This is a genomic window from Chitinophaga sp. 22620, assembly GCF_052044405.1.
Lineage (GTDB): Bacteria > Bacteroidota > Bacteroidia > Chitinophagales > Chitinophagaceae > Chitinophaga.
Genome location: NZ_JBQEMV010000003.1, coordinates 179,026 through 234,744, shown reverse-complemented (window position 1 = coordinate 234,744; position 55,719 = coordinate 179,026). Strand labels below are relative to the sequence as shown.

Below are 55,719 nucleotides of genomic sequence, written 5' to 3'. Positions count from 1 at the left end.
AGGTTCATCGAGCACCAGTTGGCCTGCACGCCAGTTAATGGTAACTTCCTGTCGATCTTTAAAGATATCCCCTGAAATGTCCTTTGGAAACAAACGGACAGTTTGTTTTTTTCGTATCATGATTTTTAAATTTTCGCATCAACAAATAGGCATAAGAGATGCTGAGAGTTTCACACTGTTACTTTGGGCCAATCAATAGGGACGTTTGTAATCGCGTACAGTAAGTTTAGTGTAGTGATGTTGCCCACCGCAAGAACCACGTCGACCAGGTGCCCCTGATCATATCCTGCCTCATAGAAGTCTTCGAGGACATCTCCGATAATCTTTCCTTTTGTGATCGCAATGTTATGTGCCAATGCAGTGACAGCTTTCAATTTCTTGTCAAACCGAATGTCATTGGCGCGTATATCCAATATCTGTTCATTACTAAAACCTAGCCGGGTTGCTATCGCGCTATGGAAGCTGAGACAATATGGACATTGATTCACTTGACTCACAATTAAGTTTACCGCTTCGCGTTCGCGGTCGGTCAATGAGTTCTTTTGAGTGAGATAATTGAAATATGCTTCAAGACCATTTTCGCTGCTGGCAAAAGCCGTGAAAATATTAGGCACTCTGCCAAAAAGGCCCTTCAGTTCTTCAAGGATTCTTTTATTCTTTTCCGAAACGTTTTGTTCGTCCGGAACTAAAAAATTGTTCATAAAAAATATTGATTAAATAGAATATCGACCCGATCATTTCAATTAAATTGCCGCTCGAATATCCCCATAGATCTCAGGGTATTTGTTAAACATCATGGCCACGAAACCACATTCCGGTATTATTTTCAGGTTATTTTCGCGTGCATAATCGGTTACTGCACTTACTAATTTCCTCCCATATCCCTTTTTACGGTGCGCAAGGCCAATGCCAGTGTATCCTGCTTTTAATATACCAGGAGTAATGTGGACCATCATTCTTCCGACTTCCTCGTCATCTACATTTAGCGAAAAAAAAGATATTCCTTTCTCACCTTCGTGAATTTCAATCTTTTCCATTTTAGATATTATTAAATAAACTGAGCAAACGAGTGGAGCATGCTCATCCGGAACAGAAGACACATACCCCACCGTTTCTTAACCTACACCTGAGTTTTTACGGACGAACGCGGATGATCGTCTTTCCTTTGGCCGGTTTGGCCGGATTGAAGGCCGCAACAGCGTCGTCGATGGTAGAGATGTTGCCGATGTTCGTCCGCAACCGGCCGTTCCGCACCCGCTGGACCAGCTCAACCAGTTGGGCACGATCGGGCACAACGACGAAGTCTATTGTCAGGCCGCCGGCGGGCCGCGCCTCTGTCGGTCCGGCAATGGTCACCAGCGTTCCCCCGGCGCGGATCACGCCCGCAGAACGCTTCACTATTTCTCCGCCCAGGACATCGAAAACAAGATCGACTCCGCCGACGTCTTCCAGGGCATCGTTCTCAAGATCGACGAACTCCTGCGCGCCGAAGTCCAGCGCCGTCTGACGACTGGCAGCGCGTCCGGTGCCGATGACGTACGCACCGGCCTCACGTGCAAGCTGGGTCGCCATCGAACCGACTACGCCGGCCGCGCCGTGTACGAGGACGGTCTGCCCCGCACGAAGGCGGCCGTGCTCGAACAGTCCCTGCCACGCGGTCAACCCCGGCATCACAAGGGCCGCGCCCACCGTGAAATCAACGTCGCCCGGCAGTGGCGCAAGGTTGCGTGCCTCAACAGCGACATACTCCGCAAGCGTACCATCGCGGGTCCAGTCCGTGAGGCCGAACACCCGCTGCCCCACAGACAGTCCGGTGGTTCCATAGCTGAGAGCGGTAACCACTCCGGCCACCTCGTGGCCGGGGATTGAAGGCGTCCTGTCACGGCCGAGGCGGTCTATCCAGGTTGAGGGCCAGGCCAGCTCATCCCCGGTGAACCCTGACGCATACACCTGCACAACGACATCGCCGTAGTTCGCACCCGTCAGGCTACCAAGCCCCTGCGGCTCGGGCCGCTCTGCCAGCTTCATCCCGGCTGTTCCCGCAGCCTGGTCTGTTACAATGATCGCCTTCATAATGCACCTCCTTTTTTGTTTATCGGCAAACCTTCATTTAATGAAGCAGCGCTGCCGTACTTTACTGTTTTCATTTTTTTTGTTTTTAGCGTTAACACTGATCATTGCTGGCTTTCAGCATGATTTTAATATTAAAAGTTGTACATGTGTCCCTGTCAATGTCAGCATAAAATTATGTGCTAATTTGGTTACCTTGAGGGTCCAATTTCAAAATATCCAGGGGTCCAGTTATGATTAAAAAATTCCTTGAGATTTCATTTAAAAGAGACGGGCAGCATAGTCCTTTATACCTGCAATTAGAATCAGAAATTATCCAGTTGATTTGTCGCGGCATCTTGAAACCAGGGCAGGCACTTCCATCTTCCCGGGAGCTGGCTCAGGCCCTGCAGCTCAATCGAAAAACAGTGGTGGCGACCTATGAGGAATTGGTAGCGCAGGGCTGGGTGGAAACAAGGGACAGGAGCGGCGTGTATGTTTCCAGGCAGCTGCCGGATACGTCTGCCCGTGTAGTTAACCAAAATAGCAAAGAATTGACGCGAAGCCGGCAGCCTGGCTTTCCCCTGATCATAAAACGGCCTCCTGCCAGAGCAACCAGGATAGATCCCAATATGGAGATCGATATCCCGGGAACTCCGGTACCGTTGTATAAGATCGATGACGGATTCCCTGATCCCAGAATTGCCCCTATTGAGCAGCTGGTGCGGGAGTACAGAAGATTTGCAAAGAGCCGTTTTACAAACCGGTTGCTCATGTATGGCCCCGAACAAGGTTCCTACCGTCTCAGGGTGGAACTTGCTACATTTTTAAACAAGACCAGGGGTATGCAGATCACCGAAAAAGAAATACTGATCACAAAGGGGACGGCGATGGGCATCTATCTGACCACGCAGCTGCTCGTCCGTCCCGGGGACACTGTATTTGTACCGGAACCAGGCTATATGGACGCGAATCAAACCTTTAAGCTGGCAGGCGCGAACCTGGTATTTATCCCGGTAGATAAAGAGGGTATGGATGTAGACAGGATTGAGCAGTTGTGTAAAAAGAAAACACCCAAGATGATCTATATTATCCCGCATCACCACCGGCCTACTACGGTTACCCTGAGTGCGGAGCGGCGTATGCGGCTGATGAGCCTGGCCCGCAAGTACCGTTTTGCATTGTTGGAAGACGACTATGATTTTGACTATCACTTTACCAGTAATCCTCTTTTGCCTTTGGCAAGTCTGGATACAGGCGGGCATATCATTTATGTGGGCTCCTTTTGCAAAAGCATTGCACCGGGTATCCGGATCGGGTTTATGGTGGCCCCGGAAGTGATGATAAACGAAGCCGCCGCCCTTCGTAAATTAATCGACCGGCAAGGTGAACAATTGCTGGAAGAAGCGATCGCCGAACTTTTGAGCACCGGTGAAATTTCGCGGCACATCAAAAAATCATATAAAGTTTATCAAGGGCGGCTGGACAATGCCTGCCGGTTGCTTCGGGAACAGCTGGGAGAATATTTAACGTTTGATCGGCCGAACGGTGGACTGGCCATTTGGGCCTCCTACAGAAAGGGTATAAGCGCCAGGGCAGTAGCACTAAATGCAGCAAAGTTGGGATTAGAGATCAGTGATGGCAGCCGTTATTTTTTTAAACCTAATGTCTCTTTGCCGCATGACTTCATTCGCATAGGTTACTGTTCTCTGAATGAAACCGAAATGGCACGGGCGATAGATATATGGAAACAGGCCCTCGCAAATTCAATATAAGGCGCCCTAAAAAATGTGTTTGGAACGCTTTGAAATTTGAGGAAACCAGAAGCTGATAGGGCTTCCACTTCTTCAGGATGCTCCCTCGCCGGCCTGCTGTTTTAAATGACGCCCATCATCCTTTCGAGCCACCGCCATCATTCATTTCGCCGGAAATCTGTCGGAAATTCGGGTTGCTAAACTTTCCGGCATGATATCCTCTTCGCTCAATATCAGGAATTCCGCTAAATATTTGCAGGTCGCAGTGGTGGGAGCTGCTGCTCTCTATTTCGGGAAAACCCTGTTCATTCCGCTGTTCATGGGCCTGTTGATTGCCATGATCATGTACCCGGTAGCCAGAAGCCTCGAAAAAAAGGGCGCGGCAAGAACGATCGCAGTTACGCTCTGCATCACTATTGTTGCCGTTATTTTCGCGGCACTGATCGGCCTGCTGTTCTGGCAGATGCGCACATTTATACAGGACTGGCCAATGGTTGCCCACAAACTGGAGGAAGCCTTCCGGCAAGCGCAGCAATGGCTGGCTGAAAATTTCATGGTGACCCTGGAAATGCAGGATGGCTGGCTCAGGAACCAGGCTGGCACCCTTGCCGGATCACTGGGGCCGGTGTTGAAGGGCACAGTGAATGTTACAGCCAATACGCTGTTCATGCTGTTTATGATCCCTGTATTTGCAGCTTTATTCCTTTATCACAGGCAGGTATTTGTTAAGTTCCTCCGGCAGTTTTTCGGCCCGCAATATGAGGGCCGGCTGGAAAAGATCCTGCAAATGGTGATCGGCACCTATTTCAGGTATATCAAAGGTATGATCATGGTGTATATCATCGTGGGCATATTGAACAGCCTTGGATTGATGGCATTGGGCATTCCGCATGCCATCCTGTTCGGCATGCTGACTGCCGTCATGACCATTATCCCGTATTTCGGCATTATCATCAGCGCCCTGCTGCCCATCTCCGCTGCCTGGATCGCCCATGATTCCATCTGGTACCCGCTGGGCGTTATTGGCGTCTTTTCTTTTGTGCAATACCTGGAAGCCAATGTCATTTTCCCCAAGGTGGTGGCAGCCCAGCTGAATGTAAGCACCTGGGCAACGTTGGTGGCCATTCTCGCCGGCGGTATCATATGGGGTGTCGCAGGCATGGTGCTGTTTATTCCTTTTGTGGCGATCCTTAAGATAGTAGCGGATCATATCGAGGAATGGAAAGGGCTGCGCCTGCTGTTGTCACGTACCCCGGTGAAATAAAAACAAATAAACCTTCAAGTTATGGAAAATTATATCATGGATTTTTCGGCTACCAGGCTCACGGATGTTCCGCTGGTTGGCGGAAAAAATGCCTCGCTGGGAGAAATGACCGTAACGCTGGCCCGTGCCGGCATTCATGTTCCTGCCGGATTTGCCGTTACCACACAGGCGTTCAGGGACTTCCTGGATGCTAACCGCTTGTGGGACTGTTTCTCCACATTGGATCAACTCGACAGGAAAGATTATTCGAATCTTCATGAGATCGGATCCGCCATCCGTTCCAGGATGCTGCAGGGCAAACTGCCGGAAGCTGTGGCCGGGCAGATCGCAGAAGCTTACGATAAATTGTCCGGCGGCACGCTATTGCCAGTGGCGGTTCGCAGCAGCGCTACGGCTGAGGATATGGCGGAAGCAAGCTTTGCAGGCCAGCATGATTCTTTCCTGCACATTGCCGGCGTTAAAGAATTACAGGAAGCCGTGCTGAAATGCTTTGCCTCCCTTTTTACGGACAGGGCCATTAAATACCGGGAAGAAAGAAAGATAGACCACTCCAAAGTGGCCATTTCAGTGGGCGTTCAAAAAATGGTGGCGGCGGATACGGGTTGCTCCGGCGTCTGTTTCACCCTGGAGCCGGAAAGCGGCTGTACGAATATTGTGCTGATCACCGGCGTATGGGGGCTGGGGGAAAATATAGTGCAGGGCACTGTGGAACCGGATGAATATTATGTTTTCAAACCCGCGCTCTGGCAGGGGAAACAGGCTGTTATACAGCAAAAGACCGGCCGGAAGGAAAGCATACTGCGGTACGCAAAGGATCAAGAGGGCCTGGAACGCATTGAAACACCCGAAGACATGCGGGAAAAGCTCGTGTTAAGTAGTGCGGAAATAATCCTGCTGGCGAATTGGGCGCTGGCCATCGAGGAACACTACCATTGCGCGATGGATATTGAATGGGCAAAAGACGGCAATACCGGCGAGCTGTACATTCTTCAGGCCCGTCCTGAAACGGTGCATTCCCGGGCGGATAAAAGCAGGGATAAGGATTATCGCCTGCTGGAACGAACGGAGGTTATCGCAAAGGGCGAAGCAGTAGGCAGCGGGATCGCAGCCGGCACCGCCCGCATACTCCATTCCCCACTGGATGCGGGAGCCCTCCAGCCCGGGGATATCATCGTTACCGCCAATACAACACCCGACTGGGACCCGTTGTTGCAGAAAGCTGGCGGAATAATTACGGATTCAGGCGGAAGAACCAGCCATGCCGCCATTGTAGCCCGCGAAACGGGTATCCCCGCAATCGTTGGCACCGGCAATGCCACGACAATCATTAAAGATGGCAGCCAGGTTACTATTTCATGCAGCGAAGGCAAAACAGGTTACGTTTACAATGGCAAGCTATCTTTTAAGGTTACCAGCAAAGCTGAGGAGGTATTAACCATGCCACAGGGAACCGAAGTAATGCTCATCCTCAGCGATCCCGACCAGGCATTCCGGCTGGCAGCCCGCCCAAGCGACGGCGTAGGACTCCTGAGAATGGAATTCATTATCACCCATACCGTAAAAGTTCATCCTATGGCGCTTATTCGTTATGAAGAACTGGACGATAAAGCAGCAAAGGAACAGATCAATGCACTGACGCAGGGCTACGGCGATAAAAAACAATATTTCATTGATAAGCTTTCTTCCGGCATCGCCATGGTGGCAGCCGCATTTTACCCGCGGGATGTTATTGTAAGGATGAGCGACTTTAAGACCAATGAATACGCCCGGCTAATAGGCGGGGAAACCTTTGAGCCTGAAGAGGAAAACCCGATGCTCGGCTTCCGCGGCGCTTCCCGGTATTACCATCCCTTGTACCGCGAAGGTTTCGGGTTGGAATGCAGCGCAGTCAGGAAGGTAAGGAACGACATGGGGCTGACGAATGTAAAAGTGATGATCCCATTCTGCCGGACGGTGAAGGAAGGGCAGAAAGTACTGGACGTAATGCGGTCTTTTGGATTGAGCCAGCTGGAAAACGGCCTGGAGGTATATGTAATGGCCGAAATTCCGTCCAACGTCATCAACGCCGCCGCCTTCGCCGAAATATTCGACGGGTTTTCAATCGGCTCCAATGATCTCACACAACTGGTATTGGGGATAGACCGCGATTCTTCCATTCTTGCGGGTGAGTACTCCGAGGAAGACCCCGCCTGCAAAACAATGGTTTCGCAGATGATCCGCGCAGCGGGTAAGGCGGGTGTACCCGTGGGGTTCTGCGGCCAGGCGCCCAGCGACATCCCGGAATATGCCTCTTTCCTGGTATCACAGGGCATCAACAGTATTTCATTTAATCCCGATGCCCTCACCAAAGGCATAATAAATATCGGGGAGGCTGAGGAACGCCTGCGGGAAACATCAAAAAAAGGGGCTCAGCTGGACTGAGCCCCTTTTCTTTGCAGGATATCTTAAGATCATTGATGGGTAATAAAGATCGGGCAATTAACGACCTCCATCATATAGTCCGCGTGGCTGCGCCTGAGCAAGCGGGATACCGTACTGCGGCCATAAGCGCCCATCACCAGCAGGGGATTCTTCTTCTTCATCAGGTAAATGTCCAGTTCCTCCTCCACATCCCCTTTCAGCGCCACTACATCTGTAAATGCATAATGCCGGCCTAACCAGGCGTTCAATATACCGGTTTCCCCTGGCAATTCCCTGTTATGGTGGTTGACTTTCACAACCGTCGCCTTCATATCCGTAAACTCGGGAAAGATATACGTAAACAGCTTCATGGCTGTTATTGCAGCGGGGCTGCCGTCGTAACAGAACACGATTTCCCCCGGACTGGTAAAGTACTTTGGAGAGATCAGCACAGGGCATTGGGAATTATGCAGCAGCGCCTGTACAACGGCTGAGGGAATATCGCCCGTTCCCGTTACAGCCGCGGCCGGGTCAATAATGAGCAGGTCGGCGAAACGGCTTTCTTCAGTGAGCTTGTGCAGCTCATCAGTGGAAAAACGTTTTACTGTTGCTACGGTAACCTTGTTCTCGCAATACAGCTGGAAATTGTCTATGTTTTGTTCTGTTTTTTTCAGCCCGTCCATGTAGCCGGGTACTGTTCTGGCCGTAATTGTTTCGACGTAAGGTGTGCCGCCGATCTGCCTTAGCTTGGGGCTCCCAGCATATGCAGGCTCTTCCAGGAAAATGCCGGAAAGTTTTGCCCTGCTTTGAGCGGCCAGGTAGCAGGCAAGTTCCGCAGTGCTTTCAGACCAATCCCGCCCAAAAACCACCAATAGTATCTTTTCCATAGTTTTTTCTGAAAGGTAACCCCGGAGAGGATTTTAATACAATGACGGCAGGCAGCTGCAGGCCGGCGCAGCCATGATACCTGTCATTATAAACATTTATCCGGGTCATTTATTTTGAGCGGCAATACACGGAATTTTAGAATGTAAATTTTATTCCATCATCTTAAATCAGTAGTACGATGCAATCACTTTCATTAACGAAGGGAGGCAGCTTGCTTCCTGCTTTCTGGGATGAGTTTTTCCCCGGCTGGCTGGACATTAACGATAAAAGGAACATGCCATTCCTTACTGTTCCCGCAGCCAATATCAGTGAGGAAAAAGATCATTTCAGCATTTCACTGGCAGCTCCCGGCTTAAAAAAAGAAGACTTCAAAATTGACGTAACGGACAAGCTGCTGTCCATCACTGCCGAATCAGAATCATCGAAAGAAGAGAAGGGGAAAAAGTTCACCAAGCAGGAATATAATTACAGCAGTTTTTCCCGGTCCTTCAACCTGCCGGAAAGCGTGATAGCGGACAAGATCAATGCCGTGTATGTGGATGGCGTACTCCGCCTCACGCTTCCCAAGAAGGAGGAATCGCAGAAAACGGCTGTCAACCACAATGTGGCGGTACAATAACAGGAGGCCCCTCAAAACAAAGCCCGGCACTTGAAAATGCCGGGCTTTGTAATGTATGATAAAGGGATAGAAAGCGTTTTTACCCTTTGTTCCCCTGCAACAGCACGCCTCCCAGCGCCGCGGCTTCTTCCAGCACGAGGTTCCTCTTAGAAACAGGAATGCCGGCAGCGCTGAGCGCAACGGGCCGGTTCACGAGGTCGCTGCACAATACGGTGCCCAGGTGCAGCAGGCGGGACTTTTCATGATGGTTCAACGAGGTAAGGCAGGTAATGGGATATAAACCCGCTTCGTCGATCAGGTCTTTTAACCCGGTGCCGCGCGGATAGTCCCAGGCCATCAAACGTAGCCCGGCGCATTCCCCGTACTGGAGGGCATCGGAAGAGAACCGGGTATTGGTGATGAGCCATCCGGTCGAAGCATCTGCCGCCCCGGTCAGGGTTTTCTTATGTAAAATATCTTTAAACCTGGCGTGTATATATAAGGCGGTCTTTACATCGCAATACATACCCGCCTGGTGATATTTGCATTCGATATAATGCGTTTCGGGCAGCTTCGTAGCCAGCACGTCCACTTCATGTTTTACGCAAAAGCCGCTCACGGTCATATTGGTCTGAACAGCATAGCCTTTATGGCGGAACAGTTCCCCGATGAACTGCTCGAACGGGAACCCGGAAGGCCCCAGTTCGAGGATGGCCCGTTTCAGATGGTACCGGGCAGCCACCGGCCGTGCGCGTTCGCGCAGCAGCTCGAAAGCGATATCATAGATCTCGCGGGTCGGGATATCCGGGTATATTTTATCCTTCAGCGCCGTTAATATTTCTTCGGCTACCCCGGGAAACGCCCCTGCTTTGATGAGGGACCGGCGGAGTTTGTCTTCGGAAAACACAGCTTTATTCCCGGCCGCCTTAATCACAGTTTGTTCAACAGTCTCTTTTTTCATCTTATTCATTCAATTCTGCCAAATTAGGCAGGCGCTGCCTGCCGGCCGATGACTGCCATTGCGGGCAATGTTGACGTTTGTCATCGTTTATTTCCACCCCTGGCGGCAATACCGGATCGGCATCATCCCCCATACCGGCCTATATCATTTGCCGGGCTGCCCGACGGGTATAACTTCATACCCGTTAAACTCCCGGTTATGAAATATCTCAGATCATTCCTTATAGTGTCAATACTGCTTATCGCCGCCTGTTCCCGGGAAACGCCTGGGGTTGATGATGGCGGGTCGGAGAAACATGTTCTGATAGAAGCCGCAGATACGGCCGCAAAGGAATCCCTTCCTGAAGACACCCTGCTGTATGCCGCGGCCATGCGGCATGTTCTTCATGGGCAGCCGCCGGCAAAATGGAGGGTCATGGCTGACGCGCCGCTTCCCGGAGCCTTGCTGCCTTTTCACCGCATAGTTGCCTATTACGGGAACCTTTATTCCAGGCAAATGGGCATCCTTGGCGCACTTCAGCGGGATTCCATGCTGAGCCGGCTGAAGGAAGAGGCCGGAAAGTGGCAGGCGGCGGACACTGTGCTGAAAGTGATGCCGGCTTTGCACTATGTAGCTGTTACCGCACAGCGTGCCCCGGGCAGGGACAGGATGTACCGGCTGCGGATGCCGTTTTCCGAAATAGACAAGATCATTGAAATGGCGGGATCCGCCGGCGCTATTGTATTCCTGGACATACAGCCCGGTCACAGCCTGGCGGTAACGGAAGCACGGCAGCTGGCCCGGTACCTGGCGTTGCCCTTTGTTCACCTCGGCATCGATCCCGAATACAGCATGAAGAACGGCGAAGTGCCCTGTTCGGTGATAGGCACTATGGACGCAAGCGATATCAACGAAGTTTCCGGGCTGCTGGCGGAGCTGGTAAGGAACCATGGGCTGCCTCCGAAAGTACTGGTGGTGCACCGTTTTACCCAGGCTATGGTAACTAATTACAGATCCATAATACTGCGACCTGAAGTACAGATCGTAATGAACATGGACGGCTTTGGCGGCCCCGCAAAGAAAAGGGATTCCTACCGGGGCTGGATCACGGGCCAGCCTGTTCAGTTCACCGGCTTTAAGCTGTTTTACCTGAACGATGTGAAAACCGGCGGCCGCCTTATGCAGCCGGAGGAAGTGCTGCAACTCTTTCCTTCCCCGGTTTATATCCAATATCAATAAAAAAACTGATCGCTAAACTTCAATAAAAAATCTATCATTATGAAAAAAGTACTGCTTGCCTTCGATGGCACCAATTTCTCCAAAGGAGCCTTTGAATTCGCCCGCCGTCTGAATGAACTGGAACCGCTGCTGCTGGTGGGATCATTTCTTCCGCAAATAGACATTTCCTCCAGCTGGAGTTATGGCGTGGGACATGTTGGCGCAACCATGCCGATGGTGGAAGATTTTAACTCGGACGCCATTGAGCGGAATATAGAGGTATTTGAAGCCGAATGCGAACGGCACGGGATCGAATACCGCGTGCACAAATTCCCCTACGACCTGGCCATCCCGGAACTCCGGAAAGAAACGCGCTTCGCCGACGTACTGATACTTGGCAGCGAATCATTCTATCACCAGCTCGGCTTCGAAACGCCAAATGAATACCTGCGGATGGTGGTGCAGGATTCGGAATGCCCGGTAATTGTAGCCCCTGAGCATTTCCCCTTCCCGCAGAGCGTTGTGCTGGCATACGATGGCAGCGAAGACGCCGTTTTTGCCATCAAGCAGTTTGCCTGCCTGTTCCCTTCTTTTGCCGCGCTGGAAACCACATTGGTATACGCCACTACAAAAAAAGGCGGGGATATGCCTGACGAGGAATTTATCAAAGAACTGGCCGGGCGGCATTACCCCAGGCTTTCCATAAAGAAGCTGGAAGATAAGCCCAGTCACCATTTCAGCAGCCTGCTGCTACAGCTGGTAGGGCCGATCATGGTCAGCGGATCCTACGGCCGGTCGGACCTTTCTTTGATGTTCCGGAAGAGCTTCGCGGCGGAAATTATCAATGAACATAAGGTTCCGATATTCATTGCCCACCGTTCATAGTATCACTATGCTGTACCTGTTACTGCTCCTCGCATTGGCGCAGGGCACACCGCAAACCAGCGGCCCGGCCGTTCCTGTATTGTGTTATCACCATGTAACCGCGGGCGATACGCATGCCGCGTCGCCGCTTTACATTCACGAAAAGGATTTTCGGCTGCAGATGCAAACTTTGGCGGACAGCGGTTTTCACAGTATTCTCCCGGATGAGCTGTATGCCTGCATGGCAGAAGGAAAACCACTGCCGCCAAGGCCGGTATTGATTTCATTTGACGATTCCCACAAGGAGCATTATACAATTGCCGCACCTGCCCTGGAAAAAGCGGGGTTCAGGGGGACATTTTTTGTGATGACCGTCACCATTGGTAAAAAGGGCTACCTGTCCGGCCAGGATATCTATGCTCTTCACAAGAAAGGCCATGCCATTGGCTGTCATACATGGGATCACCCGCATCTTTCCGGGGAGCTGGGCTTGCCGGATGCCGAACGGCAGCTTCGCAAGGCCCGGGAAACGCTGGAGAAGATCACCGGTTCACCGGTCACCTCTTTCGCCTATCCGTTCGGCGCCTGGAATGAAACGTTGGTTAAACAATTGCAGGATAACGGTTTCAGGATCGCTTTTCAATTGTCCGGCACGGGCATGAGCCGTTCCCCTCAATTCACGGTCAGGCGGATAATGGTGAACGGCGGCTGGAAAGGAACTCGTTTGCTGGCAGAAATCCGCGAATCCTTTCAATTGTAAAAACGGATGGCCAATGAGGCGCTTGCTCTTCCCAGGGATAGTACATTGAAAGGCGCGGCCGTTCTTGTCACCTGAATACCCGGCCCGGTGATGATCTTTATCATCAGAAGGCAGGCTCACGGTCATTTCCAGCCTATCCGGACCATCATACATTAGCATTAAAATCTTTCCCATGAAAAAGATCATCGCCGCGGTTGACGCGCTCAACTTTACAGAACCGGAACTGAAAAGCTACCGCTACCTGGCAGATAAGGCCCGTGGCCAGCTTACGATCCTGTTCCTTGAAAATATCGCCGGGGAGACGGTTCTTGACGCCACTACCCTGGAAACCGGCTTTCTGAATTATGAAGACTTTTATGCTGACAGCGTTAAAGCCCGGAAGGAAAAAGCGGAAGAAAACAGGAAACGCCTGGTGAACTTCTATGTTGACAATGATATGGACGTTACCGTGCGCAGCCTGCCGGGCGTTCCGGCAGCGGAAGTGCTGGCGGAAAGCCGCTTCGCGGACCTCCTGCTGATCAGGAACAACCTGTCGTTCGCGCTGCTGGCTGATACCAATCCTCCCATGGTTGTTAGGGAATTGCTGGCGCGGGCAGAGTGCCCGGTGATGGTCATCCCGGAAACCGTTCATTACATAGACGAGATCATATTCACCTATAACGGCACTTTTTCCTCTATGTACGCAATCCGCCAGTTTACCCAGGTATTTGACGGCTTCAGCGAAGTGCCCGCCAAAGTGGTGTACGTGGTAGAAAACGATGACAAGAAGATCCCTTCCGGCAAAATGCTCAAGGAATATCTCACCCATCATTATGAAGACGTTGCCTTCCAGTCTCTGGAAGGCACGCCAGCCGGGGAACTGCTGGCGCTAACGCTGCATAAAACCAACAGTATTATCACTTTCGGCGCATATGGCAGGAGCAAAACCTCACGGTTTTTCCACCGAAGCGATTCTGACAGCCTTTTGCGCACGACCAACATCCCGCTTTTTATTACCCATCCTTAAACTGAGAGTCATGAAAGGAGTAATAGTCTATAAGGGAAAATACGGCGCCACCCTCCAATATGCCATCTGGCTGGGCGCCGCACTGAACCTGCAGGTGCTGAAAACGGACCTGGCAAAACCGGAGGCCTGGAAAATTGCCGAAGCGGACTATGTTATTATCGGCACCAGCGTATATATCGGCAAGCTCCAGGTTGCGGCCTGGCTGAAACAAAACGCCCCGTTGCTGGAGGGCAAAAAGCTCGTGTTTTTTATTGTAGCGGGCACGCCGCAGGGCGAAACGGAAAAACTCATGAGCTATTACATCCAGGGCGTACCGGAGAGCTTACGCCGCACAGCATCTGTCTATTTCCTGCCTGGCAGCCTGCAGTACAGCCGCTTATCCCTTTTGGATAAGATCCTGCTCCGCATGGGTTCCCGGCTCGCGGCGAAAAAAGGGGAAATGATACACATGAACGACTACAACGATGTGAAAAAAGAAAATCTTGCCCCTGTTATCAGGGACGCCCGTTCCTTTGATACGATCCCCATTTTGACCTGATAAAACTGAACAGCCATGAAAATATTTATTACGGAAGAATACCTGATCGGCGGCATACAGGATGAATTTCATTTCCGCTATCCGCACCTGAAACTGGAATTTTTCAGGAATCCCCACGGCATCTTTGAAGGCAGCCCAAGGAAAGAAAAATTAACACGCGATACGCCCATTGACGATATCCGGGATATTCATTCCGCCGCCTGGATAGATATCGGCGAATTTGTAACGGCAGCTGAGCTGGAGCAGCAGTTTGCCCATTTACTGGGCCTGAGCGCACAGGTGTTCCGGAAATCCGGCAGCATCTGGCTGGAAACCACCGCAATGGACGGCCTCACGCTGGGCGACCTGGAAGCAATGGGCAGAGAGTCGCCTGTTCCCAACGAGATACCCGAAAACGATCTAAACGAACAACTATGAAAATTTTCCTCCTGGCGGCAGCGGCCGCCATTTTTTTACCGGGTTGTTATTCGACGCAGCTGACAGGATACTGGCGCTCGTCGCAGGAACCGGCCCGCCAATACCGCAAGGTGCTGGTTATGGGCATGATGCCGGACACGCTTATGCGGCACCGGATGGAAGCGCACGTAGCCGGAGACCTGACGGACAGAGGCATCCTCGCACTAACATCTTTCCAGGATTTTGACGCTTTTGCATTTATAGAAACGGAGGACAAAGATGTTATGAAACAATTCAGGGATAAGCGGATTGACGGAGTATTGACCATTACGCTGGTGAACCAGTCGATGGAAGGGTTCTTTTTGCCGGGCAGCCTTTATCACCTGCTCTGTAATTATTACTCCAGCGAATATTATAAACTGTTTGCTCCGGAATACTATAAGGAAAGCATACAATACGCCTGGGAAAGCAGTTTTTACGATGTGGACGCGGGCGGCAGGATTTTCGCTATCCAGACCGTCACCTTCGATCCCGCATCAGTAGAGGCCATGGCGCATGAATACGGCAAGGTCATATCGCGGCAGCTATACCGCCACAAAGTAATATCCCGGCCATGAGCGGCCGGGATTTTTTTTAAAGATGGCTGATGAACAATGCTTTTGAGATATATTTCACCAGCGGGTCCGCATGGCTTGCGGAAAAAAATGCCGACCAGCCGCTGCGGCCGTAGGCGCCCATAACCATGATAATGTTGTCTTTACCCAGCACATATTCCAGCAGGCCGATCCGGCTGTCGCCCTGTATATCATAGAACGTTACACTGGGATAATGAGTATTCAGCCAGTTTCGCATTTTTTGCATTTCGTTCGCGGAAATTCTCTTATCGCCCCTGGCGGTAACCACAAATACAGTCCTGTCTGCCAGCCCGGGAAACAGGCTTGCAAATTGTTTTATCGCAAATACGGAGGAAGGGCTGCCATCGTATGCAAATATGATCTCTTCCACATTGTCGAACCGCTCGGGGATCATCATTACCGGGCATTCAGACTGGGAGAGGACCGTGTGAAGGAAAGAAGCGGGAAGCACCACGGCGGATTCTCCCATGGCAAGGCTGGGATCGATCAGCAGCAGGTCCGCATACCTGCATTCCAGCAGGATGTTTTCGGCCTGCCGTTCCGCTATTTCTATCACCTCTGAGCGGACGCCAAGATTTTCGCAAATGGTCCCGAAACGGCGGGCATTGTATTGCCTGCATTCCTGCTCAAGCTCATGCAGCGGTCTTTCTTCATTAACGGTAATGCCATTGCAGGCTATTTCATCACGGATTGCGGCGGCAGCGCGCTGGCTATGCGCCTCATGCTGTAAGAACACACCTGTAAGGCTGCTTTTACTGAGCTTGCATATATAAGCGGCAAAGTCAACGGACCTTCCGTTCATTTTTAACGCATCGGAGAGAAAAAGTATCTTTTTCATAGCTCGAATTTCTACAAAAGGTACACTGGCATTAAGCTTCAGCCAATGACGGGAGTCACCTGGACCAGTGACGACCGGCGGCTTCCGGAGGTCACCGGTCATCCGCCTGTTTATGGTTATGCTATAAGTTTGTATGGCATTTAAAACTTGCCGTATGAAAAATATCCTTGTAGTGATCGACAGCCTTAATTTTACCGAATCGCAGCTGGAGCCGGTAAAATATATCTCCCGGCTTGCCAGAGGGCGTATCACGATAGCGCTGCTGGAAATGCCGCCATCTCCGCTGCCCGTGCTGATCCCCGCCATCGGTGATGCGATGTTCTACAGCGATGCCGCTACTGAAGGAAATATCCGGGAACGGCATGAGCAGATCCGGGCCAATACGGAAAAATTGCGCGCGGCGTGTTTGCAATCGGGCATGGACATCACCCTGCATACTTATGAAAAGTCGTGCCTGGAAGCGGTTATCCGCGAAAGCCGCTTTGCTGATGTGCTGCTCGTTCAGCATAACCTGTCCCTGGCAGCGCTCCGCGACAGCGATCCAACCGCTTTTATCCGGGAGCTCTTATTAAAGGCTGAATGCCCAGTGCTGACGCTGCCCGGGAATATGCAGGTCATTAAAGAAGTCGTGCTGGCCTACAACGGCACTTACTCCTCCGTGTACGCGATCCGTACTTTTTTCCACCTGTTTCCCCTGCTGGCGTTACGGAAAGTGAAAGTGATTTATGTAAGGGAAAAAGAAATGCAGTATATCCCTGACGACCTTATGCTGCGGCATTACCTGAACGGTATATGCCGGAATGTGGACTATCTTGTATTGAGCGGCAGCCCCGCCGGAAACCTGAAAATTTACCTGCAATACAGGAAACATACGCTGGTTACCTTCGGGGCGTATGGCAGAAGCCGCACATCCCGGTTTTTTAACGGAAGTGCGGCAGATGATGTGCTGGGGCTGAATCATGTTTATACATTTATCACCCACCCCTGAAAAGAGCGCGTTATTCTCCGAGTACAAGGAACTTCCGGTAAATCTTTTTGCGTTTGGTATTATATTTCAGCAAGGCGAATTTTTGTAGATGTGCCAATGCTTCGTCTGTGTCATCCGTAACCAGGATAAGGTTGAGGTCTTCCGCATTGATCATCTTTTCGCTGAGCATCGTGGTGAGCATTTCCGATACTGGTTGCCAATATTCCTGTCCCATCAGCACTACCGGGAAATCAAGGATCTTTTTCGTCTGGATCAGCGTAAGCGCCTCGAAAAATTCATCCAGCGTGCCGATGCCGCCAGGCATGATCACAAAGCCGTAGGAATATTTAAACATCAGCACTTTGCGGACAAAGAAGAAGCGGCAATTAAAGTGCGTGTTCAGCCAGGGGTTGGGTTTTTGTTCTTTTGGCAGCCGGATATTGCAGCCTACGGCCTTGCCGTCGTTTTCCCGCGCCCCGCGGCTTGCAGCTTCCATAATGCCGGGGCCGCCGCCGGTCATGACCGCGAAGCCCAGCCCGGCAATACCTGCTCCCATTTTCCTTGCATCTTCATAAAACTTTGATGAGGGCTGTACCCGTGCCGAACCGAATACTGCAATGCAGGGTGGCGTAAAGTGAAATACCCTGAAGCCCCGGATGAATTCCATAATTATTTTCAGCAGGAAAAAAAATTCACGGATACGGGAGCGAGGCCCTTCCAGGAAATACCTTTCCTCTTTGAACTGCGCTTCCCTGGCGGAAAATGTATGCTGGCCGTTATCGGATATACCGGACATAGTGGGTATTTCCCACAATATCCGCCAACAGGGCTCAAAGGCCAATAATGAACGTCATATTGTCCAGTGATTGCCATCACTGCCGCCGGCTATTAATTGACCATACGATCCAGCCTTTTCTCATCGGTGATCATGATGCAGCCTTCTTCGATGGAAATGATCTTTTCGTCCCTGAAATCTCCGAGGGTTCTGATGAGGGATTCCTTTGCCACGCCCGCAATGGCAGCGATATTGTCGCGCCCGATATCGAGGCTGAAGCCGGGTGTTTTGCCGGGGTTGTATTTGCGTACCAGGTACAGCAATGCATCCGCCACTTTTTTACGCAGCGAATTGTAGGCCAGGCCCAGGAGATGTTGTTCGCTTTCCGAAATATTCGCTGTCAGCAGCCGGAGGAACTTTTTCATCACGTCCATGTTGCTGTAGATCAGCGTCTCGAAATCGCTGCGGGGTATAACGGCTACTTCCGCAGGAGTGATGGCCTCGGCCTCGTCCTGGTAGGTGCTGTCTTCCAGCAGCGCTTTGTAACCGAAAAATTCCCCTTCGTTATAGACGCGGGTGATGATCTCTTTGGCATCTTCGTTGTGGCGGCTGGTCTTCACCTTTCCTTTGAGGATATAAAACAGGTGAGCCGGGTGATTACCGGTGGCGTATATGATCTGTTTCTTTTTATACGAATTCACATTTCGCCCTTCCCGGAGGTCCCTGAGGAGGTCGTTTCCGTTTGCGGTATTCAGCAGGGAGCTGAAACCATTGATGTCCGGGGCAAGCTCCTGGCGTAGCCGCTGGCTTTTTTTAAGGCGGATTTCAACGGCGTGCAACAGTTCCATCGGGTCGAAAGGCTTAACCAGGTAATCGTCCGCGCCCAGTTCCATACCTTTGCGGATATCAGTTCTCTCTGCGCGGGCGGATAAAAAGATAAATGGAATGGCGCTCATTTCTTCCCGTTTTTGCAGCATATGCAGCACGCCATAGCCGTCCAGCACCGGCATTGAAATATCGCAGATGATCAGGTCCGGCTTGTGCTCCAGTGCAAGCTGAACGCCCTCTTTCCCATCGGCAGCCATTAGTACATTGTAGTTGTCCAATTCCAATATTTCGGCGACATTTTCCCGGACTTCCTGCATGTCTTCAATAATAAGGATGGTGGAAGGCATCAGAGATAAGGATTTTGATGAAAAAAAAGCGAGTTACAATTATACATCGTAAATGTAGGGCAAATCCCGGATTTCCGAAAATTGATCATAGGTAAAACTAAATGGCTACCTGTGTTTGCCGTCCTTTGCCTGTATTTAATTTCCCCCATTTCAACAGTATCACCAGGCATGCCGCCGCCAGCAAAACCGGCGCCGGGAAAGCCGCGCCGGCCCCCAGCGGCGCAATGGCCCAGAAGAATATCATCCCCGCCATGAAAGCGGCTTTTCCCAACTGACCCTTATGCAGCATAAAAAAACCTGTCAGTAACTGCAAAAAGGCGATCGTGCCTACAATGAGCGGGATATGTTCACTAAAAGGGCCCTCTATATACCGGGTATACCAGTCAAAAACAGCCACATTGGCAAATGCCAGGTAGCTTTGGGGAGATTTAACGGCCAGCACACCGTTTACCACCGCGGCCGACACAAATATCAGCGCCATCCAGAGCCTGCCGAGCCTGGGCTTCCTGAAAGCCATCACCAACACGAACAGGCTAATGCCGTTAGTGACATAAAATTCCGGGGAAAAGACATTGGCGAACATAACGAGATCATTTTTTGTTGTGAGAGATAGGATTTCCACAACAATTTACAGCTGTCGGGCAACGCATAAAATGACCGGCGGTTTTAGCTTAAATGACGGTTATCATTGTGCCCCTTGCCATTCATCATTGCAAACCTTGCGCAGATGAAGGAGATTTACACCAGTATTATTTCATTTTAAACCTTTCGTTATGCAAACCGCATATTCCCATCCGCATACTGCGCAGCCTTATGTCGGGCCACGCCTGACTTCTACGGAAATAGCCTGGGGCATTACGCTTTTGCTGGCTTACCTGGGCCTGCCGTTCCTGCGGGAACTGCTGGTGTGGGTGCTTTTTAAGGTATACGAAACTTTCATAATGTATTTTTATTAACCTTTTAATGCTATTCAAATGTCTACTGAACAATACCTGATCACCATCGCCTACGGCAGCAAGGTATGGCAGCTGCCGGTTAAGATCGTTTACCAGGGCGCTTTTTTTAAGATCAGCGTTGATATTGAAGGTGTGGAAGTCTGCTTTGCCCGGGATGATCACGATGGTCTGAGGCCGCTTAACCACCAGGACGATTTCGATCCGCAGTTCCTGTACCTGATCGGTAAAGGAGTGTTGCAGCAAAGGCCGGTTTATAACTTAAACCAGGTATGAAATATATCCTGACGATCACTTTAAATCCGGCCCTGGATAAAACCTCTACCGTTGGTTCGCTGCAGCCAGATAAAAAACTGCGGTGCGCCACGCCAGTATTCGAACCCGGCGGCGGCGGCATCAATGTGGCCAGGGTTGTTACCCGGCTGGGCGGCGCTGCGGTGCCACTGTATTTTTCAGGCGGCCCCTCCGGCAAGCGGTTGACCGCCTTGCTTGAAAAAGAAGGCATCCGGGGCATAGCGGTTGACATAGCCGGGGAAACACGGGAAAACCTGAACATTACCGATCAATCCAGCCAACGGCAATACCGGTTCATTATGCCCGGGCCTGAAGTAACGCCGGCTGAAAGCCGGGTTTTGAGGGCAACGGCGCATAAGTTACTGGACGGCGCAGGTTACCTTGTGATCAGCGGAAGCCAGCCTTCCGGTCTGGAGCCCGGCATCTTTAAAGAGCTGGCGGAAGCAGCCCGAGATAAAAGCGTCAGGCTGGTGGCCGATGTTTCGGGAGAAGGCCTGCAACAGGCAATGCAAGCCGGCGTTTACCTGGCGAAACCGAACCTGGGAGAGCTGGCGGCGTTAACGGGCAAAGAAAAATTACTGGAGGCCGATGCGGTTTCTGCGGCCCGCGACATCATCCAGCGCGGAAGTTGCCAGGTGCTGGCCATTTCCATGGGAGAAGCCGGGGCGCTGCTGGTAACCGCGGATATCACTGAAAAAACACCCGCGCCGGTCGTGAAACGGGTGAGCACGGTGGGCGCGGGAGACAGTATGGTGGCCGGCATGGTGCTGGCGTTACAGCGCGGGCTGGATATCCGGGAGGCCATACGCTTTGGCGTAGCCTGCGGAACAGCGGCAACCTTGAACCCCGGCACCGCGCTCTGCAAAAAAGACGATGCGGAACAGCTCTACGATCTCCTGAAAAAATAATATTACTCCTCAAATTCCTTAATTTCCTGCCTGATATCGATCCGGACCAGCGAACGTGGTCCATTTTAAACAATACGGCGCCTTCATGAACCACGCATCTCAAACACCCGACATCAATTTTTTGCTGGCAGTGAATGCCGCTATGATGGAACATTGGAACGGTCTTGCCGCCATTGTGGAATTACCTGCGTTTGAACTGGTGTACCAGAACAACGGGGCATCACGTATCACCGGCAGCCCGGATGCCGGTATGCCCCTTAAAATACTGCGGGCGGTTCCCGAAGCAGAAGACAAGGGCTGGTTTAACATAAACCTGCCGAGAGCAGAAGTGATTCACCTGTATTATGAAAAGCTGCATTTCAGGTTCTCGGATCGTACCTTTTGCCTCTACCGGGTTACCAACGCTCCTGAAGACAGCCAGTATAAAAAACAGCTGACGCGGGAGCTGGAACGTTTCGGGGCGCTTTTCGACTATGCCAGCATCGGCATCCTGGTAGCGGACCAGTTGGGGCGGATCATTATGATCAACGACTTTGCCCTTCACCAGTTCGGGTACGAACGGGAAGAGCTGATCAACAGGAAAGTGGAGACGCTCATCCCCCAGCGGGTGCACAGGCAGCATGAAAAACACAGGGCGCGGTTTAACGCCCATCCTCAAAGCCGCCCTATGGGCACGGGGCTCGATCTTTTTGCCGTAAGGAAAGACGGCTCGGAATTCCCAGTTGAGATCAGCCTGAGCCATTACAATAACGAAGAAGGGCGCTTTGTGATCGCTTATGTCAATAATATCACCGAACGCAAGAAAGCGGAAGAAGCGATCGAGAAAATGAATAATGAGCTGGAGCTGATGGTGGAAGAACGGACCCTGCAGCTGCGGCGTGCCCTGGAAGAGTTGGAAAGGTCAAAAGAAGGACTGACGGCGGCGCTCGGTAAGGAAAAGGAGCTGAGCGAACTGAAATCCAGGTTCGTTTCCATGGCCTCCCACGAGTTCCGCACACCGCTTAGCACTATCCTGTCTTCTGCCTTCCTGGTGAAACAATACAACAGCGAAGAAGAACAGCTCAGGCGGAATAAGCACCTTCAACGTATTATCACCTCCGTAAACCTGCTGACTGACATTCTCAACGATTTCCTCTCCGTGGGGAAAATCGAAGAAGGAAAAGTACAGGTACGCCTTTCCCAATTTGACGTCAACGAACACCTGCAAACCATTATACAGGAAGTGCAGGGCATGTTGAAAGAAAGACAGCAGATCGATTACGTTCATTCCGGCCCTGCAGACATCCTGCTGGACCCCTCGCTTTTCAGGCACGTAGTGATTAACCTGCTTGGCAATGCCATCAAATTTTCGGGTCCGGGCTCTGTGATCCGTATCAAGACCGATGTTTCGCAGGAAAAGATCATTCTTACCGTTTCGGACGAGGGCGTGGGTATTTCCGAGGAAGACCAGCAGCATCTGTTCGAACGGTTTTACAGGGGCTCCAACGTCAGCAACATACAAGGCACCGGCCTGGGCCTGCATATCGTGAGCAAATACAGCGAGCTGATGAACGGGAAAGTAAACTGCCTGAGCGCGTTGGGAAAAGGTACGACTTTCACGGTAGAGTTTATGATGCAGGCAGATGCGCCTACATCGGAAAACTGACCGCATTTTGTTGCTTCCTGCTCTTAAAGTATTTGTACAGTTCATACCAGCCCACACTCACAAAAGCCAGCGAGATACAGACCAACAGGCCGGGGAGGGGCAGCGGCACGAGCCCGAATACGCTGCGCACCTGCGGTACGAACAGGATAACCGCTATAAATGCAAGAGAAGCCGTCAATACCCAGGGCGCCAGTTTGTTGCGGTAACGAATGGTCTGAAAAAAATGCGCTGTAAAAGACCGGTTGGCAAAAGTGAGAAAAAAGTTTGCAAACAGCAGGGCCGTCAATACTTCTGTTCTTATCTCCTCCAATGAGCGCTGATCCTTCATCCTGACATAATAAAGGCCCAGCACCGCGGCGGTTACCGCCAGCCCCTGCCATATGCTGATTCCAAACTCATAGCGGCTCATAATACCTTCCCTGCGGTTGCGCGGCCCCGCTTCCATGATATATGATTCTACCGGTTCGCGTTCGAAAAATAAAGAACAGGTAGGGCCCATGATCAGTTCCAGGAATATAATATGAACGGGCGTAAAAATATTGGCGACCGGCCAGCCCAATATCAGCGGCAGGGTGACGGCGAGAATGATGGGTATATGAATGGTGATAATATACCGTATGGATTTTTTCAGGTTTACGAAGATCTTCCTTCCCTGGCGGATGGCTTCCGTCAGCTTATCCAGGTTATCGTCTGTAATAACCAGGTCTGAAGACCCGCGCGCCAGTTCAGCGCCTTTTTCTCCCATGGCAATGCCTATATCCGCAGTCTTAAGGGCAGGCACGTCATTGACCCCGTCGCCGATCATGGCAACGATATGGCCTTTCGCCTGGAGGGCTTTGATAACCCGGTGCTTGGCCTCCGGGAACATCCTTGCGAATATATTTTCCTCCTGCGCCGCCGCGGCCAGCTGTTCTTCGTTCATCGCCATGACGCTGTCGCCGGAAATACTTTTCCCGTGGTTCCTGATCCCCACCTGTGTTGAAATATTGATAGCGGTCTCGGGATAGTCGCCTGTCAGCAATTTAACTTCTATTCCTGCCTTGTGAAGCCGGCCGATCACACCCGGCACGTTTTTTCTTGGCGGATCGTACAGGCATAACATCCCTTCGAAGTTCCATGTGAACCCGTCCTGCGTTTCGGGCAATTCACCTTCCGCGCAACCGGCGCTGGCTATTCCTATGATGCGGTAACCTTTCGCCGCTTCGCCGCGCGCCATCTCCTGGATGGTCTTTATTACATCGCCGCTGAGCCTGCATACATTCAGAATTCTTTCAATAGCGCCTTTGCCGGCGGCGATCCTAGTATCTTCCCAACGATAGATATGGGTCATCATGGGCGGCCTGCCCTCCAGCGGGTATTCCGCTACCTGGATGGCGGAACCGGGCAACCGGGCGGCCCCGGCAGAGCCGGCCGTTTCTACGATTGCTTTTTCCATAGCGTCGAATGGAGCCCGCTCGCTGGCCAGCATAGCGTATAACAAGACCTGCCGCCTGCGTTCGCCATCCGCTGCAAGCGACAATTTCCCGTTATCGAAACTGAATACCGATTTTACAGACATCCTGTTTTCTGTAATGGTCCCGGTTTTATCCAGGCAAATCACATCCACCGCTCCGAGATTTTCGATCACCTGCGGGTTACGGGAAATAATACCCAGCCTGCTGAGCTGATATGCGCCGAGCGCCATAAAAGAGGAAAAAGCAACGGGGATCTCTTCCGGGATGGCCGCCATGGCCAGTACGAGGGCAAATAACAGGCTTTGCAGCACCATCCCGCTTTGTGCGTAGTTGATGATCCAAACCAACACGAAAGCCGTGATCCCAAAAACAGCCAGCTGCTTTACATACCGCCCCACCTGCTTTTGCAGCAAGGTTTTAGGCCCGCTCAGCGCCTCAGCGGCTTTTCCCAGTTTCCCCAATTGCGTTTGCGACCCGATGGCCGTTACGGAAGCATAACACATTCCGGAATTCACGGTAGTGCCCTGGTAGATAACGTCGTTCTCCGTTCGCGCGTCCTTTTTCACCGGGAAAGATTCTCCAGTTATCACCGATTCGTTGACCGTAAAATCGTTTTCATGCACCAGCTTTGCATCCGCGGGCACCATATTGCCTTCTTCCAGGATAATGATATCCCCTGGCACAAGATCTTCCGGGGGAATAAGCCTCTCGGCATTGTCGCGGATGACCCTTGTTTTTTCCTGAGTATACGCCTGCAGGGCTTTCACCGCATTTGAGCTTCGCACATCCTGGAAGACGGATATTGCCGTGACGATCAGGATAGCCACGGCCGTCATGATACCTTCCGCATTCTCGCCTACGATAAAATAAACTGAGGTGGCCGCTGCCAGCATCATGAACATCGGCTCCGCCACGATATTCAGCACAAATTTCAGGAAATGCCGCTTCCGAATGCGAATGAGATTTTTCCCGGATTGGAGCTGCAATTTTTCAGCCTCAGTCTGGCGTAACCCGGCGGCGGGCAGGGGGAAGGTGGTCAGGTGGTCAGGCATCTGGAGGTGTTTTTCGTTTGGGAATAAACCGCCAGGCAGTGCTTTGGCGGTTCTGGTAAAAGTATGCCTGCCGGTGCTGCCGGTCAATGACCCGGCAGCGGGCAAATGATGACGGTGATCATTGCGTTTACGATCATCCGTGGCGGTGACGGCTGTCATTTCCCCGGCGGCCGTCACGGAGTATCTTTAAGATATAAAATTTCACACCATGAAAATCAATATGGGAACCGCCGACAGGATCATCCGCATCATAATTGCCCTGGCTATTGCCTTCCTGTACAATGCGGGTATCATTTACGGCGCGGGCGGCATCATACTGGTTGTTGCAGCGGTGGTATTTTTCCTGACGGCGATAGCTGGCAACTGCCCGGTGTACAGCCTGTTGGGCATCAATTCACTCCGCCGTAAAAAGCATCCGCAACAATAACGTTTTTATGCATTCATCAGAATTTCCGTTCAGATTGCGGGAATAAGAACGGCCGCCTGGATAGCGGCCGTTCTTTATTATGCTTTCAGCACCGGGAGGGTGAATTCCTTCACCGCTTCTCCAAGGTCGTACACCGGGGTTTTGCCGCGTAATACACCAGCCATGATGCTGCTGCCCGCAGCACTGCGGTAGCCTCCCGCGCAATGTACCACCACGGGCTTGCCTGCCGGCACTTCTTCCGCCCTTTCGCGCAGTTCGTTCAGCGGGATATTCAAGGCATCGCGAAAAATGGGGGTGGCAGCCGCTTCGGCAGCGCTGCGGATATCCAGGATGGTATACGAGGACTCATGCGATTTAAAATCCTCCACATCCAACCGGCCCATTTTCTCCGGGCCGTCCTGTAATACAAATGCGCCTTTTATCATCGGTTCATACCCGATCTTCGCTGCCCGGGCAGCCAGCGCACGGAGCTTTTCTGTGTTTCCGGCCGCGAGGTAAAAAGGTTCGCCGGGCTTCACCAGCGTTCCCAGCCAGGTTTCAAAGGCGTTGCCTTCCTGGAGGTTAACGGACCCTGGAAGGGCACCGTCTTTGAATGTTGAAGCGGGCCGCGCATCTATAATGACAACTCCCTTCACCGGAGCTACCGCAACTTCCGAAAAATTGATCCTTTCCAGTGCAGTATCCAGCGCTTCAGCTCCTTTGCGGTTCACCTCCACGTCGTATGGAAAATAAGCGGGGATGAACGGCTGCTCGCTGATAAGCATCCGCACGAATTCATCTTCGGGCATTTGCTGCAACGACCAGTTGCTGCGTTTTTCCTCGCCAATCGTATTGCTGCTCTCCTGGCTCAGCGACTTCCCGCAAAGCGAGCCTGCGCCATGCGCGGGGTATACCGTTACGGCATCGTCCAGCACCGCCAGTTTTTCACGGAGTGAATGGTACATTTGCCTGGCCAGCACTTCACGGGCCGCCATGATGCTGCCTGCGTGCTCGCGCAGGTCGGGCCGGCCGCAATCACCTATGAACAGCGTATCGCCGGTGAACACCGCTTTGTCTGCCCCTTCGTGCTCCAGCACAATGCTGATGCTGTCCGGGGAATGGCCCGGCGTATTGAGCGCTTTGAGCTTTATTTTTCCCAGCACGATCTCATCCCCCTCATCAAAATCCCGGTGCGGGTAACTGACGCCGGAGAGGCGGGAACAATATATGCTGGCTCCGGTAAGCTGGTGCAATTCCAGGTGGCCGCTTGCAAAATCCGCATGCGGGTGCGTTTCTATCACGCCGGTTATTTTCGCTTGGTTTGCCCTGGCAAACTCGAGGTAAGGCGCGATATCCCTCGAAGGATCGATCAATACGATTTCAGACGCGGATATGCTTAAGATGGCGTAAGAATAATGTGCCAGCGGACGGTCTTCGAATTGTTGAATTTTCATCGTTGATTATTTTAATGGCAAATTAGCACTAAGCTGATTGAAAGACGGTGACCACGGTCACCGCGGCTCCTGATAATTACGGGCGCTAATGCGGCAGCTTTTCCCGGTAGCGGCCGTAGACCCAGGTTCCTGCCACAGCACTCAGCAAAGTGACGGACACCACCGTGGCTCCCGTGCCTATCTGGGCAAACAGCGGGCCGGGGCAGGCGCCGGTAAGCGCCCAGCCCAATCCGAACAGTAATCCACCGTATACCTGCCCTTTGTGAAATTGTTTTTTCTGAAAAGTGATCTGACCGCCATCTATCGTGCGCAGCCTGAATTTTTTGATCAGCCATACAGACAACATTCCGGTAATGATGGCAGAACCGATCACCCCGTACATATGGAACGATTGGAACCGGAACATTTCCTGGATGCGGTACCAGCTGACGATCTCCGCTTTTACAAAGACCACCCCGAACGCAAGGCCTACCAGCAGGTAACGGAGCAGGTGAGGCCACTTACGCGGTGACTTTATTACGCTTGCTGCGGCATGCAGCCGGACGGGCATTTTTAATTTGTTTGTTATCATTGCAAAGCGGCTTTTAAATTGATAAAATAGCTGGCAAAAGGAAGTGTGACATCAGCAACCCGCCTGCCATAAAACAGCACGTGGCTACCAGCGAGGGCCATTGCAGCGTGGAAAGCCCCATAATGGCATGCCCGCTGGTACAGCCTCCCGCATATCTTGCCCCGAAGCCAACCAGGAAGCCGCCGCCGATCATCACGATGAGCCCTCGCAGGCTGAACAGCGACTGCCAGCTGAAGAGGTCTTCCGGCACCAGCCCGCCGATGCCAATTCCGTAACTACTCAGTTCGCCGGCCAGCGAGGGGTTCACCCGGATAAGATCAGGCGCAACCAGCCACAAAGCCGACACAATACCGCCAAGGAGTATTCCCCCTACGAAGAACAGGTTCCAGGCTTCGCTTTTCCAGTCGTATTTAAAAAAGGGGATATTGGGTGAGCAGGCAGCGCACATATGCCGCAGGGAGGAACTGATGCCAAATGATTTATTGCCCAGCAGCAACAGCGCGGGCACGGTCAGGCCTATCAGCGGGCCCGCCACATACCAGGGCCAGGGCTGCCGCAACATTTCAATTATATTCATGGTCATTATAAAATTTCACGGATGAGAATGTAAGTACCGGTTATCAATACCAGGAGGCCGAATACACGCTTCAGCCAAACGGCGGGAATATTTCGCGCCAATCTGCCACCGGCCAGGATGCCTGCCACCGCGATGGCGGTGAGCCCCAGTAAAAACAACCAGTCGGTATCGTAGTGCCCGAGGTCCCCGGCAAAGCCAGCCAGGGAATTGACGGCGATAATGAGCAAAGATGTGCCCACCGCAGTTTTCATAGGCAGCTTCACCAGTATCACCAGCGCAGGGATGAGCAGGAAGCCTCCGCCGGCGCCCAGCAAACCTGTAATGAGACCAAGACCTACGCCGTACACTACCAGGCGGCACTTGCCGCAAACCGGTGCAGCGGGCCGCCCGGCGGGTAAAGCTTCAGGTTTAAGCATGAAAAACGCTGCTGCGATCATCAGCAACGCGAAGAGGATCATCGTGGCCACATCTTTAGTAAGGGCAAAATCACCGGAATGCAGCAATACGTCCGGGATGGCCGGTAGCAGGAATTTCCGCGCGGTGAACACGGTAAATACGGAAGGCAGGCCAAATAACAGGGCCGTCCGCAGGTCCACAAGACGGCGGCGGAAATTGCCGGCCGCGCCTGCAAGGCTGGTGCTGCCCACAACAAAAAGGGAATAGGAGGTGGCCAGCCCGGGGGAAAGGCCGAAGAGATATACCAGTACCGGTACGGTAAGAATTGCGCCTCCGCCCCCCGTCATGCCCAGGGCTAAACCAATAAAAGCGGCGGCCAGGTAACCAACGATCATCGTATCAATGTTTTGATTACTCAAAATTCATTCATACGCCGGTCAAAAACAGTGACTTTGGTTACACAGAATACTTTATTTCGACAGCGTTGCGGCGGAGGCTTATCAGCCCGCGCTGCTCCATCTTTTTCAGGAGACGGGAAATGACCTCGCGTGAAGAATTGAGGTCCGCCGCTATTTCCTGGTGGGTCAGTTTTAATTCCCGGGAACCAAGTTTTGCCGATTGTTTGGCCAGATAGATCTGTAAGCGTTCGTCCATACTATGAAACGCCACACTGTCCAGCACCTCCAGCAATTCCTCGAACCGGCTGCGGTACGATTCCACGACGAAGCGATACCAGCTTTTGTGTTCGCGCATCAGCTGTTCCATGGCTTCTATGGGCAGCATAATGACCACCGCGTCCGTCTCCGCCTTTCCCATCACTTTGCTTTCCCTGGCAGATGCCGCGCAGATCATGGACAAAGCGCATGCGCTGCCCGGTTCCAGGTCGTACATAAAAATCTCTCCCCCTTCTCCTCCTTCGCGGTATATCCTGATACGGCCTTCAGCCACCAGCATCGTAGACTTTAGGAACTGTCCGCTGCGCATGAGGGTCTCACCGGCCGGCACCTCCCTGAGCGTACCGATGCGGGCGATGGCTTCGCGGAGCGATGGCTCCAGGGCGGGGAAGTGTGTATTTATATATCCGGCTATGTCTGTGGGCTGCATGAGGTCAAAGAATTTACACAAAAATAGGGAAAAGGGAAGGAGCAGGATCAGGCGGTAACTTGGCGTTCTCCGCCCGTAATAACTTTTCCATCACATTGTCTTTAAACTTCCGCATCGCTGAAGCAAGATTGAGAGGCACTATCGCTTATCATAGCGGCTCGTGATCTTGGTCATTGGTAATAACACTCGTCTGTCTCAACTTTATCCCCGCAGCATCCGGAAATATAGCAGGTATTTGCTGTGGCGGCGGAAGAAATAAAGAATGAAGATATTACGGGCCTGATGATATTAAAAACCAATTTAATTATGGAAAAGACATTTGAAAACAAGGTAGCCATCGTGACCGGTGGCTCATTCGGGATTGGCAAAGCAACAGCCCTCGCATTTTCTGGAAGGGGGGCAAAGGTTGTAATTGCGGACCTGGTGGAGGATAGTGAAACTTACAACGCAATCGTTGCGGGCGGCGGGGAAGCTATTTTCGTAAAATGTGACGTATCAAAAACAGCTGATGTGAAAAAGCTTGTTGAAAGTACAATTTCAACATATGGCAGGCTTGATTACGCATTTAATAATGCAGGCATCGAGGGAATATCAGCCCCTGTACAGGATTGTACGGAAGATAATTGGGACAGGACAGTTGGCGTTAACCTTAAAGGCATCTGGCTATGCATGAAATACGAGATTCCTGAAATGCTGAAACAAGGTAAAGGAGTGATTGTCAATTGCGCTTCTATTGCCGGGTTGGTCGGGTTTCCCGGCTTGCCGGCCTATGTCGCTTCCAAGCATGGTGTGATCGGGTTGACAAAGACATCGGCGCTTGAATGCGCAAAGCTCGGGGTGAGGGTAAATGCCGTTTGTCCCGGAGCAATTAAAACGGCGATGATAGACAGGATTACCGGAAACAAAAAAGAAGCGGAAGAGCAGTTTGCAAATATGGAGCCCATCGGCCGGCTGGGTAATCCGGATGAAGTAGCCAACGCAGTGATATGGCTATGCTCCGATGAAGCATCTTTCGTAACCGGCCACGCAATGACCGTCGATGGGGGATGGGTAGCACAGTAATATAGTTGGAACGTGACCAATGGGAAAGCCGGTCTGTTCGTCAGGAAGGTCAAGTGTAGGACATGAATAACTTATATTTTTGGCATTCCTGGTTTTATAGTTTGCGCAGCTGTAATTATTTAAAGCGATTGCTCCTTCCCATCTGTTATCCGTTTTTACCATTTGCGCGCAGGGCTTTTATGATGAACGATTCCGTTCCGCTGCTATATGCTGCGGAGGCAAACGCAGCCTTTGTTACCTGATCGATAGCCTCGATATCAGAAGGCTTTTCCCTCCTGATAGTATAATTGTGGCGGGCCCAACACAGATATTTCGGTGTCAGAGATAGAAACTTTATGCTAACTATCTTTTTCATTTTTCGATGATTTTTCTATCCTGTCAATCAATTCATGAAGAACAACCCCATCCTGGAAATCTGGCGCTTTTCTTGAGCCTGTCCGGATATCTTCAGCGATAAGTGCATAGAGGTGACCAACATTACGTGCTCCTGAAAACGACGGCCACCCATTGTAGACACTGGCAGGCGGGGTAAGTGTTTTTAACTCTTTTTCCTCACCTTTCGCGCCTTTAATAACGAGCTGAACAATTTGGCCATGCCCATTATCGCCGGTTACTTGCAGGTCACCCTCTGTGCCGTTGATCTCCCATAATAAGTTGGTGCCGCGTGTTATACCGCCACGATAATGCACCGATAAGGCGGCACCGCCTTTTAATGTCCCATGTATTAATAACTGGTCCTGGGTGTTCTTCTCCTTTAAATCTCCCGTATCGATAATCCTGACCTGGTCAAACTGTGTTAGCATTCGGGCCGATAATTGGTCAATACTGCCAAGAACCTCCGTTATGCCGACCAGGGTATGTGCTAAAGGTATGGATTGCAGCGTTGCACCATTGGCCTGATCGTAGAGGTAGTAATGATCCTCTGTTGCTTCATTTCCCCAGCTACCTCCGGCACCGATCAGGGTGGTGGATAATACTTTACCTACATAACCATCTGAGATAAGCTGTTTCAGGTAGGTCACCTCAGGCGCGTAGCGCATTTGTGTTCCGATTGCAGCAATAACGCCTTTCTGGCTGGCCAGCTCAGCCAGTTTCCTGCCTTCCTCCAACCCGTTCCCCAAAGGCCATTCACAAAAAACATGTTTGCCGGCATTCAAAGCTGCGCTGACCAGTTCAAAGTGATAGGGAACTTTTACCGTTACCACAACCAGGTCGATCTCCGTGGAGCTTACCAGTGATTGCGTACTCTCAAAGGCATAAGGCAGGTTCAAGGCCCCGGCTGTTTTTTTTGAGCTTTCATAACTGCGGTTAGCTACACCGACGATCTCAAAATCATCAGCTAATGAATTTAATGCCGGTAAGTGGGCCGCTGCTGCCCAGTGGCTGTCGGGGTTAAGCCCGATAAAACCTACACGGATCTTTTGTTTGTTCATGTTGCTATAGTTAAATCAACACAGTCAGGACTGTGCAGGCCGAATGTGCGTTCTACAAGTCATTGTCTCTAATAGATATTAACATTTCTAAAATGTCTTTCCTATCACAAAGTTCGGTAATTAGACCTATTGCAGCTTATGGAAATCAAACCAATGATTAAGAGTTTCAAACCTCGCTGGCGCGAAGTGCTTTTGGATTGGTACCGGTCATCCGTTTAAAATAGTTGTTGAAGTAGCTGGGATATTCAAAGCCCAAAGCATAGGCAATATCTGCAATATTCCAATCAGTATGCTGTAACAAGGCTTTTGCTTCAACTATGATCCGCTCAGCGATATGGTTGCTTGTAGGTTTTCCGGTGGTCTCTTTGACCATACGGCTGAGGTAGTTCACATGGATAGACATACACTGAGCGTAATCCCGGGCTGTTTTCAGGGCGATTGGTTTATCAGGGCTTTCAACAGGGAATTGTCTTTCGAGCAGTTCCAAAAAAACAGCAGTGATCCTAGAGGCGGCATTTTTTTGCTTGTCAAAATTTTCAGAAGGTTGCATTTTCATGGCCTCATGAAGGATGAGGTTGATATAATTACGGACAAGGTCATCCTTAAAAGAATACTCACTTCTTTGTTCCTCTATCATTTTTTCAAAAAGCACATTGAGGAAAATGCGCTGGTCATCAGTGATATTTAATAGGGGAGTACCCCCAGTCCTGAAAAATGGCGATTGCTGAAGCATACAATCACGCTCAGATACCTTCAGGAAATCCGCTGAGAATAGGCACGTGTAGCCAACAAACGTGCTTGACAAAATTTCCCAGGAATAGGGCACATGTGGATTGCCGAAAAACAGAACAGTGCCCTCAGCTTCAAAGCTACGATCCGTATAATGAATGGCACTTTTTCCGGTCGTCAAACAAATCTTATAAAAATCTTTCCTGCTATAGGCGCGTGCCGCAGCACGGTCCTCATTAACTCGGAGGACATTGAATTTTTTAAGCTTAAGTTCGTTGTTGCTATCGGAGACGGACCGAATTATCTTTTCCTGCATAAAGCAAAGTTAAGAAAATCTAACTAAACATATGTAATAGTAGCCATATGTTTAGTTACCATTTAATACCCGCTCTACTGCACTATTTGATGGAAAACCAAAAATTAGCATTTTTGAATTATAGCAAATGCACCTATGTAAAACTAAATCTAGGTGGGTCATAGTTTAAAAAACAAAAATAGCAATGCTGCTGGATATGGATAATTCATATTGCGGCATTGCTATGGACTGATCGGTCCGTGATTTTTGTTTTGGCAGGTTATTGCCCTGCGCTAGTGCCTATCCGGTAATCTTCAGCGATCCGACCAGGCCGTGCTGGAACGTGAAATTAAAGTGCAGGACTGCTGGGCTGCCGGGAAATGTTCCTGAAACCTCGGCTTCAAGTACCGAGCCATTGTCACTGTCCTTATAGCTGATCGGTTTTAACACGCTCTGATATTCCTCGTTTGATCTTTCGATCCAATTTTGGATTGCCTCTTTTCCGGTATGTGTCTTTCCCTCGTCGAATACTACGGCATTTTCTGAAAAAAGAGAAGCATAGGCTGCGCCATCGTGGCTGTTCTGTGCTTCGACCAGGTCGGTTATTAATTTGGGTAAGTTCATGATATTTATTTTTAGATTAACATATTGATGTACAAATTTCGGTAGTATCTGCATAACTGGCAATAAGGGTATTACGATTCGGATAGGGAATAATTTATCCGTATTGATTGTCAGGGAGCCTACGCATATCTTTGGTACATGTACGAGAAAAAAACTTTGCCCAGCCTCAGCTGCGGACTGGACCTGGTCGGAGAGGTGCTTTACGGCAAGTGGAAGATCAGGCTATTGTGGTTCATCAACGAAGGCTACCTGCGTCCGGGCGAACTGCAACGGAAGATACCAGATGCAAGCCGCCGGGTCATCAACATCCAGTTAAAGGAACTAGAAGAGCATGAGCTTGTGGCCAGGACGATCTACCCGGTAATGCCTCCAAAAGTCGAGTATACACTCACCGATTTCGGCAAGACTCTTATACCCGTGCTCACCTCCGTCGGACTGTGGGGAGATGAGTACCAGGACAGGTTAAAGCGGGTAATACTAAAGGGATATCCAGACCATGTTCAATCGAATGCGGTTCAATCGAAAGACCAGATGATTTAGGTTATTTCAGCGCGTATTTTATCCCTGGCAGCAGCCTGGGGTGGAAAATCAATATTTTATATGGCAGGTATGGTGCCTCCGTCGATCACAAATTCTTTTCCGGTCGGATAGCCGGCCCTTGGGGATACCACGAAGCCCGCCAGTTCGGCAACTTCTTCTGGCATAGCTGCCCGTCCATAGGGAATGCCCCCAAGTGCATCCATCACGCTTTGGGTAGATGTTCGATAGTAATGTCCCCGTTCTCAGAAATCGCTCCATCATTCTTACGGGCGCTAACAAATTGGTATTTATGGTCTCCTCCCGAATTGCGAAGATTGAATTGGCCCCACATATTTGCCCGGGCATTTGAATAAGTTGGAAAGCCGGAGAATTACCGGTCTGCTATAAATCCAGGCGTTAGTCAATTGTGGACTGCGGAAGTGGCACATAAATCTGAATCATGGGAAAAATGTACAAGACAGTTATCAGTATGTCCATTTTTTACCCCCGGCATTCTCCCCACCTTTGTACTGTCAACAAACAACAAATATTATAACCATTTAAAAAAAATGAAAAAAATGAAGACTCTTATTCTAACAACCAGCCTGATCATGACATTAATTACCAGCCAATTGGCATTTTCACAAACCCAAAGGGTTTCAGCTTCTGCCGGAAGAGCAGAATATGTTGAGGTGGAGCCTGGTGTAAAACTTCATGTAACAGACCTTGGAGATGGACAGCCGATCGTGCTGATCCACGGATGGCCACTGAGTGATGAAATGTACCAGTACCAATACCAGTACCTGGTGAGGAAGGGCTTCAGGGTGATCGGGATTTCCCTGCGTGGTTTCGGTAAATCTGACAAACCCTACGGAAAGTACGACTTTGACGTTTTTTCGGATGATATCTATGCCGTCCTTCATACCCTAAAGATCGAGAATGCCGTACTGGGTGGATTTTCAATGGGCGGAGCTGCAAGCATCCATTATATAAACAAATACAAATCGGCTCATATTAGTAAACTGGCCCTTTTTGGAGCAGCGGCGCCATCCTGGAAACAGCGCCCGGGCTACAGCTACGGAATATCCGAGGAGGATGCTGCCGGACTGATCAAGCAGACCATCACCAGCAGGGAGGATCTGATCGCAGGTCTGGGAGCAGCATTCGCGGCCGAGGGCACCACACTTCCCAAAAATACCGAAAGATGGCTGGAGAGCATCAACCTGTCGGCAAGTCCATATGCGGTTACCGAATCCATCGCCTCCCTTGGAGAGCTTGACCTTCGCCCGGTGCTCAAGGATATCACAATTCCCGTTGCCATATTCCAGGGAGTGAAGGATAAATTGATCGGGTATGCCCATGCAGAACAGTTGCACAAGGGCCTGAAAAACTCCTACATCGTGAGGTTCGAGAAAAGCGGACATGCACTGTTTGTGGAAGAGATGGACAAGTTCAACTCAGAACTTGAAAAGTTTGCAAGGAAATAGAAGCAAGAGCTACCTGCAGGTTCTCAAACCAGGGCCGCAGGTAATTTTTGTTTTAACCCCCAATTGGATTTATCAACAAGAATGGTAATTTTAATTTAAGTATTTATTAACCGGCCCCCTCATGAAACAGCGCATCTTTGATGTAAATCTTAAGACCATTGGCATGGTTCATATCGATTCGGACAGTGTTGAAGATATTAATTCTGAAACCTATAAATCCTATATCAAGGTTCTCTACCTCAATGAGGGGTTTGAGATAAAGGTGGATTTCAAGATATACAGCACGGACGGCCCCACGCTGTTCTTCATAAGCCCGAACCAGGTACTCAGCATTGATGAACTGGGACGACAGCCGGGCCTTCTTGTGTTCTACAACCGTGACTTCTATTGCATCCAGCTGCACGATGAGGAGGTTGCCTGTGACGGGCTGCTGTTCAATAACATTAATAACATGCCCATGACAACCATACCCGAGCAGGATGCCGGCTTCATTGAGTATCTCTTCTCCAGGATCCAGGATGAGTTTGAACTGAGGGACAGCTCGCTGGAAGAAATGATAAGGACCTACCTCAAACAGCTCTTGATCAAGTCGACACGGTTATGGAAGGTGCAGCACCTGGACGGGGCAATGGCCTCAAGGCCCGGCACCGACCTTGAATTCTTCAGGAAGTTTACCCAACTCGTTGAAGCGAATTACAAGGAAAAGCACAATGTTGCTGACTACGCTGACATGCTTTTGCTTGCGCCAAAGACCCTCACCCACAGGTTCAAGCGACTAAGTCTCCCCCAGCCAAATGACATTATCAAGAACAGGATCATCCTGGAGGCAAAGCGGCTGTTGGTACATACCGACTGGACGGCAAAGGAGATTGCCTATGCCCTGGGCTATGACGATCCGGCCTACTTCAGCAGGCTATTTTTTATAAAGACCGGGGAGCCACCTTCCGGCTTCAGAAAAAAATATCTGAGTGCAAATGAGCCAGGCCAGGCTTAACCTTTTATAACGTTATCTATGGTTACTTTCAACAACTACCGGGGAATTAATTATTAATACAAAATAAATAGCCACAACCAGCGCAATTGCGGCCGAAACCCCAAACGCCATATCAGCCCCGAACTGAAACCACAGCCATCCCGTCAGCGAACTCGCCAGCATGATGCAAATGCTCTGGAAGGCGGTATAAGTACCGATGGCCGTGGCGGTTTCCGAACTGTCCGTGATATTACTGATCCAGGCTTTGGAAACTCCTTCCGTAGCCGCGGCATACAATGCGTAGAGCAGGAACAGCCCGCCATACCAATACCAGCTGCCGGAAACGGTCATCCCGGAATACACCAGTACAAACAGAAGTAATCCAACTACGAAAATATTCTTCATCCCCATGCGATCGGCAAGCACTCCGACCGGGAACGCCGCAAGGGCATATACGAGATTGTAAAAAATGTACACACCAATGGTTTCCGTATCTCCCAATCCGGCTTGCTTTACCTTCAGCAGCAAAAACACATCGGAACTATTGCACAAGGTAAAAACCAGTAACCCCGCTACCAGCTTACGATATGCAACCGGGCTTTCCCTCCAGTACCGAAGGAATGAGAAAAACGACACCCGCTTCGCGGCGCTCTGCGGCGGGCGTTGCTTATCCTTCAGGAAAAAAGACAGCCCGATGGCGAGAACACCCGGGATGAATGCCAGCACGAACATCGTTCGGTATTGCCCAGGATAGAAATACAGATAAACCAACGCCACGGCAGGCCCGATAACGGCGCCGAGGGTGTCCATCGAGCGATGGAAGCCGAAAACCCGGCCTTTGGTGGCCGGCGTTGCCTCGTCGGACAGCAACGCGTCGCGGGCGCCGGTCCGGATGCCTTTGCCCAACCGGTCGACGGTGCGCGCCAGGAAAATCCACAATGGCTGGATCATCACCGCCATCATGGGTTTGGAAATCGCACTGAAGACGTACCCCAGCCGGACGAACGGTACACGCTTACCCACGTGGTCGGACATCTTCCCGAAATACCCTTTGCTGAGGCCTGCCGTTGCTTCCGCCACGCCCTCCAGCACGCCGATCAGCAGGATGGAAAAACCGATGCTCTGCAGGTAAATAGGCATGACGGGGTACAGCATTTCGCTGGCAACATCCGTCAGCAGGCTGATAAATGAAAGTACCCAAACCGTGCGTGTCAAATACTTCATATTTTATCAAATTACAACGTTAACCTGATTCCGCCGTTAAAAATGAAACCGTCTATCGGCGCGTATATCTCCCCGAAATCACTGCCACAATCTTCAGCATACGACGAGAACGAAGCTGCACCGGATATTACGGCGGGCCGTCTTCAAATAATGCTGATTACCATTCTCTTCTTTGATTTATAATAAATATTTAACATTTATATTCCATTGGCCATTTTGAGGACTGGCGAACTTATCGTAATATTGCAATAAATTATCTGATAATGGGAATCACGCGGACAGAATTATTCAGCAAGAAGCAGAACGATATGGCGAATATGGCGAAAGTAATAGCTCACCCGGCCCGTATTGCAATTTTACAATATCTTATCAATGTCAATACCTGCATTTGCGGGGATCTGGTGGAGGAACTGGGCCTGGCACAAGCGACCATTTCCCAGCACCTGAAGGAACTGAAAAACGCCGGCCTCATCCAGGGCACAGTGGAAGGAACAAGCGTATGTTACTGCATTCATCCTGGAAGCTGGAAAAAATTCAGGGAGCATTTTGCGGCTTTCTTCGTAGAGGTTAAAAACGATGACGGCAGCTGTTGCTAAAGGCTGTCTATTTTTTTAACTTTTAGTATCGTTACATTGCAATATACATATTAAATAGACATGCGGATAGCTCTTTTTTCCGACGTACACGCCAATCTTCCTGCTATGGAAGCGGTATTGGCGGATATTGACACAAGAAAACCGGATGCTGTTTACTGCCTGGGCGACCTGGTAGGTTACAACATCTGGCCCAATGAAGTAATAGAACTGGTAAAAGGGCGGGAAATACCGGTCATCGCCGGCAATCATGATTTTGACGTGGCCCGCATGGCGCCCGCCCCTGCAGATTTCGATCCCGCGGCTCCGGGCTCAGGGAACAACAGAGTGTATACAAACTTCCTGCTTACGCCGGAAAGCAGGCAATATCTTTCTGCCATGCAGGAACATCGGCACGTGCAGGTGCCGGCTGGTGCCGGAAGCTCTGTAGAGCTGTTACTGGTGCATGGCAGCCCCAGGGCCATTAATGAATACCTTTTTGAGGACCATGATGAAGATGATTTCCAGGCTCTTTTGGAGAAATACAGCGCGAACATCATGTGCTTCGGGCATACTCACAGGCCGTTTCACCGGAAAATCGGGCAGAACGGGCATGTGATCAATCTCGGGGCGGTCGGGAAACCTAAAGACAGCGATCCCCGCGCCTGTTATGTGATCCTGGATGTGCAGGGGAAAAACGACATCAAGGTGGAATTCGTCAGGGTGGCCTACGACGTGGAGAAAGCGGCAAAGGCGGTGGAACAGAGCCCGCTGCCAGATGATTTTGCAGATATGTTGCGGAAAGCATACTGATATGCTATGATCAAAACACTCACCATCTGTTGCTGGCAGCCGGTAGCTGGCACGCCTGCGGAAAATACGCAAAGGCTTTGGGGCATCCGGCCCGCGTGGAGATATCGTGAGCGAAGTGCGGCTGTCACCAAGCACTGTATCTCAGCATTTAAAGGAATTTAATTTTGCAGGCAAATAAATCAATCGTAATATTGCGATATAACATTTCAAGCTTTAATCTAAACTCATTTTAATATGGAAAACGGGAATGCTTTAAAAGACCTCGTAAGGGAGAAATACAGCGAAATTGCCTTACAGGACAAGGAAACCAATGCCAGCTCCTGCTGTGGCTCTGGTGGCTGTTCTTCAGAGGTGTACAATATCATGAATGAAGATTATTCCACGCTCCAAGGCTACAACCCGGATGCCGACCTCGGCCTGGGCTGCGGCCTGCCTACCCAGTTTGCCAAGATCAGGAAAGGCGACGTAGTGATCGACCTGGGCTCCGGCGCGGGTAACGATGCCTTTATCGCCCGCGCTGAAACCGGCGAGACTGGTAAGGTGATTGGGATCGACTTCACAGAAGCGATGATCAACAAGGCCCGCCATAACGCGGAGGTACGCGGCTTCCATAACGTGGAGTTCCGCGCTGGAGACATCGAGCAGATGCCTGTGAGCGACAGCGTGGCGGACGTTATCGTGAGTAATTGCGTACTGAACCTGGTACCCGACAAAAACGGAGTGTTCGCTGAAATCTTTCGCGTGCTGAAGCCGGGCGGCCATTTCAGTATCTCTGACGTGGTACTGACAGGTAACCTGCCCTCTTCCCTGAAAGAAGCCGCTGAAATGTACGCGGGCTGTGTATCCGGCGCCAGTCAGAAAGAAGTATACCTGGAGCTGATCACCAACAACGGGTTCAAAAATGTAACCATTCAGAAAGAAAAACCCATCATCATACCTGACGATATTTTGGAAAGATACCTCACTCCGGAAGAGCTGGCAGGTTTTAAGAACCAACAGGCCGGCATTTTCAGCATTACAGTGTATGCGGATAAACCGGCTGAGAACTGCTGCGAGCCTGGTTCCGGATGTTGTTAGTCACATCTAAACCTTTAAAAAATGAAAAAGACAATTTCAGTTTTCGTCCTGCTGCTTACTATCGTATTGTTTTCTTCCTTTAACAGGGAAAATGCGGCACCGCGGTTGTATCCTGAATTGGACCGGTATTTTGCGGCGCTGAACCTGAAACAGGTCGACCAGTCTCATGCACAATCTTTGGAAAACATTAAGAGCAATCTTAGTATGAGCAACATGGACCGCGCCGATTGGAACATCATTTTTTATTGCAGTGAAAACTCTTTCCGTAGCCAGGCATCACAGGTTTTTTTGCAAACCCTGAGCTTTGCCAACAAACATAAAAACGTAAAGGTATTTTCTGCCGGTAAAACGGCTTCTGGGGTAGACGCCCGCCTGATCGATTATTTAACGCAGATCGGCTATAAGGTCTCAAAGACAGAAAGAAGGAACGCAACGGCTTACGAAGTGCGTTTCAGCGATCAGGCAGACCCTATCGTATTGTTCTCAAAGCCAGCTTCTGATAAATCCCTTCCCGGCAGCGACGTGACTTCTGTGATCGTTTGTGACAGCGGGAAAGAAGCGGAATGCAAAGATATACAGACGAGCAGCCTGCAGTTCAAGCTCCCCTTCGAAAAAGTCGAAACAGCTGATGCCCGGGATAAAGCAGAAAAGGTATTAAAGCACATCGCCACGGAAATGGCGTATGTAACCAATAAACGAAACTAAAAACATGTCAGCAAATCAATGCGCTCCGGCTGCCGGAAGAAAAAAGCTCAGTTTCCTGGACCGCTATCTTACGCTGTGGATATTCCTGGCGATGGCGGTGGGTGTTGGTCTTGGGTACTTTGTGCCCTCCAGCGCAAAATTCATTAATTCGTTCTCATCCGGCACCACGAACATCCCGCTGGCGATCGGCCTTATCCTGATGATGTACCCGCCGCTGGCAAAGGTGAACTATGGCAAGATGGGCGAGGTTTTCAAGAACACTAAGATCCTGGGCGTGTCCCTGTTGCTGAACTGGGTAATTGGGCCGGTTCTGATGTTTGGCCTCGCCGTGCTTTTCCTGCATGGTTACCCGGAATACATGATCGGCCTGATCCTGATCGGGCTGGCCCGTTGTATTGCCATGGTGATCGTATGGAATGAGCTGGCGGAAGGGAACCGTGAATATGCCGCGGGCCTGGTAGCGTTGAATAGCGTTTTTCAGGTGCTGTTGTATAGTGTTTACGCTTATTTCTTCATCACTGTGCTGCCTCCCTTATTCGGTATGAAAGGGCTGGAGGTAAATGTGACCATCGGTCAGATCGCAGAAAGCGTGGCTATTTACCTGGGCCTTCCTTTTGCCGCAGGGCTTATCAGCCGCTACGCGCTGATCGCATGGAAAGGCGAACAGTGGTTCAGGGAAAAGTTCATCCCGGCCATTTCGCCGATCACGCTGATCGCGCTGCTGTTCACTATCGTGGTTATGTTCAGCCTGAAGGGGGAGCTGATCGTACAGATCCCGATGGATGTAGTGCGCATCGCTATTCCGCTGGCGATATATTTTGCCATCATGTTCCTGGTGAGCTTCCTTCTTGGTAAAGCCATGGGCGCCGATTATTCCAAAAATGCTTCCATTGCCTTTACGGCAGCTGGCAACAACTTCGAACTGGCGATAGCGGTCGCCATTGGTGTGTTCGGCATCAACAGCGGGCAGGCTTTTGCGGGCGTTATCGGGCCGTTGGTAGAAGTACCGGCCCTGATCGCCCTGGTGAACGTAGCCTTCTGGCTGCGTAAACGCTGGTATGGCCAACCTGTTCCCGCAGAAGCATAACCGGAAAGTACAGGCGTTATGCAACAACCTGGTTGTTTACCTCCTTCCGGATGATGCGGCCAGCATAACCGGGGCCTGATCATGTTAAAAAGGATTCTAAACAAATATTTCAGATTATATGCAGAAAGTACTAGTGCTTTGCACCGGCAACAGCTGCCGCAGCCAGATGGCAGAGGGATACCTCCGGTATTTTGCGGGAAACGCAGCCGAGATATACAGCGCCGGCGTTGAAACACATGGCGTAAACCCCAGGGCTATTGCTACGATGGCCGAAGATGGAATTGATATTGCAGGGCATACGTCCAACAACATTTCCGAGTATGCCGGCATACAGTTCGATTATGTGATAACGGTTTGTGACAATGCAAAGGAACGCTGCCCGGTGTTCCCCTCCAGCGCGGCCAGATTCCATGAGAATTTTCCTGATCCCGCAAAGGCCACCGGTACGGAAGCTGAAATCAGCCAGCAATTCCGCGCGGTGAGACATATCATCCGCAATTATTGCGAAAAATTTGTATCCTCCCATCTTAAATCCGTAACCGCCTGACAATATGAAAATTGCCCTTTTTTCAGACATACATGCCAATCTTCCCGCGCTGGAAGCTTTTTTCAAAGATGTGGAATCCCGTAAACCGGATGCGATTTATTGCCTCGGCGACCTGGTAGGCTACAATATCTGGCCTAACGAGGTCATCCAGGAGATACGCAAAAGAGGCATCCCGACCATTGCCGGCAATTATGACTTCGGCATTGGCCGTCGTAGCGACGATTGCGGCTGCGCTTATAAGACGGATGAAGAAAAAGAAATGGGAAAGATCTCCATTTCTTACACCAATTCCATTGTAAAGGACGAGGAAAGGCAATACCTGCGCACGCTTCCGGCGCATATCCGCGTGGAATTCCAGCTGAACGACGCCCAGCTGACACTGATGCTGGTACACGGCAGCCCCCGCAAGATCAACGAATACCTGTTCGAAGACCGGGAAGAAAAAAGCATGCTACGAATCCTGACAGACGCCAACGCAGACATCCTTTGCTTTGGCCACACGCATAAACCGTACCACCGGGTTCTCTGCACGGAGCCCGGTGAGGCGCCCAAGTGCCGGCATGTGATCAATATCGGGTCGGTTGGCAAACCGAAAGACGGCGATCCCCGCGGCGGCTATGTGATGCTGCATATCGATGAAACCCTGTCCATCCATGACAGGAACTCGTTAAAGGTGGAGTTCGTCCGTTTTGAATACGATGTGGAGAAAGCCGCAAAGGCAGTCGAAAGCAGTATTTTGCCCAATGAATATGGCGAAATGCTGAGAAGGGGCAAGTAGTGCGTTCCTGCTCCCTTCCTTCTGATCTCACCAATACAAACGCAAGCATGATTTTATGCAGGAGAGAATAGCACAGCTTTTGGCGCAGCTGGATCAAAAGGTATTACAGCGAATTTGTTCAAAAGTGGATCGTGACGATTGCTGCGAGGATATTCTACAGGATGTTTGCCTGAAGATCATGTGAAGTAACGGCAAATGACTGAATAGGAGAAAGGGCTGCATCAAAAGTAATTACACCGTTTTTATGCGGTTAGCTGATGAAGAGATCTTCGTTTATACGAATCTCAAATCCATCAGTTTACTTTTGATGCAGCCCTTTTTCTTTTTCATATCAATGATCTCAGGCGTTCAGTTTGTTCTTCAGCACCTGCATGGTTTCCCGCTGCCTTTTCTCTACGAACTGCTGGCCCTTTTTGGCCAGCTTCCTGGCCGCAGCAGGGTCTTTGGCCATGGCCAGCGCGGCGGGTCCGATTTTCGCCACGTCGGCCTCATTATCCATATCGAATAACCATTCCCCCAGGCCAATGTCGCGCCACATTACGCCTTTGCTGGTCTGCTCGTGAAAGCGGCCTACAATGGCGGGTATGCCATGGCCGATGCACATGATAGGGGTATGCATTTCCAGCCCGAACATGCCTGCAGAGCGAAGGTAGGTGCTTACGGCTTCGTCAGTGAGCCAGTAGCGGTCGCGCCACACTACTTTGCCTTTCACGTCTTCCGGCAGTTTATCGTACAATATTTCTTTGCCCAGTTTTACCTGTGTTTCGTCTTCCGGGCATATCAATATCTTCAGGGGCGTTTCCCGTACGATGGCGATGATGGCTTCCCGTATGGGGCGGTTGTCGTGCTCCTTCATCTCCTGGTTGCGGGCATCTTTTTTTTCGTCGAGGGGCCTGTTCTTGGACGGTAGTTCCCACCAGGGAGTGAACCGCTGGCGCGGGATCACACAAAGGAATTTTCCTGTTTCCAGGCCATGTGTTTTCATAAATGCTTCTGCGGCGGCATCATTGCGGAGGTCTACGGCAAAGGCGCCATCCGGGCAAAATTCCATGATGGGGCATTTAACGCCGTGGTCTTTTGCGAAGGCCAGTGAAATGGAATCGCGGAAGTAGGCGAACTGTGCTTTGGTAAGCAGTTCCACCTCGCTGGGGAAAGCCGCTTTTGCAGATTCGGAAGGCTCACCGTAATAGCCAGGGAAGGTGATACCGTAAACGCCGTAAGGTTTGCCGGTTTCTTCCGCCCAGCGTTGCACGTCTTTTCGCGCAGTCAGTGAGGGGCCGGAGCCGTGCAGCAAAAAGTCACATTCGGTGAAGGCGGTTTTTATTTCTTCGGGCGTTTGTACGATCTGCAGCTTGGGGAAACGTTTCATCAACATTTCTTTCACCCCGTTGTCTACGCTGGAAGGCCATAACCTCACGGCCGCTCCGGGGATGTGTTTTTCCAGCAGGGCGAGTACGCCGGGAGTGTGGCCGATGTCGCCGATGTTTACGGTTTGCCACGAGGAGCGCAGCAGGATGGTTTTCTGCTTGCCGGACCGGGCCAGTGCAGGAAGGCCTGCCAGCAATGCTATGAGGCCCGGTGTTTGTTGAAGGAAATCTCTGCGTGTATACATGAACGTTGTTTTTTGTTTTTATGATGTGGCAGGATACAGCAGCCTGCACCCGCCGGTTTTGATCCTTTTGTATTCCGGTGAACCGGTTGATGTGCCCCTAGTACCCGGTGTTCTGTTCCAGCATGGGGTTAGCGTCCATGTCGGACAGGGGGATGGGGAACAGTACATGGAAAGGCTCAATGGTGGCATTCCTGTTGTAACTGTTCTCGGCTTTTACGGCTTCCAGCAGTTTGCCGGTACGCACGAGGTCGAAGCGGCGGCTGCTCTCGAAAGCCAGTTCCAGCCTTCGCTCCAGCCAAACTGCTTCTTTGAATGCCTGGTAGCTCAGTCCTTCGAGGGGGGCCAGTCCTGCCCGGACGCGCACTTTGTTGATGGCCGTATAGGCATCAGCGGTAGGGGCGCCGTTGGCTTCATTACTGGCTTCGGCGTATATCAGCAGCACGTCCGCATATCGCAGCACGGGCCTGCTGGTGCCTTCGCCTCCGGTTGTTTTAGCGGTTCTGTCCCACAGCTTCTGAAAAGATACGGCTTTGGCGGGATCAGGATCTGTGATTGACAGATTGGTGGTAACGCCGTTGAAGGTATAGGAGGTCATGAAGGTGACCGCTTTCCGCTGATCGTTAGCCGCGTATAAGTTAAAGAGGCTTTCCGTGGGCCGCGCAATGGCGGAGCCGCCGCCTGCGAAAATGGGGGCTGCGCGGGGGCCGTAACCTCTTCCCTGGCCGTGACCGTACACATCCGTAAGATATTGTACTTCCAGCATGTTTTCTTTGCCGCCGCGCGCGGTGAGCGCAAAGGCGTCCGAGAACTTATCGTACAGGCTGTATACGCCCTGGTCCATCACTTCTTTGGCCTTCGCGGCGGCCTGCGCCCAGAAAGGCGAGCCTTTTTCCGTACCGGCGCGCGTGAGGTACACCTTGGCCAGCAAACCTTTGGCGGCGCCGGCGGTCACCCTGCCCGCGTCAGCAGGGGGATAACTGTTGGGCAATACGCTTTCGGCCTCCGTGAGGTCTTTTTCTATCTGCGCATATACTTCATCTACCGGTTTGCGGGGAATGGCCAGCCCTTCCAGCGATGCGGTTTCGGTAGTGGTGATGGGCACAGCGCCATAGGTGCGCACCAGGTTAAAGTAATGAAGGGCGCGCAATACTTTGGCTTCGGCGATATACCGCTTCTTCAGGTTCTCGTCCATCGGAATGCCCGGCAGGCGGTCTATCACCGTGTTAGACCGGTTAATGCCTGTATAGGCGCCTGCATAGATATTGATGAAAGAATTGGAAGGAGTGAGGTTATACCGCCATATCAGCACACGGTCTGCCGCCCCGGACAGGAAAGGCACGGCATCGTCCGTAGTTACCAGGTCAGGGAAGGGATCGAGCACGCCCATGTTTTTGTAACAGGCGCCCAGCGCGGCTTTAGCGTCTTCGGCGGTTTTGTAATAGGTGACGTTGGTGAGATTGGTGACAGACGCAATGTCCAGCTGCTTTTCACAGGCTGTTGTTACGATCAGGAGCGCCGCCAGTACATATCTTGCTTTCATAATCAATCGCATAAAAGATTAAAATTTCAGGTTAATGCCGGTCAGCAGCGTTTTGGCTGCGGGATAGGTGCCATAGTCGAGCCCCTGGCTGAGCGAGGAGCTGCCGAAGCGGTTCACTTCGGGATCGTACCCTGTATAATCGGTAATGGTGAACAGGTTCTGGGCCGCCACGTATATTTTCAGCGAGTTGATGGAGAAGCGGCTTAACCACGATTGCGGCAGGTTATACCCGAGGGAAATATTCTTGAACCGCAGGTAGGAACCGTCTTCCACCTGGAAGCTGCTCAGCACCCGCGAGCCACCGGCTGAATTGGCGCGGGGAATGGTGTTGCCGGGGCGTTCCGGCGTCCATCGGTCCAGTACACGGGCGCTCTGGTTGTTGCCGCTGGTCAGGTTCAGCAGGTCAAAGTTGCCGTAGTTCAGTATCTCATTGCCGTAATTGCCCTGCACAAAGATGTTCAGTTCAATTCCCTTGTAAGTAAACGTGTTATTGAGGCCGCCGAAAAAATCCGGGTTGGAGTTGCCGATAATATCGCGGTCGTTATCATTGATCACCCCGTCTGCATTCCGGTCTTTATAACGGATGTCGCCCGGTTTGGCGGTTTTCTGCGCGGAAGCATCTATTTCTGCTTTGCTCTGGAAAATGCCGTCCACCACCAGGCCGTAGAAGTTGCCCAGGGAGCTGCCTACCCGCAGCAGTATGGGGTTAATGGTGGTATTGAACAGCACGGCGTCCACGCCGGTGGTGAATTCTTTCCGCCCGTCCAGCCGCAGCACTTCGTTGCGGTTAAAGGTGATGTTGAATTCAGATGTCCATTTAAAATCATGATGGTCCACGTTCACGCTGGCCAGCGACAGCTCAATGCCCCTGTTGCGCACGCTGCCGATATTTTTCAGGTTGGTGCGGAAGCCTGAGGAAGTGGGCACGCTTACGGAGAAGAGGAGGTCGGATGTGTTTTTGCTATAGTAATCCGCCGTGAGCTGCAGGCGGTTTTTAAAAAAAGCCAGGTCTATACCTGCGTCGAACTGGGCGTTCTTTTCCCAGCGCAGATCAGGATTGGCGATGCCGGCCGTGTTCGAGGCCGCTTGTAAAGCGCCGCCCAGTACGTATTGTGAGGTGGCGATGTTGGCGAGGTATTGATAATCGCCGATCTCCTGGTTGCCGGAAAGGCCGTAGCTCACGCGTACTTTGGCATCGGAAAGGAAGGTCTGTTTCTGCATGAAGCTTTCGTTCATCAGTTTCCAGGCCAGTGCGCCGGAAGGGAAGATGCCGAACTTTCTTTGCGGGCCGAAGCGGCTGGAACCGTCGCGCCGCGCCGTGAGCGTGAGCAGGAAACGGTCGTCGAACCCGTAGTTAATACGGGCGATGTAGGAAATGAGTTTCCAGTTGCTGGCGTCGGAGCTGGGGGCTACCAGCGTGGAGCCTGCCTCCAGGTTGTTATACTGCGCAAAGTCGTCGGAGAAGGTCCTGGCCCGGGCTGTGGCATTTTCGGTGCTCCGGCCCTGGATGGTGTAACCGAGCAGTGCATTCAGCTGGTGGATGTTGCCGAGTTTGCGGGTGTAGTTCAGCGTATTTTCATTCAGCCAGTTGATGCTCTGTGAGCTGGCTACAGAAGCGGCGCCGCCCTGGCTGGCGCCTGCGAGGGCCAGCCGCGTTGTGTACGCGTTCGTTTTGGCGCTTTGCAGATCCGCCCCCAGGCTGACGCGGAAGTTGAGGCCTTCTATGATGTGATAGTCCAGGTAAGTGTTGGCCAGCAGGCGCAGCATTGAACTTTTATTGGTGATCTCATTCGTTATGGCCAGCGGGTTATCCACTCCGTAACCGTTCAGTGAGCCCTGGTTTTTATAGTAGGTGCCGTCTTCATTGAACACTTTGAACGTAGGCGAGTAGCTCAGCGCGGAGCTGGTAACGCCGCCGCCTTCCGTGCCGTCCACATCCGTTTTGGCATTGTCGCTCTGGGTGTAGGCGCCCTGCATGGAGAGGCCTGTCTTTACGCGGGAAGTAATGTCGTTATTGAGGTTGGCCCGCAGTGTATACCGCTTAAAACCCGAATTACGGATGATGCCCTGCTGATCGTAATACCCGGCGGAAATGGCGTACCTGGAGCGGTCGGAACCGCCGCTCACACCCAGCTGATGGTTTTGGATGGGCGCGTTTTGCATCACTACATCCTGCCAGTCTGTGCCCTCGCCGAGCGTTTCCGGCAGCGGCCTTTCTGCGGAGCTGCCGTTGAAGTAAGGCGCGGCCCCGTTATTGGTGAGCGCTTCATTCACAAACAGCGCGAACTGCTGCGCATTGAGCAGTGGGATGGTCCTGCGGACGGACTGAGTGCCGTAATACCCGTTATAGGTCACCACGGCCTTACCGGACCTGCCCTGTTTGGTGGTGACCATCACCACGCCGTTAGACCCCCTGGAGCCGTAAATAGCGGTGGCAGAGGCGTCTTTCAGTATCTCGATGGATTCCACATCGTCTGAATTGATAGAGTTGAGCCCGCCGGATACCGGGAAGCCGTCGATCACATATAAAGGATCGTTGCCCGCGTTCACCGAACCCGAGCCGCGTATGCGGATAGTGGCGGCGCCTCCGGGCCGGGCGGAGTTAGTGACCACCTGCACGCCTGCGGCGCGGCCCTGCATGGCCCTGTCGAGCGAGGGAATAGGCGTGGCTTTGATGGCGGATTCACCCACTTTGGTGACCGCGCCGGTAAGGTCGCTTTTCTTTACCGTACCATATCCCACCACTACCGTCTCATTCAGGCTGCTGGCCGCTTCTTTCAGGGTGATGGCCGCTGCGCCGCTTCGCGCCGGCAGTTCCTGCGGCTCAAAGCCGAGTGAGCTTACAACGAGCACAGCGCCGGTGCGCACGCCTTTGAGGGAAAAGTTGCCTTCCCCGTCCGTTTTAGTACCATGCATGGTGCCTTTTACCAGCACTGTAGCACCCGGCACCGGCATGCCTTTGGCGTCGGTCACTTTGCCCGAGGCGGTGATGAGCGTGTCCGCCACCGGGGGCGGAGGAGGCTGCGGCGGGTTGCCGGAGGGCCTGCGTTTGATGATGATGCTGTTGCCTTCCATGGAATAAACCAGCGGCTGGTTGCGCACGCAAAGGTCCAGCACCTGCTGCAGCGAGGCGTCTTTCACCGTGAAGGTGACCGGGGCCGTGTTTCGCAGCACTGTTTCCCCGTATATGACGGACACGCCCGTGCGCGCCGTGATCTCCTTGAACAGCTTTTGCAGCGGCACATTTTTTACAGACAGCGTGAGTTGCTGTGAAAGACCGGTTGCACTTACATGCATGCATGTAACGAACAAGATGAATGCAGTGATCTTCATAACTTTGCACAACGTGGTTAAAAGCCTGCGGAAGCGCAGGGCTTTTTCATTAGCATTAAAATACATACTTTAGTGGTGTTTGGTAGTCTTACAATAGTCGATCTCAGATTAACGGGAATACCAGATACTGCCGGGAGTGTTGCAACCACTTCCGGTTTCTTTTTATTCCCGATAGATACTTACTTACAATTTTCTTTTCTGACACGAGGAGAGCATGTGGTTGAGCATTCTCTCATAACGGAATTTTTTTTACGGCAATACCAGTATTTTTCTGTCTTCAATTTTCAGATGATTAAAGCCGTTTCCTTCCAGTAAATGCAAAACAGCCTCCAGGCTCATGTTGCGGCTGATGGCGCCGCCGTATAACTCAGAACTGGGCGTAACAGTGTACACCACTTCCACATCATACCAGCGCGACACTTCTCTCAGAATAGTCTGCAGGTCCATATTATCAAACAGGAACAGGCCGTTCTTCCATGCAATAACTTTGGTTGTATCAGCTTGCTGTATAGTGATGTGATTGTTTCCACCGTTCAGCACCGCTTGTTGCCCGGGGCGGAGCAGGCGGGTGGCGCCGGCGTTTTTGACCTGTACGGCGCCGTTCAGCAGGGTGGTGTTCACCACATTTTCATCAGGGTAGGCCATAACGTCGAATCGGGTGCCCAATACCTGTACTTCCATGCTGTTTACTTTCACTATAAAGGGCTGCGAGGGCGCCTGCGCAATTTCAAAATACCCCTGGCCCTTTAGTTCCACCACTCTTTGGCCGCCGTTGAAGGCGGTGGGGTAGTGGAGGGAGGAGGCGGAGTTGAGCCATACCCTGCTGCCGTCAGGGAGGGTGAGGCGGAACTGCCCGCCCCTGGGCGTGGCCAGTGTGTTGAATTGTATGCTGCCGCTTTTTGCTTCCGCGGTATAGCGCAGCTGTCCTTTGCTTTGCCGGATGCCCTGGCCTATCTGCCGTTCGCCCGCACTGTCCAGCGGCACTACGGTGCCGTCTGCCAGGATGAGGGTGGCTTTGGTATGGCCAGGTGCGGCGGCGGATGCTGTGGCGGTTCGGGGGGTTGGTGCGGCAGGCCGCCTGCTGTTCAGCATAAATAATAACCCTGCTCCCAATACAGCCAATACCGCTGCGGCCGCTGCTAACCGGTACATCGGGATACGTTTGCGCTCGGCACGCCGCGCCCGGCTGAGGATAGCATCGGCCATTTCCTGCTCTTTTTCCGGCGGCAATGCCGGGTGGTGCTCGTTTTCCAGGAGGCGCTGCACGGCATCGGGGAGGCGGTGGTCCTGGTCTTTGACCAGTTGCAGGAACTCTTCCGCTTCCGCGGGGGTAAGCGTACCGGAAATGTATCCTTTGAGCAGTATGTCGAATCGTGTTGCCATGTGTTACTTATAAAGACACATTTAAAAAGCGGGACTACTAGTCGGGAGGAAGAAATTTTTTGGGGGGGGGAAGTGGGCCCACCCGGCGGGGTGCAACGCCGGGCGAAGCGGGCAGATCAATGAGGAGCATCCGGTCGCCCGCAGTTCCCCAAAAGGAAATTTTATTACAAGGCAGATCAGCATCCGGTTCCGGAAACCATGTTTGTTGCAAGAAAGTTTCGATCACGCAGACGGCCAGCACCAGCCCGGATTCAGGCGAAACGAGGGCCGCATCTGGGTTCCCGGAAGCCGTGTTTGTTACAGGAAAGCTTCGATCACGCAGACGCCCAGCACCAGCCCGGTGGCGGCCCGTTCCAGGAAGTGGCGGATGTTTTGCAGGGCCTGCGCCAGGGAGTTGCGCACGGTATGTTTGCTGATGTTCAGCTGTGCCGCAATCTCATCCTGCTTTAACCCTTTTTCTTTACTGAGCTGATAGATGAGGCGCTGGCGGGTGGGCAAATGGGCAATGGCCTGGCGCAGCACCGAACGCGATTCCTTGCGCAGCAGCGCCTGTTCCGGGTTGTCTGCCGGTTCACTGAAATAGTTGAGCAGGGCGGTAGTGAACTGCAGGTTGTGCGATCCTTTTCTCAGTTCGTTAAGGATGTGGTTGCGGGCGTTGATGAAAAGGTAACCTTTCAGGTTCTCCACTCCGGGAAGGGCCGCCCTGTTGAGCCATATTTTGAGGAAGATCTCCTGCACCATGTCTTCCGCCAGTTCGGCGGATTTGGTCATTAGTAAAGCCACATGATAAACATGGTGGCTGTAGGTATGAAAAAACTCGCGGAATGCGGATTCGTCTCCTTCGGAAAGGCGCAGGAGCAGTGGATCCGTATGATGTGTGCTGTTGTTTTTCATAACTGTGGCAGGGTAAATTTAGCTAAAATATCAGATTTTACGAGTAGTGCCGGTATATTAAGCTTACCCTGCCCGGGAGAGATATTTTGATAATACAGCGATTATGCGTTTTTCCATGGCCTGTGCATATCTTTCATCCGCGCTTTCGCTGTCAGTTTCATGGTCTTCATCAAATTCACCGTATTCATCATCGTCGTAGTCTTCAAAGTCTTCACGGACCGGCCTATGGCAGCATCATCACTGTAATAATGATTGCGCATGCCCGATGCGGAAATGTTCTCCGTCTTTTCGGTTCTGAAGATGGCCGTAAATATTCCAGCAGCTCCGTTTTATTTTCATGCACGATGATCCCGCTGGGACTATATTAAAGCCTTTATTACCGTGTGTTTCCGGGCACTTTTGGAGTGGTGTAACCTTTTTTGTTACCTCGCTGGAATGCCTTATTTTACTGGGGTTTGCAAAGAACTGGCTGAGGATCAAAGGTACGGAAGTTCGGGATGCGAATTAGAGTAAAAGGCAACAAAAATAATGTTTATGTGCATACTTTAAATCCCTTGCAAGTCCAGCAATGGTAAAACTTTCATCTCTTCTCAGTTACTTAAACAACATTGCAGAATTTATCATCCGCATTTTGCAATTATATTTATTTTCACTACATTAATATTTATAATCCCTAACCCAATACTATTATTGATGAAAAATTACATCATTTTCTCAGTTTTAATTATAATAGGTCTTACACTACTTTTACTTCAAACAAAAGCGTTGCCAAATTCCTTTTGGTATAATACATTAGGGAATGTTTCTAATACTATGCTAGTTGGAGGGACTCTTTCGTTATTGTATAATCTATTAATAAAAAAAGATGATGAAAATAATTTAATGCAAATGCTAAGAATTTCATTTTCCGTTCATGATTCAGGCTTAAAACAGATCTTGACAAATTCTGCTGATTATCGTTTTTCAGATCTTTTAGGAAGTGCCGAATTATTTGTTGCTGTTATGAACGATGGACTGCGTTGGATTGGCAATCATTCTCCAGACATAGAACAACGGTTTAATAGGAAAGGTTCCATGACGGAGTTTTTCTTTGTAGATCCTCAAGGAGTATTTTGTGATCCATTAGCAAAAAAAACCGATGTTACACTAGCTCATCTTCAACAAAAAATAGATCAGACAATTTCTTTGATTAATAGTACATACGACCGCAGCCAAAAGCAAGGCTCTTTAAGAGTATACTACTTGAAAAATTATCCTACACAATCGATTTTTCTAACCGAGGATAGAATTATTGTAACTCCTTATCAGATCGCTTCAGGAAGAAATATTATTCCTTTGTTTGAATATGAATATAAAGTAGGAAACAAATCAATCGGGTATCATATTTCAAATGATATAGAGAATGTAAGAAGAGAATCTCAGCTTATAGTTGATAAAAGAGGCGTTTAAGGTCTGAGAGGTTTAAATGAGTTTAGAATTATACCATGGATAATACTTTTGACTTTAAAATAGCTTCAGTTAATAGAGATTTACGTCTATGTATTATTGAGAATTCAATCTTTGTCGAAGAACTGGCATCCAGAGTCCTCGGAAACATCTTAAATATAGACTGGAAAACCTCAAGGTCATTTGGACATGCTTCTACTTCATTAAGCTTTTTTCAAAAACTTCAGTTAATTCAAGACATAAAAGGCATAGAGAAAGATGAGTTAAAAAAACTAACTTGCTTGGCAAATATAAGAAACAAATTTGCCCATGTGTCGGAGATAAATTGTTTTAAAAAACTGTTTTCTGAATCAAGCGTAGGTAAGGAAATTCAGAAATGTTTTTTAAACTGGTATTTTGATAAGGACGGATATGTAGGCATCCATCCCGCAAAAGTAGAATTCGTTAATCGACTTTGCTTTTATTTGCTTGTAAACGATGTCATTAGTATCTTAATAAGAATAAGCGACACGCACTTATTCAATATGGGCGTTCACGAAGGGAAAAGAGAAGTGCAAGAACAACTGCTTATAATCTGCATGTCGGTTCTTCCTGATAAACAACGAGAAGAAGTTATTGAAGCTCTTGAGAAGAAATTTGTTGCAACTGATACGCATAGTTAAATGACTGTTTCCCCAAACTATGCCGCTAATTTCGCAAAGAAGTCGGTTAACTACGGCATTCTAGGGGAACTACAGTTCACCCAAATATTTCAATCAAAAGAAGTAAGATGATTAAGTATCGGTCATTTTATAAATCACAAAGTAATGCAATTAACCATGAAGTCAACGTAGGACGCTTTAAATCCTTCGGAAACTTTACGTTATTAAGAGTTATTTCTTCAGAAAGCCACGCACTTCTTCTTCATTCAGTCCGGTGAGCTGGCAAAACTCAGCAACAGAAATATACTGTCCTTTCTTCTTGCCCAGGCTTTCACGGATCTTCTGCAACAAAAGCCGTGAGGTCCGCTCGCTGCGGCCAGTGATGTTTTGTACGTCACGCGCGAAAATCACTATGCGGTTGGGTATCATTTTCTGCATAATCGGCAGGTTCGGAATGAGAATTTTTTTACTATGGAACACCGATGTAGTTTGGTGTCGTAAAGCAATTTACGGCATCGCGCGCGAGATGCGACAGACTAACGGGCATGGCTATGCATTTTGCCCTATTATTCACTAAAATCGTATAACATGGCAAGACAAACGGGGCTCATCAAACTGAAGGGCAGCATCGGCAACATGACGTTTTACTCTACCGTGGCCGGAGACCTGGCGCGCCAGAAAGGCGGTGTAGACGCGGAGCGCATTGCGAACGATCCCGCCTTCCAGCGTACGCGTGAGAACGGTTCCGAGTTTGGCCGCGCCGGACGTGCCGCGCGCCTGCTGTATACCGCCCTTCGCGGCCTGATCGCCGAAACCGCCGACAGTTACATGTACGGCAGGTTGGTGAAGGAGTTCATGAAAGTGATCCGCGCCGATGCAACCAATCCCCGCGGCCAGCGGAACGTGATCGACGGCGAAGCGGAGCTGCTGCAGGGTTTTGAGTTCAATACACGCGGAAGGCTGAGAACCACATTTTATGCCCCGTACACCTCAGACATCGACCGGACGGCAGGCACAGCCTCGGTAGACATACCGGCTTTCGTACCGGCAACAAGGATCGTAGCGC

Annotated in this window: 58 protein-coding genes (1 of these 58 only partly in view); 31 read left to right on the top strand and 27 right to left on the bottom strand. The window is 50.9% G+C overall.

The annotated features are described in order from the left end of the window. From ACTJIK_RS16410 to ACTJIK_RS16395, 4 genes are all read right to left on the bottom strand, one after another. On the bottom strand, positions 1-120 hold the 5' portion of the coding sequence (locus ACTJIK_RS16410; RefSeq protein WP_440647996.1) for an OsmC family protein. 354 nt of this gene lie to the left of the window's left edge; 120 of the gene's 474 nt are visible here — the first part of the coding sequence; its start codon is at positions 118-120; its stop codon lies beyond the left edge, outside the window. A gap of 50 nt (positions 121-170) precedes the next feature. After that, positions 171-701, bottom strand: a complete 531-nt coding sequence (locus ACTJIK_RS16405) for a carboxymuconolactone decarboxylase family protein (protein WP_440647994.1) — start codon at positions 699-701, stop codon at positions 171-173. Between the two features lie 42 nt (positions 702-743). After that, complete coding sequence (locus ACTJIK_RS16400; protein ID WP_440647992.1) at positions 744-1,037, bottom strand: GNAT family N-acetyltransferase; 294 nt, start codon at positions 1,035-1,037, stop codon at positions 744-746. 97 nt (positions 1,038-1,134) lie between these two features. Continuing rightward, positions 1,135-2,073, bottom strand: coding sequence for an NADP-dependent oxidoreductase (locus tag ACTJIK_RS16395; RefSeq protein ID WP_440647990.1), 939 nt, complete (start codon positions 2,071-2,073; stop codon positions 1,135-1,137). A 230-nt stretch (positions 2,074-2,303) separates the two neighbouring features. Here ACTJIK_RS16395 and pdxR point away from each other — a divergent pair, with 230 nt between their 5' ends. The 3 genes from pdxR to ppsA all read left to right on the top strand — a co-directional run bounded on the left by pdxR (position 2,304) and on the right by ppsA (position 7,488). Then, positions 2,304-3,824, top strand: coding sequence for a MocR-like pyridoxine biosynthesis transcription factor PdxR (gene pdxR / locus ACTJIK_RS16390; RefSeq protein ID WP_440647988.1), 1,521 nt, complete (start codon positions 2,304-2,306; stop codon positions 3,822-3,824). Between the two features lie 190 nt (positions 3,825-4,014). Continuing rightward, a complete protein-coding gene (locus ACTJIK_RS16385; RefSeq protein ID WP_440647986.1) occupies positions 4,015-5,067 on the top strand; it encodes an AI-2E family transporter in 1,053 nt (350 codons plus the stop codon). Between the two features lie 21 nt (positions 5,068-5,088). Beyond that, entirely contained in the window at positions 5,089-7,488 is a 2,400-nt protein-coding gene (ppsA, locus tag ACTJIK_RS16380) for a phosphoenolpyruvate synthase (RefSeq protein WP_440647984.1), read from the top strand. A gap of 29 nt (positions 7,489-7,517) precedes the next feature. Here the strand turns inward: ppsA and ACTJIK_RS16375 are convergent, their stop codons facing one another. Beyond that, positions 7,518-8,354 (bottom strand): universal stress protein, encoded by an 837-nt coding sequence (locus ACTJIK_RS16375; RefSeq protein ID WP_440647982.1) that lies wholly within the window; start codon positions 8,352-8,354, stop codon positions 7,518-7,520. 179 nt (positions 8,355-8,533) lie between these two features. Here ACTJIK_RS16375 and ACTJIK_RS16370 point away from each other — a divergent pair, with 179 nt between their 5' ends. Continuing rightward, complete coding sequence (locus ACTJIK_RS16370) at positions 8,534-8,974, top strand: Hsp20/alpha crystallin family protein (RefSeq protein WP_440647980.1); 441 nt, start codon at positions 8,534-8,536, stop codon at positions 8,972-8,974. A 79-nt stretch (positions 8,975-9,053) separates the two neighbouring features. Here ACTJIK_RS16370 and ACTJIK_RS16365 read toward each other — a convergent pair whose 3' ends face one another. Next, positions 9,054-9,923, bottom strand: coding sequence for a restriction endonuclease (locus tag ACTJIK_RS16365; RefSeq protein WP_440647978.1), 870 nt, complete (start codon positions 9,921-9,923; stop codon positions 9,054-9,056). Between the two features lie 189 nt (positions 9,924-10,112). Here ACTJIK_RS16365 and ACTJIK_RS16360 point away from each other — a divergent pair, with 189 nt between their 5' ends. From ACTJIK_RS16360 to ACTJIK_RS16330, 7 genes are all read left to right on the top strand, one after another. Next, on the top strand, positions 10,113-11,132 hold the full coding sequence (locus tag ACTJIK_RS16360) for a hypothetical protein (protein ID WP_440647976.1): 1,020 nt from the start codon (positions 10,113-10,115) through the stop codon (positions 11,130-11,132). Between the two features lie 39 nt (positions 11,133-11,171). Then, positions 11,172-11,996, top strand: a complete 825-nt coding sequence (locus ACTJIK_RS16355; protein ID WP_440647974.1) for a hypothetical protein — start codon at positions 11,172-11,174, stop codon at positions 11,994-11,996. A 7-nt stretch (positions 11,997-12,003) separates the two neighbouring features. Continuing rightward, positions 12,004-12,735 (top strand): polysaccharide deacetylase family protein, encoded by a 732-nt coding sequence (locus tag ACTJIK_RS16350; RefSeq protein WP_440647972.1) that lies wholly within the window; start codon positions 12,004-12,006, stop codon positions 12,733-12,735. Positions 12,736-12,907: 172 nt separating this feature from the next. Beyond that, complete coding sequence (locus ACTJIK_RS16345; protein ID WP_440647971.1) at positions 12,908-13,741, top strand: universal stress protein; 834 nt, start codon at positions 12,908-12,910, stop codon at positions 13,739-13,741. A gap of 10 nt (positions 13,742-13,751) precedes the next feature. Continuing rightward, on the top strand, positions 13,752-14,279 hold the full coding sequence (locus ACTJIK_RS16340; protein ID WP_440647969.1) for a flavodoxin domain-containing protein: 528 nt from the start codon (positions 13,752-13,754) through the stop codon (positions 14,277-14,279). A gap of 15 nt (positions 14,280-14,294) precedes the next feature. Next, on the top strand, positions 14,295-14,696 hold the full coding sequence (locus ACTJIK_RS16335) for a hypothetical protein (protein ID WP_440647967.1): 402 nt from the start codon (positions 14,295-14,297) through the stop codon (positions 14,694-14,696). Continuing rightward, a complete protein-coding gene (locus ACTJIK_RS16330; protein WP_440647965.1) occupies positions 14,693-15,292 on the top strand; it encodes a hypothetical protein in 600 nt (199 codons plus the stop codon). Before ACTJIK_RS16335 ends, ACTJIK_RS16330 begins: the two co-directional genes overlap by 4 nt. Positions 15,293-15,308: 16 nt before the next feature. Here the strand turns inward: ACTJIK_RS16330 and ACTJIK_RS16325 are convergent, their stop codons facing one another. Beyond that, positions 15,309-16,148: a hypothetical protein gene (locus ACTJIK_RS16325; RefSeq protein WP_440647963.1), complete on the bottom strand. Its 840-nt coding sequence runs from the start codon at positions 16,146-16,148 to the stop codon at positions 15,309-15,311. Between the two features lie 154 nt (positions 16,149-16,302). Between ACTJIK_RS16325 and ACTJIK_RS16320 the strand changes: the two genes are divergently transcribed. Next, on the top strand, positions 16,303-17,136 hold the full coding sequence (locus ACTJIK_RS16320; protein ID WP_440647961.1) for a hypothetical protein: 834 nt from the start codon (positions 16,303-16,305) through the stop codon (positions 17,134-17,136). A gap of 10 nt (positions 17,137-17,146) precedes the next feature. Here the strand turns inward: ACTJIK_RS16320 and ACTJIK_RS16315 are convergent, their stop codons facing one another. From ACTJIK_RS16315 to ACTJIK_RS16305, 3 genes are all read right to left on the bottom strand, one after another. After that, positions 17,147-17,911: a TIGR00730 family Rossman fold protein gene (locus tag ACTJIK_RS16315; protein ID WP_440647959.1), complete on the bottom strand. Its 765-nt coding sequence runs from the start codon at positions 17,909-17,911 to the stop codon at positions 17,147-17,149. 92 nt (positions 17,912-18,003) lie between these two features. Further along, positions 18,004-19,065, bottom strand: coding sequence for a response regulator (locus ACTJIK_RS16310; RefSeq protein WP_440647957.1), 1,062 nt, complete (start codon positions 19,063-19,065; stop codon positions 18,004-18,006). A 97-nt stretch (positions 19,066-19,162) separates the two neighbouring features. After that, the gene (locus ACTJIK_RS16305) at positions 19,163-19,648 is read right to left on the bottom strand and encodes a hypothetical protein (RefSeq protein ID WP_440647955.1); all 486 of its coding nucleotides are present in this window, start codon (positions 19,646-19,648) and stop codon (positions 19,163-19,165) included. A 190-nt stretch (positions 19,649-19,838) separates the two neighbouring features. On the opposite strand from ACTJIK_RS16305, the gene ACTJIK_RS16300 reads away from it, so the two are divergent. The 4 genes from ACTJIK_RS16300 to ACTJIK_RS16285 all read left to right on the top strand — a co-directional run bounded on the left by ACTJIK_RS16300 (position 19,839) and on the right by ACTJIK_RS16285 (position 22,865). Beyond that, a complete protein-coding gene (locus ACTJIK_RS16300) occupies positions 19,839-20,021 on the top strand; it encodes a hypothetical protein (protein WP_440647953.1) in 183 nt (60 codons plus the stop codon). 18 nt (positions 20,022-20,039) lie between these two features. Beyond that, complete coding sequence (locus ACTJIK_RS16295; RefSeq protein ID WP_440647951.1) at positions 20,040-20,294, top strand: hypothetical protein; 255 nt, start codon at positions 20,040-20,042, stop codon at positions 20,292-20,294. After that, entirely contained in the window at positions 20,291-21,220 is a 930-nt protein-coding gene (locus ACTJIK_RS16290; protein ID WP_440647949.1) for a 1-phosphofructokinase family hexose kinase, read from the top strand. Before ACTJIK_RS16295 ends, ACTJIK_RS16290 begins: the two co-directional genes overlap by 4 nt. Before the next feature lie 85 nt (positions 21,221-21,305). Beyond that, complete coding sequence (locus tag ACTJIK_RS16285; protein ID WP_440647947.1) at positions 21,306-22,865, top strand: PAS domain-containing sensor histidine kinase; 1,560 nt, start codon at positions 21,306-21,308, stop codon at positions 22,863-22,865. On the opposite strand, the gene ACTJIK_RS16280 is transcribed toward ACTJIK_RS16285, so the two are convergent. Next, a complete protein-coding gene (locus ACTJIK_RS16280) occupies positions 22,849-25,371 on the bottom strand; it encodes a cation-translocating P-type ATPase (RefSeq protein ID WP_440647945.1) in 2,523 nt (840 codons plus the stop codon). The genes ACTJIK_RS16285 and ACTJIK_RS16280 overlap by 17 nt on opposite strands. Positions 25,372-25,579: 208 nt before the next feature. Here ACTJIK_RS16280 and ACTJIK_RS16275 point away from each other — a divergent pair, with 208 nt between their 5' ends. Then, positions 25,580-25,798, top strand: coding sequence for a YgaP family membrane protein (locus tag ACTJIK_RS16275; RefSeq protein WP_440647943.1), 219 nt, complete (start codon positions 25,580-25,582; stop codon positions 25,796-25,798). A 77-nt stretch (positions 25,799-25,875) separates the two neighbouring features. On the opposite strand, the gene ACTJIK_RS16270 is transcribed toward ACTJIK_RS16275, so the two are convergent. The 5 genes from ACTJIK_RS16270 to ACTJIK_RS16250 all read right to left on the bottom strand — a co-directional run bounded on the left by ACTJIK_RS16270 (position 25,876) and on the right by ACTJIK_RS16250 (position 29,879). Beyond that, entirely contained in the window at positions 25,876-27,231 is a 1,356-nt protein-coding gene (locus tag ACTJIK_RS16270; RefSeq protein WP_440647941.1) for an MBL fold metallo-hydrolase, read from the bottom strand. Between the two features lie 85 nt (positions 27,232-27,316). Continuing rightward, the gene (locus ACTJIK_RS16265; RefSeq protein ID WP_440647939.1) at positions 27,317-27,802 is read right to left on the bottom strand and encodes a DUF6691 family protein; all 486 of its coding nucleotides are present in this window, start codon (positions 27,800-27,802) and stop codon (positions 27,317-27,319) included. 13 nt (positions 27,803-27,815) lie between these two features. Next, the gene (locus ACTJIK_RS16260) at positions 27,816-28,379 is read right to left on the bottom strand and encodes a YeeE/YedE family protein (RefSeq protein WP_440647937.1); all 564 of its coding nucleotides are present in this window, start codon (positions 28,377-28,379) and stop codon (positions 27,816-27,818) included. Positions 28,380-28,384: 5 nt separating this feature from the next. Next, entirely contained in the window at positions 28,385-29,170 is a 786-nt protein-coding gene (locus ACTJIK_RS16255) for a sulfite exporter TauE/SafE family protein (RefSeq protein WP_440647935.1), read from the bottom strand. A gap of 61 nt (positions 29,171-29,231) precedes the next feature. Continuing rightward, positions 29,232-29,879, bottom strand: a complete 648-nt coding sequence (locus ACTJIK_RS16250) for a Crp/Fnr family transcriptional regulator (RefSeq protein ID WP_440647933.1) — start codon at positions 29,877-29,879, stop codon at positions 29,232-29,234. Between the two features lie 240 nt (positions 29,880-30,119). On the opposite strand from ACTJIK_RS16250, the gene ACTJIK_RS16245 reads away from it, so the two are divergent. Then, positions 30,120-30,941, top strand: coding sequence for an SDR family oxidoreductase (locus ACTJIK_RS16245; RefSeq protein ID WP_440647931.1), 822 nt, complete (start codon positions 30,120-30,122; stop codon positions 30,939-30,941). A gap of 338 nt (positions 30,942-31,279) precedes the next feature. Here the strand turns inward: ACTJIK_RS16245 and ACTJIK_RS16240 are convergent, their stop codons facing one another. The 3 genes from ACTJIK_RS16240 to ACTJIK_RS16230 all read right to left on the bottom strand — a co-directional run bounded on the left by ACTJIK_RS16240 (position 31,280) and on the right by ACTJIK_RS16230 (position 34,022). After that, complete coding sequence (locus ACTJIK_RS16240; RefSeq protein ID WP_440647929.1) at positions 31,280-32,374, bottom strand: Gfo/Idh/MocA family protein; 1,095 nt, start codon at positions 32,372-32,374, stop codon at positions 31,280-31,282. 166 nt (positions 32,375-32,540) lie between these two features. Next, positions 32,541-33,419 carry a helix-turn-helix domain-containing protein gene (locus ACTJIK_RS16235; RefSeq protein WP_440647927.1) on the bottom strand — a complete coding sequence of 293 codons (879 nt, stop codon included), beginning with the start codon at positions 33,417-33,419 and terminating at the stop codon, positions 32,541-32,543. Positions 33,420-33,698: 279 nt separating this feature from the next. Beyond that, positions 33,699-34,022 carry a nuclear transport factor 2 family protein gene (locus ACTJIK_RS16230; protein ID WP_440647925.1) on the bottom strand — a complete coding sequence of 108 codons (324 nt, stop codon included), beginning with the start codon at positions 34,020-34,022 and terminating at the stop codon, positions 33,699-33,701. Positions 34,023-34,160: 138 nt separating this feature from the next. Between ACTJIK_RS16230 and ACTJIK_RS16225 the strand changes: the two genes are divergently transcribed. Further along, positions 34,161-34,562 (top strand): winged helix-turn-helix transcriptional regulator, encoded by a 402-nt coding sequence (locus tag ACTJIK_RS16225; RefSeq protein ID WP_440647923.1) that lies wholly within the window; start codon positions 34,161-34,163, stop codon positions 34,560-34,562. A 56-nt stretch (positions 34,563-34,618) separates the two neighbouring features. Here ACTJIK_RS16225 and ACTJIK_RS16220 read toward each other — a convergent pair whose 3' ends face one another. Beyond that, positions 34,619-34,726: a hypothetical protein gene (locus tag ACTJIK_RS16220; protein WP_440647921.1), complete on the bottom strand. Its 108-nt coding sequence runs from the start codon at positions 34,724-34,726 to the stop codon at positions 34,619-34,621. Positions 34,727-35,119: 393 nt separating this feature from the next. On the opposite strand from ACTJIK_RS16220, the gene ACTJIK_RS16215 reads away from it, so the two are divergent. Together ACTJIK_RS16215 and ACTJIK_RS16210 are read left to right on the top strand one after the other, a co-directional pair. Beyond that, positions 35,120-36,028, top strand: a complete 909-nt coding sequence (locus ACTJIK_RS16215; protein WP_440647919.1) for an alpha/beta fold hydrolase — start codon at positions 35,120-35,122, stop codon at positions 36,026-36,028. Positions 36,029-36,149: 121 nt separating this feature from the next. Next, entirely contained in the window at positions 36,150-37,022 is an 873-nt protein-coding gene (locus ACTJIK_RS16210) for a helix-turn-helix domain-containing protein (protein ID WP_440647917.1), read from the top strand. Positions 37,023-37,034: 12 nt separating this feature from the next. Here the strand turns inward: ACTJIK_RS16210 and ACTJIK_RS16205 are convergent, their stop codons facing one another. Next, positions 37,035-38,225, bottom strand: a complete 1,191-nt coding sequence (locus ACTJIK_RS16205) for an MFS transporter (RefSeq protein ID WP_440647915.1) — start codon at positions 38,223-38,225, stop codon at positions 37,035-37,037. A 263-nt stretch (positions 38,226-38,488) separates the two neighbouring features. On the opposite strand from ACTJIK_RS16205, the gene ACTJIK_RS16200 reads away from it, so the two are divergent. The 8 genes from ACTJIK_RS16200 (at position 38,489) to ACTJIK_RS16165 (ending at position 43,804) form a co-directional block, all read left to right on the top strand. Further along, positions 38,489-38,821, top strand: coding sequence for an ArsR/SmtB family transcription factor (locus tag ACTJIK_RS16200; protein WP_440647913.1), 333 nt, complete (start codon positions 38,489-38,491; stop codon positions 38,819-38,821). 60 nt (positions 38,822-38,881) lie between these two features. Further along, positions 38,882-39,610, top strand: a complete 729-nt coding sequence (locus tag ACTJIK_RS16195) for a metallophosphoesterase family protein (RefSeq protein ID WP_440647911.1) — start codon at positions 38,882-38,884, stop codon at positions 39,608-39,610. Between the two features lie 106 nt (positions 39,611-39,716). Then, complete coding sequence (locus ACTJIK_RS16190; protein ID WP_440649215.1) at positions 39,717-39,788, top strand: hypothetical protein; 72 nt, start codon at positions 39,717-39,719, stop codon at positions 39,786-39,788. A 56-nt stretch (positions 39,789-39,844) separates the two neighbouring features. After that, positions 39,845-40,687 carry an arsenite methyltransferase gene (locus tag ACTJIK_RS16185; protein WP_440647909.1) on the top strand — a complete coding sequence of 281 codons (843 nt, stop codon included), beginning with the start codon at positions 39,845-39,847 and terminating at the stop codon, positions 40,685-40,687. A gap of 21 nt (positions 40,688-40,708) precedes the next feature. Continuing rightward, positions 40,709-41,392 carry an arsenate reductase/protein-tyrosine-phosphatase family protein gene (locus ACTJIK_RS16180; RefSeq protein ID WP_440647907.1) on the top strand — a complete coding sequence of 228 codons (684 nt, stop codon included), beginning with the start codon at positions 40,709-40,711 and terminating at the stop codon, positions 41,390-41,392. A gap of 4 nt (positions 41,393-41,396) precedes the next feature. Continuing rightward, on the top strand, positions 41,397-42,479 hold the full coding sequence (gene arsB / locus ACTJIK_RS16175) for an ACR3 family arsenite efflux transporter (RefSeq protein WP_440647905.1): 1,083 nt from the start codon (positions 41,397-41,399) through the stop codon (positions 42,477-42,479). A 118-nt stretch (positions 42,480-42,597) separates the two neighbouring features. Beyond that, a complete protein-coding gene (locus ACTJIK_RS16170; protein ID WP_440647903.1) occupies positions 42,598-43,026 on the top strand; it encodes an arsenate reductase ArsC in 429 nt (142 codons plus the stop codon). Between the two features lie 4 nt (positions 43,027-43,030). Continuing rightward, positions 43,031-43,804: a metallophosphoesterase family protein gene (locus tag ACTJIK_RS16165; protein ID WP_440647901.1), complete on the top strand. Its 774-nt coding sequence runs from the start codon at positions 43,031-43,033 to the stop codon at positions 43,802-43,804. 340 nt (positions 43,805-44,144) lie between these two features. Here the strand turns inward: ACTJIK_RS16165 and ACTJIK_RS16160 are convergent, their stop codons facing one another. From ACTJIK_RS16160 to ACTJIK_RS16140, 5 genes are all read right to left on the bottom strand, one after another. Then, positions 44,145-45,416, bottom strand: coding sequence for a polysaccharide pyruvyl transferase family protein (locus ACTJIK_RS16160; protein WP_440647899.1), 1,272 nt, complete (start codon positions 45,414-45,416; stop codon positions 44,145-44,147). A gap of 97 nt (positions 45,417-45,513) precedes the next feature. Beyond that, complete coding sequence (locus ACTJIK_RS16155; protein WP_440647897.1) at positions 45,514-46,956, bottom strand: RagB/SusD family nutrient uptake outer membrane protein; 1,443 nt, start codon at positions 46,954-46,956, stop codon at positions 45,514-45,516. Positions 46,957-46,974: 18 nt separating this feature from the next. Beyond that, positions 46,975-50,289, bottom strand: a complete 3,315-nt coding sequence (locus ACTJIK_RS16150) for a TonB-dependent receptor (RefSeq protein ID WP_440647895.1) — start codon at positions 50,287-50,289, stop codon at positions 46,975-46,977. Positions 50,290-50,538: 249 nt separating this feature from the next. Beyond that, complete coding sequence (locus tag ACTJIK_RS16145; RefSeq protein ID WP_440647893.1) at positions 50,539-51,672, bottom strand: FecR family protein; 1,134 nt, start codon at positions 51,670-51,672, stop codon at positions 50,539-50,541. A 297-nt stretch (positions 51,673-51,969) separates the two neighbouring features. Then, positions 51,970-52,566 carry an RNA polymerase sigma factor gene (locus ACTJIK_RS16140; RefSeq protein WP_440647891.1) on the bottom strand — a complete coding sequence of 199 codons (597 nt, stop codon included), beginning with the start codon at positions 52,564-52,566 and terminating at the stop codon, positions 51,970-51,972. A gap of 693 nt (positions 52,567-53,259) precedes the next feature. On the opposite strand from ACTJIK_RS16140, the gene ACTJIK_RS16135 reads away from it, so the two are divergent. Then, complete coding sequence (locus ACTJIK_RS16135) at positions 53,260-54,015, top strand: hypothetical protein (RefSeq protein WP_440647889.1); 756 nt, start codon at positions 53,260-53,262, stop codon at positions 54,013-54,015. Between the two features lie 35 nt (positions 54,016-54,050). Continuing rightward, positions 54,051-54,674: a hypothetical protein gene (locus ACTJIK_RS16130; protein ID WP_440647887.1), complete on the top strand. Its 624-nt coding sequence runs from the start codon at positions 54,051-54,053 to the stop codon at positions 54,672-54,674. Between the two features lie 210 nt (positions 54,675-54,884). On the opposite strand, the gene ACTJIK_RS16125 is transcribed toward ACTJIK_RS16130, so the two are convergent. Further along, positions 54,885-55,091, bottom strand: a complete 207-nt coding sequence (locus ACTJIK_RS16125; RefSeq protein ID WP_440647885.1) for a hypothetical protein — start codon at positions 55,089-55,091, stop codon at positions 54,885-54,887. Positions 55,092-55,719 lie beyond the last annotated feature (628 nt).

Bases quoted from the DNA above. Each gene is read 5' to 3' on its own strand.
- ACTJIK_RS16405 (WP_440647994.1), bottom strand. From the start codon at position 701: ATGAACAATTTTTTAGTTCCGGACGAACAAAACGTTTCGGAAAAGAAT.
- ACTJIK_RS16400 (WP_440647992.1), bottom strand. From the start codon at position 1,037: ATGGAAAAGATTGAAATTCACGAAGGTGAGAAAGGAATATCTTTTTTT.
- ACTJIK_RS16395 (WP_440647990.1), bottom strand. From the start codon at position 2,073: ATGAAGGCGATCATTGTAACAGACCAGGCTGCGGGAACAGCCGGGATG.
- pdxR (WP_440647988.1), top strand. From the start codon at position 2,304: ATGATTAAAAAATTCCTTGAGATTTCATTTAAAAGAGACGGGCAGCAT.
- ACTJIK_RS16385 (WP_440647986.1), top strand. From the start codon at position 4,015: ATGATATCCTCTTCGCTCAATATCAGGAATTCCGCTAAATATTTGCAG.
- ppsA (WP_440647984.1), top strand. From the start codon at position 5,089: ATGGAAAATTATATCATGGATTTTTCGGCTACCAGGCTCACGGATGTT.
- ACTJIK_RS16375 (WP_440647982.1), bottom strand. From the start codon at position 8,354: ATGGAAAAGATACTATTGGTGGTTTTTGGGCGGGATTGGTCTGAAAGC.
- ACTJIK_RS16370 (WP_440647980.1), top strand. From the start codon at position 8,534: ATGCAATCACTTTCATTAACGAAGGGAGGCAGCTTGCTTCCTGCTTTC.
- ACTJIK_RS16365 (WP_440647978.1), bottom strand. From the start codon at position 9,923: ATGAATAAGATGAAAAAAGAGACTGTTGAACAAACTGTGATTAAGGCG.
- ACTJIK_RS16360 (WP_440647976.1), top strand. From the start codon at position 10,113: ATGAAATATCTCAGATCATTCCTTATAGTGTCAATACTGCTTATCGCC.
- ACTJIK_RS16355 (WP_440647974.1), top strand. From the start codon at position 11,172: ATGAAAAAAGTACTGCTTGCCTTCGATGGCACCAATTTCTCCAAAGGA.
- ACTJIK_RS16350 (WP_440647972.1), top strand. From the start codon at position 12,004: ATGCTGTACCTGTTACTGCTCCTCGCATTGGCGCAGGGCACACCGCAA.
- ACTJIK_RS16345 (WP_440647971.1), top strand. From the start codon at position 12,908: ATGAAAAAGATCATCGCCGCGGTTGACGCGCTCAACTTTACAGAACCG.
- ACTJIK_RS16340 (WP_440647969.1), top strand. From the start codon at position 13,752: ATGAAAGGAGTAATAGTCTATAAGGGAAAATACGGCGCCACCCTCCAA.
- ACTJIK_RS16335 (WP_440647967.1), top strand. From the start codon at position 14,295: ATGAAAATATTTATTACGGAAGAATACCTGATCGGCGGCATACAGGAT.
- ACTJIK_RS16330 (WP_440647965.1), top strand. From the start codon at position 14,693: ATGAAAATTTTCCTCCTGGCGGCAGCGGCCGCCATTTTTTTACCGGGT.
- ACTJIK_RS16325 (WP_440647963.1), bottom strand. From the start codon at position 16,148: ATGAAAAAGATACTTTTTCTCTCCGATGCGTTAAAAATGAACGGAAGG.
- ACTJIK_RS16320 (WP_440647961.1), top strand. From the start codon at position 16,303: ATGAAAAATATCCTTGTAGTGATCGACAGCCTTAATTTTACCGAATCG.
- ACTJIK_RS16315 (WP_440647959.1), bottom strand. From the start codon at position 17,911: ATGTCCGGTATATCCGATAACGGCCAGCATACATTTTCCGCCAGGGAA.
- ACTJIK_RS16310 (WP_440647957.1), bottom strand. From the start codon at position 19,065: ATGCCTTCCACCATCCTTATTATTGAAGACATGCAGGAAGTCCGGGAA.
- ACTJIK_RS16305 (WP_440647955.1), bottom strand. From the start codon at position 19,648: ATGTTCGCCAATGTCTTTTCCCCGGAATTTTATGTCACTAACGGCATT.
- ACTJIK_RS16300 (WP_440647953.1), top strand. From the start codon at position 19,839: ATGCAAACCGCATATTCCCATCCGCATACTGCGCAGCCTTATGTCGGG.
- ACTJIK_RS16295 (WP_440647951.1), top strand. From the start codon at position 20,040: ATGTCTACTGAACAATACCTGATCACCATCGCCTACGGCAGCAAGGTA.
- ACTJIK_RS16290 (WP_440647949.1), top strand. From the start codon at position 20,291: ATGAAATATATCCTGACGATCACTTTAAATCCGGCCCTGGATAAAACC.
- ACTJIK_RS16285 (WP_440647947.1), top strand. From the start codon at position 21,306: ATGAACCACGCATCTCAAACACCCGACATCAATTTTTTGCTGGCAGTG.
- ACTJIK_RS16280 (WP_440647945.1), bottom strand. From the start codon at position 25,371: ATGCCTGACCACCTGACCACCTTCCCCCTGCCCGCCGCCGGGTTACGC.
- ACTJIK_RS16275 (WP_440647943.1), top strand. From the start codon at position 25,580: ATGAAAATCAATATGGGAACCGCCGACAGGATCATCCGCATCATAATT.
- ACTJIK_RS16270 (WP_440647941.1), bottom strand. From the start codon at position 27,231: ATGAAAATTCAACAATTCGAAGACCGTCCGCTGGCACATTATTCTTAC.
- ACTJIK_RS16265 (WP_440647939.1), bottom strand. From the start codon at position 27,802: ATGATAACAAACAAATTAAAAATGCCCGTCCGGCTGCATGCCGCAGCA.
- ACTJIK_RS16260 (WP_440647937.1), bottom strand. From the start codon at position 28,379: ATGAATATAATTGAAATGTTGCGGCAGCCCTGGCCCTGGTATGTGGCG.
- ACTJIK_RS16255 (WP_440647935.1), bottom strand. From the start codon at position 29,170: ATGATCGTTGGTTACCTGGCCGCCGCTTTTATTGGTTTAGCCCTGGGC.
- ACTJIK_RS16250 (WP_440647933.1), bottom strand. From the start codon at position 29,879: ATGCAGCCCACAGACATAGCCGGATATATAAATACACACTTCCCCGCC.
- ACTJIK_RS16240 (WP_440647929.1), bottom strand. From the start codon at position 32,374: ATGAACAAACAAAAGATCCGTGTAGGTTTTATCGGGCTTAACCCCGAC.
- ACTJIK_RS16235 (WP_440647927.1), bottom strand. From the start codon at position 33,419: ATGCAGGAAAAGATAATTCGGTCCGTCTCCGATAGCAACAACGAACTT.
- ACTJIK_RS16230 (WP_440647925.1), bottom strand. From the start codon at position 34,022: ATGAACTTACCCAAATTAATAACCGACCTGGTCGAAGCACAGAACAGC.
- ACTJIK_RS16225 (WP_440647923.1), top strand. From the start codon at position 34,161: ATGTACGAGAAAAAAACTTTGCCCAGCCTCAGCTGCGGACTGGACCTG.
- ACTJIK_RS16220 (WP_440647921.1), bottom strand. From the start codon at position 34,726: ATGCCAGAAGAAGTTGCCGAACTGGCGGGCTTCGTGGTATCCCCAAGG.
- ACTJIK_RS16215 (WP_440647919.1), top strand. From the start codon at position 35,120: ATGAAGACTCTTATTCTAACAACCAGCCTGATCATGACATTAATTACC.
- ACTJIK_RS16210 (WP_440647917.1), top strand. From the start codon at position 36,150: ATGAAACAGCGCATCTTTGATGTAAATCTTAAGACCATTGGCATGGTT.
- ACTJIK_RS16205 (WP_440647915.1), bottom strand. From the start codon at position 38,225: ATGAAGTATTTGACACGCACGGTTTGGGTACTTTCATTTATCAGCCTG.
- ACTJIK_RS16200 (WP_440647913.1), top strand. From the start codon at position 38,489: ATGGGAATCACGCGGACAGAATTATTCAGCAAGAAGCAGAACGATATG.
- ACTJIK_RS16195 (WP_440647911.1), top strand. From the start codon at position 38,882: ATGCGGATAGCTCTTTTTTCCGACGTACACGCCAATCTTCCTGCTATG.
- ACTJIK_RS16185 (WP_440647909.1), top strand. From the start codon at position 39,845: ATGGAAAACGGGAATGCTTTAAAAGACCTCGTAAGGGAGAAATACAGC.
- ACTJIK_RS16180 (WP_440647907.1), top strand. From the start codon at position 40,709: ATGAAAAAGACAATTTCAGTTTTCGTCCTGCTGCTTACTATCGTATTG.
- arsB (WP_440647905.1), top strand. From the start codon at position 41,397: ATGTCAGCAAATCAATGCGCTCCGGCTGCCGGAAGAAAAAAGCTCAGT.
- ACTJIK_RS16170 (WP_440647903.1), top strand. From the start codon at position 42,598: ATGCAGAAAGTACTAGTGCTTTGCACCGGCAACAGCTGCCGCAGCCAG.
- ACTJIK_RS16165 (WP_440647901.1), top strand. From the start codon at position 43,031: ATGAAAATTGCCCTTTTTTCAGACATACATGCCAATCTTCCCGCGCTG.
- ACTJIK_RS16160 (WP_440647899.1), bottom strand. From the start codon at position 45,416: ATGTATACACGCAGAGATTTCCTTCAACAAACACCGGGCCTCATAGCA.
- ACTJIK_RS16155 (WP_440647897.1), bottom strand. From the start codon at position 46,956: ATGAAAGCAAGATATGTACTGGCGGCGCTCCTGATCGTAACAACAGCC.
- ACTJIK_RS16150 (WP_440647895.1), bottom strand. From the start codon at position 50,289: ATGAAGATCACTGCATTCATCTTGTTCGTTACATGCATGCATGTAAGT.
- ACTJIK_RS16145 (WP_440647893.1), bottom strand. From the start codon at position 51,672: ATGGCAACACGATTCGACATACTGCTCAAAGGATACATTTCCGGTACG.
- ACTJIK_RS16140 (WP_440647891.1), bottom strand. From the start codon at position 52,566: ATGAAAAACAACAGCACACATCATACGGATCCACTGCTCCTGCGCCTT.
- ACTJIK_RS16135 (WP_440647889.1), top strand. From the start codon at position 53,260: ATGAAAAATTACATCATTTTCTCAGTTTTAATTATAATAGGTCTTACA.
- ACTJIK_RS16130 (WP_440647887.1), top strand. From the start codon at position 54,051: ATGGATAATACTTTTGACTTTAAAATAGCTTCAGTTAATAGAGATTTA.
- ACTJIK_RS16125 (WP_440647885.1), bottom strand. From the start codon at position 55,091: ATGCAGAAAATGATACCCAACCGCATAGTGATTTTCGCGCGTGACGTA.